Raw genomic sequence first — 57671 nt, forward strand, 5'->3', positions numbered from 1 at the left:
GTTTTATCACCTGGACTCAGGAGACAATGGAGTATGAGCTAAATACGCTATTGGAAGGTTATGGGGCTCAATTTGCAATTAATTTTTCTTAATCACTTATTAGGTAAACTTTATTTAATTTTAATTCATTTAATTTGGATAACTATCCAGAATTACAGAAATTTTTTCACTTCTGCATAGTAGTGAAAAAGTTATTTCTTCATAGCTACGCAACCGTACAACAGAGCTAATTACATTAATTGAGGAAAATGACTTGAAAATAAAGAAGTAATGATGGTATGGAAGCTGTACTAACTTGTGTGGAGTCTCTCAAGACACACATGTTCGTCTTCTACTATATAAATATTAGTTCATTCATAAATTAAAAGAGACTTTTTTGAGTTGATACGCAAGTCTGATCATTACAATCGTTGACGTGAAAAATAAGTCATGTGAAAACATGGCTCTCAACATATGATAGAACTTAACTATTCTCTTCATATGAGAATTAACCTTAGCACAGAAAGAAAACCACTAATAATTAAAAAATAAAATTAAATCAAATAGTTGAATGCAAAAATAACAAATAAATTTAGGAGCATAAAAAAAGGCACAACATCAATTAACAAAAATAAATTCAATTTATTCAACTAATTAACTTAATTTACTAGTACTGGCCTGAAATTAAAACTGACTGGTAAAATAGCGAGTTAGGGAATAAAAAATCCACCTTCGGGTGACTTTTTTCTTTGATATAAATCACATTCTAATATCCATTCCTAATATAATGGCGACAGTATTTTTCTCCCCTCTCTTGTTGAACGACAAAAAACTGCAAAAATCATGTTATTGGCTAAGTAGTAAAACTCAGAAACTAATATCTATTATGCTGATGCTTTAGTTACTTATTGCTATAGACTACGATAAGTTATAGAAAGTGATGCAAATTTCATCAACGATAGAGGTATAGATTTTATTAATGTCTCACCAGCCATTCTGTGTCATCCTTAAACTCGCAAACATACAAGCGACCAAATCTATAAAACAATCAATTGAACTCACTCTCCAGTTTTGATGAACCAATTTTATCGATGTTCACCGGCGGATAAGTTGCCCGCCTTCATGTCGCCAAGATATTTCAATTAATTTACCTGGCTGAATTAGCAATACATGTTGTTGATTAAATGAGGGAACTTAATATGAGCATACAAAATAATAAACCAGATACACCAATCTCAGAATCAGAAGATAGTGATTTTGTCATCGTGCCAACTCGGAAATATGTGAAGGAATCTATCGAGGAACACGCTCAAAGCCGTAACCACCCTGATGCAACATTGGAAGATAAAGGATTTGTAATCTTGAGTAATGATGTTGATAGTGATAGCCAATTACGTGCAGCAACATCAAGAGCAGTGAAAAAAGCATATGATTTAGCAAATACTGCCAATCAGAATGCAATTAACGCGAATAATAATAACTCCAATACATATCTGGAAAAAAAACAAAACGGTGCCGATATTCCCAATAAAACTGAATTTGTGAACAATCTTGGATTAACCGAAACAGTGATTTTGGCACGAAATGCAGTTTCCTCTAATGGTGGAAGTTATCAGGGATATTTTAAATTTGCTCAGGTGGGAACTTCGTCTAAGGAAAATAACTCAGTTACATTAATATCTACTGATGGAGCCTCTAACACACCAGTATCATTTACCAATTACGAATGGTATAAAAATAATGTCCAAACTGGGATTATTCGTGGTAATGACACGAATATGTTGGGGTATGCTATTAATATTAACAATACACGCGTAATGACCCTATCGGAAGGAGGCGATCTCACAATAAGAGGAAGTGCCACAATAAAAGGAAATTTCAAAATAGGAGGAAATCTTATAATAGGAGGAAATGTCACAGTAGGTGGTTTTAAAATAACTAATGATATTGATAGTGGAATCAGCGCTACCCACTCAAATGATACTTTAGGGGAAATAGAAGATACTATCGGTAATTCTGACTTTCTTATAAATTTCATAGATAAAAAACCAGATGGATCAATTAGAAGTGTCCAGTCTCTTCTGAAAGGAGACGGAGTAGTAATGTCAACTTCTCATTACCAACTTGATCCTAATGGTTTTGTGAAAAAAACATCTCCGATCATCAACATCTGGAATGACGGTAAATTTGAAACAAATAAAGAATCTCACGGAGCAGTCGTCGAGCACATTTCTGAAGGGATTTACCATATCAAAGGTATTCCAGGTATTAATATCGATATGGAATATGGTGGAATAGAAATCCCGTTATGTAAAAACAAGCTACCGTTAATTTGGGTCGATCACGAAACCCTACCCGATGGTTCTATCAAATTAATGATTTATCACCGAGAACATTCAGACGTCCCCACTTTCGCCAGAAATACACAGGAAGGATATGCTGATGGTGATTTGATTGATATTCCCAATGGCAGGTTCATTTCTGTTCGAGTACAAATGCCTTCTGCTAAGGACTAGATTTAGAAGCTAATTTGGCAGAATGGAAGGCGTTTTACAACTATCACAGACCACACGGTGGCTTGAAAGGTAAAACGCCTTATAAAACTCTTGTTGAGAAAATGAAAGCTTAAAAATGATCTGCCAGTCGAAGTCAGAGATCTCACATAGCATAAGAACCCAGACAAAAATCCCATTTTAGCTTCGAACCTAACGCGAGAAAATCAACTTAATTTCTTATATCTTGAACCCTCATTAACCGACGGATCAGCGGCGTTGCAATGAACGTACTCAAAATAGCCATGATAACTAGCATGGTAAAGATATTAGGCGGCAAAATCCCCAAATCATAACCAATGTTGAGAACAATAAGTTCCATTAACGCTCTTGTGTTCATTGAAATGCCAATAGTTGCAGCAATACGGCGATTTTCACCTAATAATCGACTGGCAATGTAGGTTCCGCCAAACTTTGTAACAAACGCCAACAAGCATACCAGTAAACACATCATCCATTCATCGGGTCCACTAAGGCTACCAATATCTGTACGAAGCCCCGTATACGTAAAAAATATCGGGAGAAAAAATACATGCACCAAACTACCAATACTTTCTTTCCAGCGTATGACAAACTCTCTATTTTCATGCAACACTACCCCAATAGCAAAGCTACCGATTAGAGCAAAAATCCCCAGATAACTCGTTACAGAGGCAGACAAAAATAGAACAATGATAATGCAGGCCATAACAGTATGGCTAAGTCGCTTTTCTTTTCTTAATCTCGAAGAAAGCCAACGACGCAGAAGTGGTCTGACAATCAAAAATATCAGTATGATATAAATAACTATACCAAATATGTTAAACATAAATTGATCAAACTGATAATTGGAAACAAAGAGTGTCAATATCGCACCTAATAGTATCCAACCAACTATATCATCAATTGCGGCTGCCCCGATTATTAAAGCCGCTGTTCGCGTGTGAGCCAGCCCCAACTCCATAAAAATCCTTCCCAGAATTGGAATAGCAGTAATCGATAGCGCTAAAGCAAAAAATAATTGGAAAGCATTCTTATCAGGACGTGGGACTGTCATAGAGTTCCATATCCATTCAGCAGAAAAGAAACCTACCGTGAAGGGCAGAAAAACACCCGCAATACTTATCACAGCGACCGCAAATCGACTTTTTCTTAATTTCTCTCCGAATTCAAATTCAAGCCCTATTTCAAACATTAATAAAATGAGCCCAATCTGAGAAATTCCTATGAAAATCGTTGAGCTCTCTTTTGGAAAAATACTTTCCATTAGTTCTGGAAATAACGCTCCTGCTATACTTGGCCCTAAAACCAAGCCTGCCAATATTTCTCCTGCAACGGCCGTTTGCCCTAAAAAAGAGCGGCTAATCCAAACAAAGAGTCGTGTAACAATAAGAATAATAATTAACTGATATAGCAATCTCAATAAAATCTCCTCAGCCGAGGAACCAACAGCCGATGCACCTTCATTTACCAATGAGGCAATTAGCGTATTATTTTTTTCAGTCATATCAATAAATTCCATTTAATGTTAAATGGAATGAAAGATCCAAGACCATTCATTCACAAATAAACCATTATTGAAGATATATAAAATACATATAAATAACTTCCACTAAAGATAGTGGTAATAAGTTTCATATAAAAAAGCACTGTCAGGTTTTGTAACTGTAATGATTCACCTCTCATTTTTTAAATAAAAAGAATCAGAGGCATATATCAACACCAAATAATAAAATTTATTTGGCATGAAAAGATACACCGCATTTAATTACATGATTATACCCGTCGTCTTTCAAGTTATATCTTGAAATCCATAGGGTATAAATCACTTTAACATTATCAATTTCTATCTATATAATGACCTCTAATTCTTATTTATAAAAATAAATCCCTTCTTTCATGATAAACTTGGCTTAGCCATGAAAAAAGCATGTTGGGGGAGTGCTTTTACAATAATTAAATGTTTTGTAGCAATGCCAATTTAAACTACAGAATCAATATATTTTAACCATGATGACCAAAATAAATAATAATTGACCATTAACTTTTAATTTAGTTATTTCAGGCAACTTTATAATAGTTGCCTGTGTACATCCTAATAATAGCGATTATCCCTGTAACATACAGAAGATATTCAATTTATTACCGTCAAGATCTCTGAAGTAAGCAGCATAAAAGCCATGCTCGCCACGAGGGCCAGGTTTTCCTTCATCCATTGCTCCAAGAGCAATAGCTTTGTTATACACTTGATCGACCTTTTCTTGACTATCAACATTGAGCGCAATCATTCCCCCATTACTCACGGTTGCCGGATTACCATCAAACGGCTTAATAATGCACAGATTTGTCACATTAAAATCCGGCCCCCAGGCGATAAAAGTCGGTGTTTCCATGACACGCTGGGCGCCTAACTCAGCAAGCAGCTCATCGTAGAATTTAGCTGCACGGGAAAAATCATTCGTACCCAATGTTATATAACCAATCATTGCCACTCCCCTATGTTCTATTTTTACAAATATCAAAAATGAGTTTATTGGAGATAAACAAAAACCGCAATTTATTGCTTAAATTTGATAGATCGCTTAACAAAATAGAACAAGGATAAATTTAATATAATACCAAATTAATATAATCACTATTAGTTCATATTACATTTTCGTCATTTATGCCCTTTTTATCCCATCCAATCTGGCTTAGGTCTAACTTGCCATTTTTATTTATTGGAAATTCCACTACCCTTGCCGTAAAATCCGGCAGCATATAATCAGGAAGATATTCTTTTAATAACTGTCTGATTTCTTTATGCTTAATCTCATCAACTGTATTAGATTGATATACCACAACAATTTTCAAATCGTTTTGTTCTTGTCTATATCGTTCTTGTCTATATATAGTGGCAATAGCATCTTTTACAAAACTTAATTTCCGCATTGCATTTTCAATCTCACCCAGTTCAACCCGAAATCCTCTAATTTGAATCTGATTATCGATACGTCCCAGATAACACAACTCACCATTTTCCATATACTGAGCAAGGTCACCAGTACGGTACAAATTTGCAGATAATTTTTCAAAGGGGTTAGTAATGAACTTCTCACGGCTTAACTCCGGGCGATTTAAATAACCATTGGCAACGCCTAAACCTGCAATATACATCTCTCCAGCCTGATTTTCTTTTACTGGCTGACCTGCCTCATTTAATAAGTGAATTATCAAGCCTGGTAAAGGTAATCCAATCGGGCTTACATTACTGATTAAATCATCGGGGCTAATCTTATGAAAAGTAACATGTACTGTTGTTTCTGTAATACCATACATATTGATTAATTCAGGTCGTTGATAGCCATACTTGTCTGTCCATTGACGAAGGCTTGATATATTCAACATTTCTCCACCAAAGATAACGTATCGCAGGCTAAGAGGTTCTGTTTTGTTTGACATATAGTCATCTGTCTGGAGCAGTAATCTAAATGCCGTTGGAGTTTGATTTAATACCGTTACTTTTTCACGTACTAATAACTCATAAAACTTGGGAGGATTGCGACTGATATTATAAGGAACCACCACCAGTATTCCTCCTTTTAAAAGCGCTCCCCAAATTTCCCAAACGGAGAAATCAAATGCTATTGAGTGAAAACAAGTCCAAACATCTTTATCGGAAAAATCAAATAGTCTTTCTGTCGCACGGAAAAGATGAATCACATTGTAATGTGCGATTGGTACACCTTTTGGTATCCCTGTTGAACCAGAGGTATAGATAACATAAGCCCATTGCGTACCCTTAATATCTTTCTTGGGGTTTAATGCCAATGAATGTAAAAGTGCCGGATAGTTACTATCAAAACAGAAAGTCTCACCCGAAAAACCAGATAGCCCACTCAAATATAAATTCTTTGTGATGATAATGTCCGGTTTTGCATCATTAAGAATCGATTTTATTCTTTCAGCAGCATTATTAATATCTATTGGCAAATAGGCATAACCTGCTTTCAATATCCCAATAATACTGATAACCATTTCAAAGGACGGTTCCAGAAAGATACCTATACATTTGCTTCCTGGTACTTTTGCCAGTAAATAATGTGCGACCTGATTTGCTCTCTTATTCAGCTCACCATAACTCATTCTCTCTTTATTTAATATCAGCGCTGTTTTTTCACAATAACGTTCAACTATTGATTCAAACCATGAAATCAGTGAGATATTATCCAAATCATGCTTAGTTAATCGTTCATCAAGATCTCCTGAATAATCTTGAGCAGAAATTAAACCAAGTAATTCTGATAATACTTTCTGTTGATGCCTTTCAGACATATTCAGAAAATTTTCTTTATCCATTTTTAACCCTTTAATGAGTTTTAGATACCGAAGAAATAGATAAACTTTATTCCAACATAACTTTCATTACGGAAGCTGTATAACAGATCTTCGGAATTTAAATTTTCAAAAATAGCACCGTTTAGTGATAATTTAAATTTGTCGCCTAATCGTCGGCTGCCATTAAATGTCCATGCCCTGGAACCGTTATGAATATCCTGAGTCACGCCTAAAAACAAAACCAAATCTTGTTCATCATTGGCAGAAAATTGAACGCCTGCAAAAACATCATTTTCAAAGGGGGTATCTGAAAATTTATTACGAGTGTCTTTCATATATTCCAGAAAAAAAGTCAAATTAGCACTGCTTCCCCAAACGCCATAACGGGTATATTCCAAACCGCCTGAATAAACCAAAAATGATGTTTTAGGACTTGTCGAAAAATGCCGGTCTTTTTGCCTGTAAGCGCCTTCCCATTTAATGATCCAATTATTAATGTTCCATTGATATTCCAATCCAATCTGCTGAATCTGTCCATAATAGGGAACCAGTTGATTGTTACTGTTTAAAACAAGCTCCGGTGTACGTTCAGTGCCATTAAAATAGGATAATCCTAAATCGACGTTACCTAATGTATGATGGCTGCGCACGGCAAAATCCAGCTTTGATTTTTTATCAGCATGCTGATAAACGGCATTGCGAGTGTCAACATCCAATTCGGCACGTAATCTCGCTTTGTGGTCAGGAAAAGTTCTCTCTCTGAATCCGGTAAGAAAAAACAGATCAAAAACGCCCCAGTCATTCACTTTGGTTATATTAATCATTGGCTGACCAAGTTTTTCGTTGCCAAAAGGGTCATCGACCAAATCTGACTGATTAATAATATCTACAGGGTGACTAAACTCCGTAGTTCCCCAAAAGACTTTCCTGAAACCAGCATAAAGTTCCCACGAATTATAGATATATCCCCAATATAAATCTCGTGGCTCAAAAGGCTCCCTGTTATTGCTGCTGGAGTCTTTCCGATACAGCACATCCATAACCAAGTGTTGGCTGCCGTTATCCCACCCTGTAAAGTACTTTCCTCCTGCCTGCAACGAATGGCTTTCAGTTTCCTGCTCACCAGACACGCCATTTTCAAAGAAAACCCGCTGTTCCCATCCTACAGATAGATCGAATTTTCCTGCTGATACATTCCAACAAACGAACATTGCCAACACACTGACCAGTTGTGAAATAAAGCTCCTCTTAATATTGACTATTGACCACATCGTCTGTACCTCCAGGCGCTATCTCGTTCTTTTCAAGGCAGCAATGTCAAAATCCCGATCCGTTAAACCAGCCTGAAATTGAATATTTCTCACCAGCAATTTCGTTGTTTTGTTCGATTGATGGTTCTGCATCGTAATTTCTAAAGAACGCCAATACTTATCCATATAAAGTTGATAGTCGTCGAATGTTCTTGTTTTCAACAGCGCATTACGACGATCGTAGTAATCAATTCTGATAAATCGGTAGAAGTCTTTGTCTATCCACACAATCTGCCGGGCATATCCTGATTCTTTATCAACAGGTTTTCTCTCAACAATAAAGCAGCTTTGTTGTCCACAAGGCTTTTCTCCCAAGTAGTTGTACATTTTGTATTTCTCAATCTCTTCGGAAGCCAAGTCTTCATAGGCAAATTCACTTCCCATAAAAGATCCCGATTTATTGCTGGAAGAAATACGCTTTACACGCCGTGATGCAGGTAAATATATCCATTGCTCATCATCCCGGTCTAAATGTGTAAAGGCCAACAAGGCTGTGCCTTTTATATCTCTGGGTTGCTCAAAAAAAGTCAATAATTTATCGCCATCCCCGGCGACTTCCAGCGTACTAATCTTTAAATAACGATGACTTTCCTGACCTTCCGCATTTAATAGTGTCATCTTGAGATCAGTAACCGTATCACCAAAACCATTATCTCTGGCGATAGCCTCTTGTATTATTTCTCTCCCCTGCTCCTCTGAAGCAAATGTGGGGAAACTCAGTAACCCAAAAATAAATAGATATGCCAATGAGAATCCTTTTATTCTTAAAATCTGAACAAAGAATTTTTTCATTATGTTTTCTCCTAAATACATCCTAATTATTCGTTCAATGCACCACAGCAAGCTATCAGGTCATCGTCACATTTTTATCATCAGTGGTTCATCAGGAACGGTGGGTTTCTTTTTCTTAGTCTTACTGTCTATTGCTATCAACAACGTCGGCAACAACAAGAAATCAAGCAAGAGTGCAAAAGTCACCGTCATGACGGTAAAAATCCCCATTTGCGCATTCATTAAGAAATCTGAATGCACCATAGAGCCGAAGCCACAGATAAAAATGATGCTGGTCGATAGCAGAGCGATACCAACCGTTGAGAAGGAATAACGCACGGCATCCTCTGGTTCCATTTTGTGTTCACGGCGTGCACGGAGATATTTGTACACAAAATAGACTGTGTCATCGACAACAATACCTAATGTCATGGTCGCGATTGTTGCGGCCGCTATTCCCACAACGCCGTCAATGATGCTCCATAAACCGAAGGCCATAAAGATGGGCAATATATTAGGTAGCATGCTAATCAATGCATATTTCACACTACGGAAAACGATCCCTAGACAGAGAGTGATAATTAGAAACGAGATAGCCGTACCGACTAATAACCCTTTGATATTGGTGTTCATTAGATAGGTGTACATTAACGATGCACTGGCGGCATGGGCGTGCATTGATGGAGGCGCATTATTAATAAGCCACTTCTCATGTGCCTCTTTTGCCTTTTGCATTTCAAAGGTACTTAAATCAGAAAAAGTGACGGTCATTTTGGTTGCTGAACGACTGACATCAATCTGATCGTTAAGATCTAACCCCAAAGGCAGAGACATTTCATAAAGCAAAAGGTATTGAGCAATCGTTTCTCTGTCTGTCGGTAACTGGTAGTAAGCTACATGATCCCCATTCATACTCCGGTTGATGCGTTTCACTGTGTCAGTGATGACATTGACATTCATCACTCCCGGCTGAGCGCGTGACCAATTGGCAAACTCATCCACTTTTGCCATATATTCAGGTTCATTTATTCCTCCTTCTTTCCCTGCACCTAACGAAAACTCCATATTGAAAAGCCCGGTTAAATGATCTTGGGTAAAGTCAGAGTCATCCCTGATTTCAAGACCTTTGGCAAAGTTTTTGACAAAATTTTCATCAACCGTCAGCCTGGGTATAAAGGCAAGCATGATGAGTCCAAATGTCACTGTACCAAACTGTAGTTTTCTCCTGTTATCGATAATCCAATTCGCCAGAAATTCAATGGAAAGCTGCTTTTTCTGTACACCGGGTTTCACTCTGACAGGTAAAACAGCCAGCAACGCAGGCAGTAAGAATAAGGCATAAAACAGTGCTGCCCCCATTCCTATTGCCGTCATATTGCCCAAATCGTGAAAAGGGGGTGCATCACTCAGATTTAGTCCCAGAAATCCCACAGCAGTGGTCACACTGGTAATAATTACCGGAGTGAGATTGACCCGCAAACTCTCCATTATTGCGTCATGCTTACTGTCCCCCAGTTTCATACGATTAATGACAGTCACCAAAATATGAATACTGTCAACAACCGCCAGCGTCATGACGATGATGGGGACATTGGCGGAAACCTGAGTCAGTTTTATTCCCATGTATCCGGCTGCCCCCAATGCTGCAATGATGGAAAAAATAATCACCAGACAGACGACAAAGGTTGCGCTAAACGATCTCAGCACCATAAAAGTCAGAATAAGTACAATCAGAAATACAACAGGTATTGTTGTTGACATCTCCTTGATGCTGATTTCGGGAAAGGCATTTGACATCATTGCCACACCCGTTAGATGGATATCAATATCCGGGTACATTTGTGTGTACTGGCTTTTCAGTTGACGCACATACCCTGCGACTTCAGCAACAATTTTGTCGTCTCCGTCTGGCAAGCGCACAGACACATTGACTGCGGTCACATCACCATTTTTAGAAATGATGCGTTTGACTAACAAAGGTTCATCCAGCGCTGTTTTCTTGATCTCCACCAAGTCATGTTTTGTTAACTTTGCCGCATCAGGAACCAGTTTCCTGATTTCCAGATTGTCATCATCTGCTTTAGTGACCTGAAAATTAGTTATAGAATCAACACGATACGCATTTGGAACTTGCCAGGCATCTTCTGTTAACTTTTCAACTATAGAAAGAAACTGTTTGCTGAAAACATTGCCATCCTTCGGTGCCAGTACAATCAAAGCGCTATCACCATTACTATAAGTTTTCTGCATTGATTCATACGCATTCAAAAATGGGTTTTCCCGGCTGAAAAAGACTTTATAACTACTGGTAAATGCCAGGTTCTCCATTCCCTTGAAGGTAAAAAACAATACAATGCAGACCAAAATAAGATTGAGATAACGCCCTTTCACAACCCAACGCGCATAACCCGATGCCGCGTTATCTACCCAGTTAGAAGGTTTCATGCCCTGTCCTTATATAAAAACAGCCTAAAGTGTAATTTCGTATTTTTCTTGAGAGGCCGAAGTCGAAATTGCCTGCTTTCGTTTTTTCGATTCAGGGAGTTGCCCTTTTTCTGGTGGTCGTGAGTTATGGATCCAAACCTCTGCCAAAATGAGATGGATGGTGAATCCAATCCACAAAGACAGTGCCAGGGCTTCACCAATGTCTTTTCCTCCGATCTGGATAAAAAGCGGAATAAAAGCATGCATTGTGGCGGGACCCAGTGAAATCATATAACTGCGGATCATCCACTGGCGATGAAGCTCAACCTTCCTCTTTAAAATCATTGCAATAGATCTCAAAACGCAAAACATCATGATGAGAGAAAACAAAATTGATGAAACCGTTTCTGATGTACCGCCAACTGGAAACAGAATTCCCATTAAAATCCCGGTCACACCCACCACCATAACGGTGATAAAGAAACAATATCCTGACCACTTATGCACTTTTGGCCATTTTCGCCTGACACGATCAACGAACTGAATAGGCCCTAAGACATAGAGCACAATGCCAGTAATCAAATGTATATAGGACATATAGTGATGTTTAATATATTCCATATCATTAGCCTGATTAGGATTTAACAGGTTGGGTTGTATATTGCCGCTTGCCCCTTCTGCCACCCACCAAGTCCGATAGATGCCGTGAATTATCGTGCCCAAGCACACTATCGCGATCCATGACCAACAAAATCGAACCAGTATCTTGTTGTGTAATTTCATATCTATTCCCTCTTAACGTTTTGCCAATCACCAGTGGCTACAGGATGTTGGGATCAGCGAAAGTAGATTGACTGAGTGTGAACTGCTCAATAACATCAGCTACCCGTTCCGGATACGTTGTAATGAAATAGTGATGACCCTCTTCTAACGTGATCAAACTGACTTCATGAGCACACTGTTTCCATTTCAGATACTGAGACGCATACTTTTTGGTTAGAGGATCTTGCTTACTCACTAAACTCACCAACGGGGTTTTTATCCGCCAATCGCCCCGTTTTTTCTCGTATTGATATGCCAGCCTTGCATCTTTCCTGAAACGGGATACTAAAAAGCGGGCAACAGAATCCTCCAGCCCCTCATTAGTGGGAATTCCCCACTTTTTGAGTAACCGTAATAAGGCGCCATCGCTTTTATGTTTCCATCGATCATTGAACGGCAGATAGCGAATAATTCGTGGTAATGGGAAAGCCGCCGCAGTCACTAAAAACTCGGCGGGCTTTCCTTTTAATTCAAGTCGCCGGGCAATCTCCAGTGCCAAATAACTTCCAACACAATGACCATAAATGACCACTTTTCCTGAAATTTGCTCTACTATCTCTCTGGCACACAGTTCGGCAATCATGTCATAGTCCATGTCTGCTTCTTCGTGCCTGCTGCCAAATGCATTACCGGGGACTGTGACACCATAGACTGAATAGCCGGCGTTCTTTTTCGCTAACGCGTGAGCCAATGGCTGATAGACCGTTGCCGCCGCCCCCGCATAAGGTACACAGACCAGCGTTATCTGAGTCTTTTCCTGACCTCTGTGCAGTAATGACAAAAGCCCCTTTGCTACGTTTTCAACTTCTGCGCTTCCAACGCCGGATATATAGGGAATTATTCCTGCGATCGTGGGTGCCTGATAAAACGGGATTAAAGACAGCTTATTTTCAGGAAATACATCCTGAATGCGGGACAAGAGTGTGATTGCGGTTAACGAGTGACCCCCTATTTCAAAGAAATTATCGTTAATACCAATTTGTTTCAGATTGAGAACATCTTTCCAGATATCCGCCAGTTGTTGTTCAATAGCAGAGGATGGCGCAACAAACGCTTTATCGGATATTGGTGTCGCCTCTAATGCAGCCAGTGCCTTTCTGTCGAGCTTCCCGTTACTTGTGACTGGCAACTCATCCAAGATAATTAGCTGCGCAGGAATCATAAAATCCGGTAAATGTTGTTTCAGAAAAGCATTCAGTTGTTTGATAGAGACAGCCACATTCGGGTGTAACACCACATAGGCGGTAATAAAATTACCAGCATATTCATCTTCCTTTAAAAGAACGGCTCCAGCTTTAACGTCCTTACAACTCTTCAGACATTCTTCAATCTCACCTAATTCAATGCGGAATCCCCTGACTTTGACCTGGGTGTCAATCCTGCCCAAAAATTCAATGTTGCCATCTGCTGACCACCTTGCAAGGTCGCCTGTGCGGTAGACTTTTTCTGCCGGATCGTATGAAAACGGATTAGAAACGAAACACTTCGCAGTCAGCTCCGGTAAATTTAAATACCCTTTTGCCAGACCAGCACCGCCAATTAATAACTCCCCCGGCGCCCCAATCGGCAAAAGGTTCATGTGGTCATCTACGATATACAGTTGAGTATTGGCAATAGGTTTCCCTATAAACGTTTTTTTATCTTGCCGCTTTTCCGCTTCCCAATAACTGACATCAATGGCGGCTTCGGTTGGGCCATAGAGATTATGGAGTTTGACCTGCAATTTTTGGTTTACGCGCTCCAGTACGCTATACGGCAATGCCTCTCCGCTGGTAAAAATACGCGTTAATGAAACACATTTATCGCTGCCACGCGTATTGATGAACACATTCAGCATAGAAGGAACAAAATGGCAGGTGGTGATTTTCTGTTCGCAAATCAGCCGGATAAGATAATCAGGATCTTTATGTCCTTCAGGAATAGCAAAGACCAGTTTCGCTCCTGATATCAATGGCCAGAAAAATTCCCATACGGAAACATCAAAACTATATGGCGTCTTTTGCAGGACGTTATCTGTTGCATTCAACCGATATTTATCCTGCATCCAGCGAAGCCGATTGACGATAGCGGAATGCGATAACATGCATCCTTTGGGAGTACCTGTCGAACCTGATGTATACAATACATAGCACAGGTTATCCGGCGTGCTCCCCACAGGATTCGGCAAAACGTTGTGAGAATGCAATTCGGTACGCTGAGCATTTAAAAACACCAGCTTCCCATTAAAGTGAGTAAAAATTGACTGATGATGCTTCTGCGTTAATACAACGGAAACACCCGAATCTTTCAAGATATAAGCAAGGCGCTGAGCAGGATAACCAGGTTCAAGAGGAACATAAGCCCCGCCTGCTTTTAAAATACCTAATAAACCCACAATCATTTCCACAGAACGCTGCATACAGATAGCGACCCGTGTTCCCACCTGAACGCCAAGCTCCTGCAAACAGTACGCCAGTTGGTTTGCTTTCACATTGAGTTCTTGGTACGTCAGGGTGACATCTCCAAATACCACCGCCACTGCTTCCGGCGTTTTTGCTACCTGTTGTTCAAACAGTTCATGGACGCAGCACGCATCTCCCAGATTGACTGAGGTACGGTTCCATTCCTCAAGGATTTGCACAGACTCTTTCTGATCCATCAGAGGAAAATCAATCAGCTTCCGCTCAGGTTGTTCAACAACTTCCTGTAATAACCTCTCTAAGTGTTCAATGACTCTCAACGCAGTTGATTGGCGATATAAAGAAGGGTTGTATTTGATGTTTAATGTGAATGTTTCCGCTGCCTCAACGACTTCTAACATGAACTCATATTCTCCGGTCTGAGAATATTGCGTTAAATGTTCTGCCGATGTGAGTTTGCCTAAGGCCGGAGATTCGCTTTGCGGCATAGCTTGTTGATAGACGAAAGCCATCTGAAACAGCGGTGCATCATCTATGCTCTGAGACAGATTTAATGTTCTTACCACGACAGGAAAGGGTAAGGCATGAGCTAATCCATCCAGTACCTTCTGTTGTAACGTTCTCAGATACTCTGGATAGTATGTATCCTGTGATAGCTGGCTGCGAATAGGGATAGGATAAACATAATAGCCAATCTCTTCTCGCTGATATTCTTCTGTTCTGGCATCCGTCGGCATACCAATGACAATATCGTCCTGCCTGGTAAAACGGTGAATAACTAACTGGAATAGACTTAAAAAAACGGATGACAAGTAAACAGAATGCGTGCTGGCGAAGACTTTTAATTTCGCTGAAAAATGTGCGGATAACATCCGTGTCAATGTTTCTCCTTGATATTTTTCAACGTTCAGATATGAGCTGTCCGCCAGCAATTTTGTTGAAACAGGTGCTCCCGCCAGTGTATGAACCCAATAATCTAACCGACGTTTTCCTTCGTCACTTTGTAAAAGTACTTGTTCGTACATAACAAAGTCATACCAGCTGCCCTTGCCTGTCTCAACAACAGGCTTCTGATTCAGCGACAATTGGTGATAAAAGTTGAATAACGCAGAGACCATTGGATTAACAGAAACGGCATCCACAATAATATGATGTGCACACAATAAAATGAGGGTCTCTGTTTCAGACAGATACAACAAATTGACCCGTAACAATGCATCGCTATTGAAATCAAAAGGTTGATTTATCTTCTCCGACAGATAGGTTTCAAGTTCCCGCTCAGTCAATGACATCTCTGTTTCAACATTCACCCTTAACGCACTTTGGGGGTTATTGAATAAATAAGGACTCCCTTCCTCTTCGAAAACCGTTGTTGACAGTATGGGATAGCGCCTGACCAGTAAATCCAACGCTTGTTGAAATAACTGTAGATCTATCAGGCCATTCACCCGGAAACACACCGGACAGTTGTAAGCGCTATTTTGGGGCGCGTGTTTATGGAGAACCCATAACCCTTTTTGGCCTTCAGATAGCGGATAGGTTTCAGGTCTTCTCGCCTGTTTGACAGAACCATTTGTATTTACAGCCTGAGCTTGTACAGTCTGAATCTGCTCCTGATGTCCAGATGTCGCGCTGGCATTCACTTTTATTTCGCCATACTGTTCCATCAGATAATCCGACAGCTCAGCCACTGAGTTTTTCTCCAGCAAAATCGCGATCGGAAGACTCATCCCCGTATATTGTTCCACCATCCGTACCAATTTTACTGCCTGAGATGATGACATCCCCAAAGCAAACAGGCTCATACTGCTATCAATTTGCGCTAAAGGTTGTTGCAATATGCGGGCAATCAGGGAAAGCAGGAGCTCTTTTATACTGAGCGATTTTTCTCCTGCTGTTTGTAATGGTGAAATACCGCCCGCCTCCGCCATTGTGTTATGAGTTTCATAAAGCGGATAAATCGGCAGTGGCATTTTGGGAAGCGGCTCGTTCCTGTAAAAATGCCGCCAGTTCTGCCATTGACCATTGACCCAGGCTTCTGCAATCTCATGATTCTGCTCCACACTGAATACCAAGCGATCTCGCCCGTCTGCTCCAATGCAAGAAACATTACTTTGATAAATACCGATTCCAGAACCTTCTGCAATCCATTGTTTCAGCTTTGTCAGAAGCTCGGATAATGAGCTGGCGGGAATGGCTAAGCGCTGATTAAAATGTTCCCGTCCTGACTGGGTTACTGCAAATATCTGTTGCAGCATTATTTTCCTGTTATTTTCTTCCCCGTTATTTTTCAATTCCGATTCAAGAAAATGCGCCCAACGTTCTGCATAACGTCGCAGACAGTCCGATGATTTCGCTGACAAAACAAACAATTCCGGCAGGCTAATATTCGCTCGCTCCTGCAAACATTGCGCTGACGGATGATAGCTTTGCAGCAACAGATTGGCATATGAGCCAGTGCTGCCAAAGCTATTCACCATAGCCAGTTTAGGATGTTGCCGGGTTCCCTGCCATTGACGCTGTTCAGCCACAATATTTATCGGACTGCCATCCAGTTTTATCAACGGATTAATGGTGTTATATGGCATGACGGGTAATAAACACCCGTGCTTCATTTGCAACAGAACTTTCGTTAACTGTGATATACCTGAGGCGGACTCAAGATGCCCAATATTTGGTTTCAGTGTGCCGACAAACAGAGGAGAATGACGTTCAGCAAAGGCAGTCTGTATTGCGAGAATTTCTGACGCATCACCGAATACAGCACCTGCGGCAGCGGCTTCGATATAATCTACAGCGTCTACATCATAGCCTGTTTTCTGTAGTGTGCTTTTGAGTAGTTCACTCTGCTGTTTCATTGAAGGGACACCATAGCCCGATGCTTTACCGCTATGGGCAATACTGCCTCCTTTTATCACTCCCCAAATATGATCGTTGTCTGCTTCTGCCTGAGAAAGCGGCTTTAACAGCACAACGCCAACTCCCTCTCCCGGAATAATTCCAGCCGCTTCTTCTCCAAACGCCTGTGCATCTGTACGTTCAGAAATCATGTTAAATCGTTTGAGGTTAGTAAAGTGGGAGGCGTGCGCAAAAAGATTTATTCCACCTGCAACAGCCACATCGCAGTCACCCTGCGCAATCGCCTGACATGCAAGATAGATCGACGTTAATGAAGATGAACAACTTGTATCTACGGCAATACTTGGCCCCGTCCAGTTGAAAAACCAGGATACCCTGTTCGCGATTGATGAGAAGGTAGAACGGCTGGCTGACTTCGCAGATGTCTCAATTCCTTCTGCTGAGCAAGCAGGATCATTCCACATTACACCGGTGAAGACGCCAACACGCTGCCCCAGACTCTGCAAATTTTCGCCGTTGTATCCTGCACAGTCTAATAGCTCGTAAACACCGGTTAAAAAGCAGGCTTCCTGAGCAGACACTCGTTCCAGTTCGGTTGCTGAAATGGCAAAAAAATCAGAATTAAAATCCGTAATCGAATTAACAAATCCCCCCCAATGTTCAAAAAGTTCCTTTCTTCCCCAACGGCTATCAGGGACTTGGGAGAAACAACATTTCTGCTCTTTGAGGTTATTCCAGAATGTTTCAACGTCTGGTGCACCAGGGTATTTCCCCTGTACGCCAATAATTGCAATATTCTGCCCCTGCGTCTCAATGCTGCTGTTCTCATGCTCCCAGAGCTGTGCTTTCTCCACCAGCCCAAAAGCCATACCTAAAAGTGTTCGCTGGCTCTCCTTGAGCTTCAGTACGTCAGCTAAAGAGGGTTCATCAACGCCAGATAACGGGCAGGAGCCAATAGGGTAGTACGCTTGTTGTTGTGAAAGCAGTTGGACTATCGCACCGATTTCAATTGCAGCAAAAAAATCACTTTTCTCTTTATACAGAGGGCTAATACCATCGTATTCAACCACAAAATATAAGCAGCAGTGCGCATTGTCATAATAGGTGCGGTTATAGTAAAAATGACTATTGTGCGGCAACTCATCCGATGAAATTTTATCCAGCTTGTGTTCAACCGGATTATAGTAATAAAACCCGGTTGAAAATCCCCCGACTCTGCCAGGTTTTATCTCGACATAAATCTGGACACTGTAGGTTCCGCCAGCCGATGGATAGAGATATCGATGACTGCCATCAATAAGCATAGCGTTGAGTGCACTCAGCCACCCCAGTACACTCTCTTTTTGCATTGGTGCATCATCAAATGACCTGAAAGTGCGGCGAACGTTATATTGATGCTGAAATTGCTCTGGCGAGAGAGTCTTAGCCCGAACAGTGTCATAATTGCTGTTCAAATGGCGGATATTGAGCTGTTTTTCTTTAAATGCCTGTTTTTCTGATAATGATGACAATACAGACAGTTCATTACCCACCGTAAGAACGGGGTTTTTCCCAAACTGTTGTAAGGTCTCTGAATGTTGACTGCCTGCTATGACAGGCTCTCCAGCATCCTGCTTATTGTTCTCAATCTGCCTGGTAATCAAATAACTCAGGCGCGCCATTGTGGGAATATGCAAAAACTCATCAAGGTCAATATCAACGTCAAAACGTTCCCGAATACGGATCAGCAACAGCATGATTGATTTCGATGTCATTCCCTGATCAAACAGATCATTACTGAAATCAACTGAGTGCTCAATCATTAATATATTAATTAATTCATTGATATGGCTAATATTACATTTTCCGCCCATAGATGTTCCCCTGTTTCTCCTCATCATGATGGCATTCCGTCCACTGTTGCAGAGTCCCGCACATAATAGTCAGCAATACCTTTCTCTTGATGCCCAAAATTGAGCATTTCATCTGTAAAAAGCCATTTTTTGAGACAGGAACAATATTGTTGGAATACGGTCGAAAATTCGTTCCGGCCGGACTCCAGCATGTCCCACTGGAGCCGAAGATAGGATGAATTGAGTACAGTAGAAATATTATCCAAGACAACACCCGGTGTTTGAGAGACGCTATATATTGGTTCAGGAAAATTCGTGCCGTAAGCTAACAAGCAGGTGTAAACAATGGGGAAATGTAAATTGGGATAATGCGCTGCCACTTCCAGTTCATCAACGGAGCTATAGTGTCGATCTTTATCAAGCTGCTCCTGAACCCGGAGAATGAGCCGTTCTGATGTTTGGTCTGTATCAACATCAGAAAAACTTACCCAACTGAGACGAGTAAATACGCCTGTAGTGGTTTCGAGCAGTTCAGCATATCTGTCCCAGGAAACGACGGCGATGGTAATAGGTTCATGTTCATGTCCCCCCGTTTTTAACCTATGCCAATTTAAAACTGTTAAACCGAAAGCTGTCAGCAGGATACTATCAACAGAAACACCAAGCTTTTCAGCCAGCGCCTGTATCTGTCGGTAGTAAGGCAATACCTGGGTAAGTTGTGCGGGAAGTGACGCTTGTTGCTGTGCTACTGGCGTTAATCCATTAAGCCCCTGCCTCATCCGGGAGAATTTATCATGCCAATAATCCCTCGCCGTTGAACAGGCTAAAGCACTTTGCTGATGCTTATAATGAAGGACAACATCCTGAAATGTGATGTTCTGTACCGGTAATCTATATACCTCTGATTTATATTTGTTAAACAATTGGTTAAGGATCAGAAAAATACTTTTTCCATCAATCAAAACAAAATCAAAATTGACAAACAGGCGATTTTTCTGCCCTCCAAGCGTACATACCCGAATGCGATACCCTGGGTATTCACCCGCTGAATAATGCGTCAACAACATTTCATTGCGTATTTCATTACATCGCTGATGAAATGTATCCTCTGTCCCGATCACACTTTCGGTCAGAATAGTATAATCAGGCACCTTATCTAACACGCCCTGATGCAACGAAGTCAGATAACGTGTTCTAAGCACCGGGTGATAAGCAACAACGTCATTCCAGGCTCTGGCTAACCGAGGTATATCGAGCACATCAATATCAAACTCAAGATGGCAGCAACAAACTTTGCCCCCCCGTTTCACGGGCATCATTTGCCCCGCATATAAGGCTTTTTGAATGCCAAGCATAGGAAAAGAGTTGTTATGTGCTTTCTCTGAAACAGATCGTGCCCGGGCAATCAGTTTTTGACGATAAGCGTCAAACAAGGTAATGACAGAACCTTGTTCCAGTAACGCATGCGCGACATACCAACGGTAGACCAACCGTCCGTTAACCTCAAAGACATGATGATCCAGCGCGACCTGAGGCGTCGTATTCATCATATGTTGAATAGACCAACCACCCGCAGGATCAGGTTGTTGAAATGCAGAAGAGATTAAATTAGTGAAAACCACCGGCAAGCGTATGTCTGCACGTTTAGCCGGATTCTGGCGTAATTTCCTGAGTACATTGACCGCGCCAACAAAGCTATGATTAGCATCTCTGTCTAGCTGTTGCTGGCAAGCCATGACCCGCGACTGAAAAGTGTGTTCAGGCTGCCATTCCGAGACAAAAATATTGCTATTGGCCAGCAATCCAACCAATCCGTTTATCTGCTGATTGATGGCCAACCGATTGAAGTTAGTCAGATTGAGGCTAAAACGCGGTTGTTCGGTAAACTGATGAAGCACTTCACAAAATACACTCAGCAATACAGCTCCTGTTGAACAGGACCACATATCGGCCTGTGTCTTTATTGCCGACCATAATTCGTGATCCAGTTCGGCACTTAAACAATGAACGGTTTGCTGCACAGGATATTGAGCAAGATGATATTTCAGCTCAGGCCCCGGCGATATATCATCCAATTTATCAATCCAATACTGCATGCTGTGCTGAAAGTGCTCGCCTGTGCGAATCTGTTCAACTAAGGTGAGGTATTTCCTCAAAGAATAGGTTGCTGGCAATTCATATTCAGGATCTTCTGACAGATGATGCCACTGTTCTATCAGCAAAAAGACACTGGCCGCGTCAGTGATCACCTCATCCAGTGCAATCTGCACAACGGTATGTTCAGTATCCACTATAAATGCCCTGATTTCGAAGTAGGGCCAACGAGCTAAGTCAAATACTTTACAATTCAGTGCCGCCCGGCTGTTTGTCAGATAATCGGCTTTTTCTGAATCTGAATATTCCGTTAAGTCAATGACAGGCAAAGAATGATAGGCATAATCTTCCAGTACCTGTTGTTGAAAATCGTGGTTAACAACCGTATGCAGGGATTCATGATGATCAACTAAATGGTTCCAGGCCGATTCGATTTGTTTAAGTGATATTGATCGGGCGATATGAAGTTCAAAATAAAGTGTGCTACCAACACGTTGACCATAGGTGGATAGTGCCCGTCCAATCACAAATGACTCTTGCAGTTCAGAAAGCGGGAAGGCTTGCGCGGAGTTTTCTTCTGCTGAAGGGAGCAAAAACGCTGCCGCTGCTGCAATTTGTTCTTCTGTAAGCCGCTTACCGGTAAGCAAATCATCGACCAGCGCTCTCACATTTCGTTGTTCATAAAAAATCGTAAATTGGAGGGATACACCGAAAACAACCTGCCAAAAATCCAGAAAACGGACGATATGCAGCGATGTCAGATGCAATGTTGAAAAGGGTGTGTTCACCGACGGGATTTCATGACCGATAATATTTTCCAGTGTCCTGACGACGAATCGTTCGGCCTTTTCCCGCAACGCCATCGTCCGATCGGAAAGAAAAGCGAATCCGTTATCAGCGGATAAATGGACGTCATGCGTGCTGGTTGGCAATGATAATGCTGTTTCAACTGCCTTTAATTCGATTTTACAACGCTCAAATGAGTAAACTGGCAGGCTGATACGTCCGGGTAGTCTATTCCGATATAGCCGGCGCCATTCAATATTTGCTCCTTTAATCCAAGCACTAAGTAACTCACGCTGGTTATTTTCCGCTAGCCAACCATTAATTTTCTCTTGCCACACACCTTTTTCAAACTGATCGGCATTACCGGGGGCAATGATGTTTTCACTGCTGCACTCACACCGTTTAAGCTGCTGGCATAAATCATCCAGACTTTGAACAAGAAAACCTGTACGAACCGGCATACTTTCCCTGCCGACCTGTAAGGTAAACGCCAAACACGCCAGCACAAGCTCAGTTCCATTACCGCTGCTCTCAGATTGATACAACGATAAAAATGCATATAGCTGTTTCACGCGTTCTTGCAATGCGTTAACGGTTTTTGCCGAAAGAAGAATGACACAGGGGAGGTTTATCTCGGTTTCCGGCTGTTCGGGCCGTTCGTTCTCTTGCAGAATAAGATGTGCATTTGTTCCACCAGCACCAAAACAAGAGATGCCAGCGATTCTTGGCATGTTCATACCTTCCCCGTTGTCTTGTCTCCATTCCATTAAAGCTGAATTAATTGAGAAAGGTGTCTGCTCAAAAATGATGTCGGGATTGAGCCGTTCACCATAAAGTGTTGGTGCAATCGCTTTATGTTGCATCTGGAGCAAGACTTTAATGACACTACCCACACCTGACGCCGCTTCACAATGACCGAAATTCGGCTTTCCCGAACCAATCAAGCACGCAAAGTGACGGTTACCTGAGCGTTTCTGAAAGGCTTTTGTTAATGCGCCGACTTCAATCAAATCGCCATACCGAGTCCCTGTACTGTGTGCTTCGACATAACTGATTTCATCCGCGTTGACCCCTGCTTCTGTCATGGCCTGTTCAATCACCACCTGCTGTGCTTTCGGCTCCGGAGCACCAAATCCGTTCGATCTTCCATTTTGATTAACCGCACAGCCTTGGATCACACCATAAATATGCGCACCTTCATTTAATGCATCCTCTAACCGTTTTAATACCAAGACACCAATCCCTTCTCCCGGTATATAACCATTGCCACCTTCACCAAAACTGTTAAGTTCAGGCGCTGAAGACAGCATTTTCCGGCGGCTAAGGGTTAAATATTTATTGGGATGAAGAGTCAGATTCACACCGCCGACGACAGCAGCGTTGATGCGTCCTTGTTTCAGATCCTGACATGCGAGTTGAATCGCGACCATGGAAGACGTACACATGGCATCCAGGGTAATGCTTGGCCCGTGGAAATCCATAAAATAAGAAAACCGGTTAGCGATACTGGCCTGACTACCAACTAATCCAACCGGTTGCTCCAGTTCATCAGATGTCACGTCATGCAGTTGATACTCACTGTACATGGAACCCACATAAACGCCGACCGCTTTTATTCCATCCTTTTCTCTCTTCCCGTCAGCAGCAAGCGTCTCAGGTGTATAACCTGCATCTTCAATCGCTTTCCACGCTTCCTGCAAGAATAATCGCTCCTGAGGATCCATTGCGGCGGCTTCGTTTTCAGAAATGTCGAAAAACGCAAAATCAAATTCATCAACACTGTCCAGAAAGCCGCCCCATTTGCTAAAGTGACTACCAGTATGCGTATTTTGCTTGTTTTCGTGATAATAATGCCGCCAATCCCAGCGATCCTGGGGGATCTCGCTAATACAGCGCTTACCTTGTTTAAGGTTGTCCCAAATCTGGGCGATGTTCTCTGACTGCGGATATTTTGCACTTATCCCGATAATGGCAATGTTCAACCGATTATCAGCGGTATTCTGTCGCTGGTTGACAGAGGGTTTGCAACATTCAGGCTCCTTCTCCACGGGAAGAAGGGAGTTATCTGCATGATGAGTCACAGTTTGTGCCAGATAGTGAGCAATATCGGCAATACACTTATATTCATAAAATAACGTTTTAGGCAGCGAACCAAATGTTTTTTCCAATACCGCAACCAGTTGTACTGCGATCGCCGAATCAATACCGTATTTGTCCAAAGGTTCAGAAGTACGCAACTGTGTTGATGCTATGCCTAACTCCTTACCTATAATCGCTTTTAGTTGTCCGATTATGGTCTCTGGTACAGGCTGATTTTGCACGGGTGGCTGATGATCTTCTGTCTGCAACACAACATGAGATCCTACAGATACCCGTTGTTCCCGTACCCGTTCTCGCGTTGAAAATCCCTTTATCGCAACACAGACGGCACCATTGTTGTCACAGATGACGATATCCATCTTCCTGATAGGTGATTGTGATACAGACGATGCGGAACCTGTCACCCACGCCCATGCTTCATCTTTAACCGGCCGAATAACGCTGATTTCATCAATGGCAAAAGGGATCGGTGTGACTGCCCCCTGTTTGAGATCTTCTGTTGTCAGTAATCCCAGACAGGCAGCCTGTAGCGCACCATCCATCATGGCAGGACAGAGCGTGAACGGTATTGATTTAAACGGCATTGATTGATGGGCAAACTCATAGACAGGAGCGTTATCAGCTATAAATGTCAGCTTCGCGAGCACAGCGGTGTCCCCGTTAGGGATTTTCCCTATTGTGACTTCCTGAATAGCTTGATGCTGCGCGCCAATCTGAATACCAAGCAGTGAAAGTACGCCGTAACATTGTGCGGTGGTTAATCGACGTTCCTGGCAGTATTGTTGATACTGCTCAATGTCCAGAGAAGGCCTGTGTTGTAATGGTGAAAAAACAATACTCCCGACAGTAAAAGGATCAGAATACCAGCCATCGGCTTCTTCATGCTTTGCGGTTCCTAAAGCAACACCAAAACTAAAAACGCTTTCTTCTTCAAATGAAGTCTCTGGTTTAATATTCACCGTCAGAGCCAATGTTTGTTCGGTTTCTGCCATGATGACTGGCTTCGCCCAACCCACGTTGCGTAAACTTAACTGATTTGTTGCCGATAGATTTGTGACCGATGGAATACCCGCATTTTCTGCACTGTCTGACCGCAATAACATTGCTGTATGCCGTACAAACTCAAGATGGACCACACCCGGAAGAACCATTTGCCCATTAACCACATGTTCACGCAAGTAAGGCTCGGTTGCGTTGACACGGAACAGGCAGGTTTTCTGTTCATCATTCAATGGCGTATTCAATGGTGTAGTCGATCCACCAGTGGAAAATGGCGGGTAATGGATGTCACCTAAAAATGCCCGGACGGGCAAACCTGACAGGCGGCACGGAAATGTATTTCCCCATAAATGTGACCAGTCTGGTTTCTCACCTCGTAACCAACGCAACAGCAATTCAGGGATCATCTCATCTGCCAGAGAGGAAGAGAGTGATTGTTGCGTCTGTAAAACCGATCTTAACGCCTCTTCCTGCCGAGGTTCGCCGACATTTTGAATAAAAATATCGCCATTCAGTACGCTATCTAGCTGTGATATCAGTTCAGATAAATGGGATGCGCCCAATATTACCCGATATTGACGCGCTTCACGGGACTGCAAGGTGAATGCCAAACGCGCTAAATCAACATGTTGTTTCTGTAAATCTTGTTCCTGTAAATATCGTTTTATCTGAACGATATGATCACGTAACGATGCTTCCGAATGTGATGATAGCGGTATGAATACCAGCGTTGCTTGCTTAGCGTGGGTATGTTTTTGTCCGATAAACTCTTTAACAACGACATGGGTGTTATACCCACCTCCGGCAAATGAATTAATGCCGGCAATTCTGGGTAACGTGTCCCCTTCCCGCGTAGTAGATCCCCATTTTTTATTTTGATGATTCAGATAGAGTCCGGATCTCTCTATCGCCAAACTGTCATCGATCTCACTGAGTCCCTGAATCCCGATAATGGTCTGATGACGCAATTGCAGTAAAACCTTCACCAGTGCCACCAGCCCGGAAACAGCCTCAGTGTGCCCAATGGCACCTTTTACGGTAGATAAATCGATGTGATGATCGGGTAGGAAAACTTTCTTTAAGGCGGTAATTTCGGTGAAATCTCCTGCTCTGACGCCGGATGCATTACACTCAATAACGGAGAAATCATCTGCCGATACCCCCGCATTCTGCCAGGCTTTCCTGATGGTTTTAGCCTGCTGTTCAACATTGGCAGAAATAAGGGAGAATGTCCTTCCGCTATTATTTGCCGCGCCTCCGGCAATAATGGCATAGATATCATCACCATCTTGTTGCGCTTTTGGCAACGACTTAAGTACCACAGAGACAACCGCCTCTCCCCTGAGTTGCCCTTTGCTTCGCTTACTAAATAGCTCAGGCGCTGCCGCCGGCGACAAAATCCCATCTTCACGCGCAATAAAACCATAAGGATGCAGGAAAAGACTGGTTGCACTAACAATGGCTTGATCTGCCTGCCCTGAACGAATCAAATCACACGCCCCAAGCAATGCAGTGATGCCCCCGGTACATTCGGTATTAATAAATTGGGTGGAGCCTTGAATATCAAGAAATCGGGCGATCCGGCCCGATGACATGGCCGGTTCATTACCGGCCCAATAATAGAAATTTTCCTCTACATCTTTGTCTCTCAACAATTTTTCATAGTCATTAGACAGCGCTGAAACAAAAAGCGCTGTACGATCACCGCTCACATCCTGGTTTGCATGACCGCTGTCTTCAATGCTTTGAATAATGGTCTCAAGCAGCAAACGATGCTGAGGATCCATGTACTGCGCGACTGTGGGTGGGATCTGGAAGTACTGTTCATCAAACCGGAAAATATCATTCATGAAACCAGCAAAACGAATGATCGTTCCGGCAGATAACCAGGGGCGATCCTCAGGAAATGCAGAGAAGCCCGACTTCCCTTCAAGCAGGTTGTTCCAGAACTGAGCTACAGAATCCGCCTGCGGAAAACGCCCTGCTATGCCAACAACTGCCACTTGCTCATTCTGAACAGATTTGGGTGACGACGGGATCTTTACCTCTGCGTCATTTTTCAGCCGGGATTTTGTCTCTAATGGCAGTCTTTGCCCCCGAAAAAGTTGCTTGAGACGTGTTTCATGCTGAGGAAAATCAAGCCCCAGGAAAAACAGATAGTTCTCAGGATAAGTTTGGATTTTCGTAATATATCGATCGTCCATCTCAAGCTTCAACACACAAAACATGCCATTCAGGCTGGACAAAACAAAGGGAGACGCTTGTATTAACTCCATTCGGACAAATAAAGTTAAAGCGTTTCTGTCGCGAATAAATAACTCATCAAATAGCGTTACTCCCTCCTTCCCTATCGCCGTCCGCAATGCGTAAATAAAACTTTTCCATTCAGCAATTCCATGACCTGTGATATCGCCGTTATGAAATGTCAGCGCCGGGTGTAGCAGGCTGTCAATTTGACGTAACGCACCATGACCAAAGACAACATCAACAAGCTGTTTAGCCCGTTCATTCATTCGTATGGACTGTTCATCACAGGCTGTATGCAAAAACCCATTTTCTTTAACCAGCAAACGGTGTTGCCAGGCCGGGTAAGAGAGACGTTCTTCAGAAAGCGGGGGGCCTAGCAGAAAAAGAAAGTTCTGAGCTTGTTGCCATAACTCAACGATCTTGCCGTCACTAATACGCATTGCGATCTGACAAAAGTTAGAGTATTCACCACCAGCAATAACATCATCATGCCAGCGATCCGCTTTCCAACGATGAAATAGATGTAGAGTATGATTCTGGACAATAATGCTTTCAGGGATCAGTTTTAAATTGGCAATGTTCAGCCTGACAGACTGAATAAATTCCTGAAACGCCTGAGCGCTATTCAACTCATTACCCTGCATATGGCAAACACAGGTTTGAGCAAAAAGATGATTAAAAGCGTCAGAAGATAATTCCCCTTCCCATGCCGCTTTTAACCCCAGAACAAACTCCGTGTACGGATGTTGCAGTAGCCAAGTCGTTTTATCGGTCATAGAAATGCCATCCATTACATAATCATATGAATAATTGAGGTTTTTCCTGTCTTACTTTGCTGTCTTTTAAGTAAGGCAGTCGTACCTGCTGTTCTATTAACTTCAACTGCATGAGTTTCTGAAAGATTAAATTGGTCTGCTGTTGGCGCTCTTCGGGACGGGCATGGGTTGCTATTTGTCTAAGAAAATCGAGATACTCCTTGTCAACGGTGATATTCTCCTGCCACAGCTCACGTGCCACTTTTCCGCTGGTTTTTCCATCTATCTCATCAAGCAAAAAGAAAGAAGTGATACGATTTCTTGCCTGTTCAACAACACCACTTAAAAATTTAAGCGCGTCCACGGCGCCAATATTTGATTCCATGAAGGTGTCATAAATCGTCTGAGTTTTCGCAAAACCACTTACGTGGGTAGAGTAATATTCACCATAGATTTCCGGTGATTGAATGATTTTTGATGCGATAGAGGACATAAAGGTCGCGATACTTAAATTTGAGCCAGAGGTGAACCATGTACTGGTTCCACTTCCTCCAACCAACGCCCAGTTCTTGCCGGTAAATCGTTCATACATGAAGTGTTGTGTCGGGAGACTGACGACTTCCCGGCGGCATGTGAAATGTGTTGAGTAGTCTAATCCCCGTCTCTGGTAGGCTTTTGTCAGTAAGGCAATAATTTCTTCCGCCGTGCGATCTCTAATATCTTCAGGCAACATACTAATACCAACGGAGACATAACTGCCCATCGGTATCAGCCAGGAAACCCCTTTTAGCTGATCAAATTCTTCATCTGCACTCAGCAAGGATGTCGCGTGGATCCAGGGAAGTTCATTTGAGTCACAAAGCTTGCTGCCCGCTCTTTGATAATAATGGGTAAAAATTACTTCACGACGACTATCGAGCTCGGTATAAGGCAGCCCGATTTTGCGTCCTAATAAACGGATGTGGTTGGTACAATCCCACACATAAAAAGGTTGGATAATCTGTCCGTTTGACAGTTGAAGTAATGAAACCCTGTCACTGTCCTCAGCATATTCAACATGTTCGACTAACGCTTCAATCCAGATACACTCAGGAGCCGCAATAACTTTATCGTAAAGTGCTTTATCAAATCCAAGCCTGTCGATATGAATAAAATGCTTAGGAATATCTTCTTCCATGAAAAGCGAAGCCAGCGATTCGAAAAAGTGAAACCGCAGCCCGGCAACTAATTCTCCCATAAAAAATGGTGTGAACTCTTTGGGGTAGAAATGACGGGACATATTTTTAAAACGCCGGGCAAATTCAATACTCACCACTTCAGTCATCGATTCACCCAGTTTTGGCATATCACCGATTTCTGGCTTACCGATGATGATATGAGGGATCTTATCCTGAATAAGCTGATGGCTGATGAGCATACCGGCAATGCCACCACCGATAATCACCGGAAGATGTTGTTTGATATCTTGGCTCATTCCCGCCGTATAAGCGTTTTCGGTGAATGTGAGTGGGGACGAGACAGTCAGTATTCGCTTGACTGCTGATGTCTGGTAGGTCATCAGGTAATCAGCAAATTTATCCAGCGTTGTGAATTCAAACAACACACCGGGATGTATCTCTTCATCCAGAATACCGGAAATCTCATCCGTAAAGATGACCAGCGATTTAGAATCAAATCCCAGATCCTGAATATGTACCTCAGTGCTAATATCACCGCTCTGTTGCAATACTGCTTTTGCTATTGTTTTCAGCGACTGCAATAACATATTTTTTTCATTCATTTCACTCATCTCTGTACTCCCTTTTTCAATACCGTATTTTGTGACGTTATCCTGAATAACGGACTTAATTCGCGTGTGGTGACCAAACCATTGGCAGTGATGACTCATGGCTGTCACTCCTGTGACTTATTCAAAACTGGCTCATCAAAAAACCAATATCTCTGCTCATCAAACGGGTAGCCGGGAATATCAACGTATACCCCCTGACCATGAGCAAAAGCCCGCCAGTCTATGCAAGCGCCCGCAAGCCAATCGCCCGCCAACTGTTTCAACGCAGGTAATGCAGTGGAAAATTCAACCTGTTTTTTGGAGGAGCGACTTTTTGAAGAAACCACTCCCATCGCAACCACCCCCTCTGTAGGTGCCCCGTTTTGCTCCGTGATAATCCACTCCAGCGTTGTGATGAGTTTTTCTAAATCATTAACGATGATCGCCGCGCGGAATGGCAGATCCGAGCGGCCAGTCTGAACACTGTAAGCCAGATTTCTTAACGTAAACGCGTTATCATTGCTGGCTGATTTTTCCTGATGTATATAGTCCAGCCACTGACTCAGATAAGCTTTTAAGGTTTTCTCGGATTTCGCAGAGATGGGGATTAAAAAGTGCTCTTCCCTTTGGGAGAATACCGATGCCGATGCCGCTGACGGATAAGGTGCTTCCAAAATGACATGCGCATTTACCCCCGTGATCCCAATCGAGTTCAACCCGACTCGCCTTGGCTGTGTTTTGTCTGAGTTGGTTTGTTGCCACAAGATCGGCTCACACGGAAAGAACAAGGGCGTATTTTCAATAAAAATCGAGGGGTGTAATTTAGAGAAAGAAGCAATAGGCGGGATTACTCCATGCTTCATGGCCAATATCACTTTAATCAGTGATGCCATACCAGAAGCGGCTTCCAGATGACCAATGTTGCCTTTCACTGCACTGACGACACAACGATGTGAAACAACCTGATTTGCTGAGAAAACCTTTTTAAAAGCCGCAACTTCGCTGACATCATTAAATTGAGTCGCAGAGCCATGAGCCTCAATATAATCAACCGAACAAGGATCGATTCCCGCTGATTGATAGGTATTTCTGATATTTTCTTCTTGTTTCTCAACACTCGGTGCCATTGACGAGAAGGCACTGCGGCCATTGTGAGAAATTCCTACACCCCTGATGATTGCCCGGACAGGATCATGCTCAAGGCGCGCCTGTTCCAAAGACTTAATCATGACGGCGCCTACGCCTTCGCCCCGGATATAACCATCTGCCGTGTAGTCAAAAGGGGCCATTTTGCCGGACTGGCTGAGAATTCCGCCCTGATCCCGAATATAAAACTCCATAAAATCAAGGATAACTTTAACTCCCGCGACAATGGCGACGTCACAATCCCCCTGTAAAATAGCCTGCCGGGCTTTTTGCAGAGCGACAAACACACTGGCACAGGCGTTATCGACCACTTCACTCGGCCCGGTAAAATTGAAGAAATAGGAGATCTGATTAACCATCATGCCCAGACTGAGGCCAGACTGTAATCTGCCACATTCTCCAATGTTGTTGATCAGAGAATTGCTCTTAATCAGGGATTTGTAATCGGTGGAATCAACGGCAACAAATAATCCGACTTTACGCTGTGTGAGGTATTCCAGCTCATAACCAGCATGTTCAACACATCGCCAGATACACTGCATGAGCAGGCGTTGCTGTGGGTCCATCTGTTTTGCCGTTTCGGCATCAATGCCCCAGAATTCAGCATCAAACTGATCGATATCCTGTAAAAAACCGGAAGACTGCATACGTTTTATCGCATCTTCCTTGTCGGAAGGTGTGATAATGTGACGTCGTTGCCACTCTTCCTGCGTGATCCCTTGAATAGAAATGGTTTTTTGCACAATGTTCTGCCAGTACGCTTCCGCATTTTTAGCCCCCGGAAACGCACAGTCATATCCCACAATGGCAAAAGATGGCATCGTGGCAGGGACAGGTATCGCCGGTGATGGTTTGTCAGGAAATGATGTGTCAGGAGATTGAGTGCCAGAAGTGGCTAAATGGATCTGCTCTGGCAAAAGCTGTATCAGATGTTCTGCCACACGGTTCAGTGTGTTGAATTCTAGCAAGCTCGCCTGTGACAATGTTACCCCAAAGCGGGAATTAATATACTCGGCCAGCTCAATTAGCCCGACAGAATCCATGCCATAGTCGCCAAACTGCCGGTGGATATCTATTGCATCACTACGCATACCCAATAGTTCAGATAATTTTCCGGCAACAATATCAGCAACCTCTTTAGCTGATGAAGCCGTTAAAACCCCATTGGCTGTCTCTGAGGAACCGGGTGCATCCACACACTGTTTGATTTGATCAATGACTTTGTTAGCAGTATCTAACGCTAAAAACGTTGCGCCGGTATAGTTCAAGTCAAAATGCTGATTAAGATAATTACCTAACTCACTCAGGCTCACAGAATCCATCCCATAATCACCAAACTGGCGATCCCTATCGATATCTGTACCTTTTATCGACAACAGTGCAGATAACCCCTCCAGCACCGTTTTATCAATATTTTGCTCGTGCGATAGATCTTCATTATTTAATTCTGGCAGCGGTTTGACAGGAGAAGGATCGTCAGAAAATCTCAGGTAATTCCCAATCTTTTGACCATCGCCCTTCATCACACCAAACTGTGAGAAAGGTGAACGAAGCGCCATTTCCAGTGTTTCCAGCGCGGTTTTTGTATCCAAGGGCACAATACCAAAGGTATCAAACATGTATTTTTCCACCCTCGGCGTTACGTTCATGCCGCCTTCCTGCCAAAGAGGCCAGTTAATTGACAGACTTTTTCCGTTCCTTTTTTTCTGCCGAACTAAATCCTCACGATACTCAGCAAAATTATCCAGAAAGGCGTTTGCCGCCGCGTAGTCTATCTGGCCGATATTCCCCAGAGAGGCAAGTGAAGAGAACATGATAAAAAATGCCAGAGGCTCGTGTTGGGTAACTTCATCCATCAGACAGGCCGCCAAAGCCTTCGTGGCGATCACACGGTCAATCTCCTCCTCGGTTTTATTGATAATCAGAGCATCATGGATGACACCGGCACAATGGATAACACCGTGCAGAGAGCCAAAGCGCTGCCGAATAAGCGTGATGGTTTTTTCCAGCGTTTCGCGGTCATTGACATCGCACGGCACATATTCGGCTTTTATTCCGCGTCTTCTTAGTGCATTCAGTTGAGCTTCTTTATCGGCATCAATGGCAGAACGCCCCGACAGCACAAGATGTGCCCCCGTTTTTGTTCCGATATATTGCGCAATCTGGTATCCCAATCCTCCCAGACCACCGGTAATCCAAACCACCCGGCATTCATGATTAAGCCATTCATGATTAAACAAAGAAGGAATATTCGTTAAAGCAGTCGGTTCTACCGCTTTTTGACGCCATACAAAGCGATGCCCCTCTTTCTGGTAGAGCACAGCGATATCTTGATTTGAAGAAAGGAGTTCTTTTTCAGCATGTCGGCAGAAAGTTTCACCGTCTGCATTGTCCAGTGCGGCATCCAGAATAAGTTTTGTCTGTACCGCAGGAAACTCCATGCTGATGGTTCTGAGTGCGCCCAACAAAGCGCGATAAGGCAATCCGCTCTCTTTCCACGGCGCAAAAACCGCGATTAAGGCGGGCAATGCCTGACCAGAACGAATTCGCTGCTGACAATAATCAACTAATCGCAGAACGAGACCGGACAACGAGGCAGGACATGGATTCTCTGTATGAAGATCATTCTCGGTATAGAGGTAATGTATGTGCGCCGCACCAGATATCGAAGCCAATTCAGTCAGTGAAGTTTCATCCACATCCCCGATAACAAATAAGTCAGTGCTCTCAGGTTTGATTGCGCACGCCATTCTCTGACGGATATCACATCGTTCCCAACCCGATGTATAGAACAGCGTCGAAGTAGTATCTTCCGTTGACTCAGGAAAAATTGATTCAGCAAAAGTCTCTGCCTGAACTTCCGACTCAAGTATCCAGTATTTTTCCCGGGCAAAAGGATAAGTCGGTAAACTTAAGCGGCTTGGCCGTATAGGAAAGGATTGGTAATACGCTGACCAATCAATGTTATGCCCCTGAGTCCAAGCGCTGGCTATCTGTGCTAGCTGCTCATACTCCTCTTCATGCCTGTCTTTCCCGGCATAAACAGGAATAATTAACTGTTTTATGTAGTTAGATTTTTCTACTCGTCCCATCCAGCAATGCGTTGATGGTAAACAAGAGAGGGAAAATGTCTTTAAGCTATCAATCAGAGCGGAAAGAGAATCCACAACAAAGGTGATCCTCTCCTCCATCTCTTCCCGTCCTGTCTGCAAGGTATAAGCAATACGATGCAGGTACTCCGCTTTGGACGTCTCTGAGCACCATTTTGCCTGCTCTCTGAGATACTGTGATAGAGTTTGCGCCAATTCACGATGCTGTTCATGCGTTTTTGCAGATAGCGGTATAACAACCCATTTTGGCCAATAGGTCTTATTGACGGGATTTAAACCGTTGTTCTGAATGTATTCTTGTACAACCAAGTGAGCATTTGTTCCTCCGGCACCGAATGATGAAATACCTGCCGTTCTGGGATGCTCCGCTTGATTAACTTGCTGTCCCCGTTTGCTGTGAGCTATCTCACCCAACAGCGGCCTTTTCCAGTCTGCAAGTTCACGCTGTACATAAAACGGTAAGACGTCAAAATCGATATTGGGGTTTAATGTACTACTGTGCAAAGAAGGCACTAACTGTCGGTGCTTAATTTGCATGAGTACTTTGGCAACCCCCGCAATACCCGCCGCACTTTCGCAATGACCAATATTGGATTTTACCGATCCTATTGCGCAGAATGCGTTCTCTTGTGTGTCGTTCTCTTGTATATCGTTCTCTTGCAAAAATTGCTGGAATGCCCGGTTGAGACCTGCTATTTCAATAGGATCACCAAGCGAAGTTCCTGTTCCATGCGCTTCAATATAGCTAATGACACGCGGATGAACCCCGGAAGACTGGATTGCCTGAGAAATAACTTCAGCTTGCGCGATAGGATTAGGTACGGTGTAGCCGTTGGTTTTGCCTCCGTGATTGACAGCGATCCCCTTGATAACGCCATAAATATAGTCACCATTCTCAATCGCTTTCGCCAAAGGTTTCAGTAAAACGGCACCGACCCCTTCTGCCGGAACATACCCGGTTCCTCCCTCGCCAAAGCTCTGGCATCGCCCCTCATCAGACAAAAACTTAGACTGCCCCAGGATTAAATATTTATTAGGATGAATAGAAACATTGACTCCACCCGCCAGAGCCATCTCAATATCACCCTGTCTGAGTGCCTGGCAGGCAAGGTAAATTGAAGTTAGTGAAGAAGAACACATGGTATCAACCGCAAGGCTGGGGCCATTTATATTAAAAAAATGCGATACCCGGTTTGCTATTGAGCCAAAACTTCCGGTCACGATGGACTGCTCAAGCACATTCCCTTTTGTCAATTCCTCTATGCTATAAAACTCATATTCTCCATACATGACACCAACATATACGCCCATCTTTTTCGGTAGCCGTGTCCAGTCACGGGAGCCTAATGTTCTGTGGCTATATCCCGCATCCTCAACTGTTTCGTAGGCGCATTGTAAAAATAACCGCTCCTGCGGACTCATCACGCGCGCATCGCGCGGTGACAGGTTAAAAAACAGCGGATCAAATTCATCAACACCATCAATAAAACCGCCCCATTTGCCATAGGTTTTGCCTCGTTTGGTTTTATCCATGTCGAAATGGCGTGAATGATCCCAACGCTCAAAAGGGATCTCAGTAATGCAATCCTGACCTTCTTTCAGGAGCTGCCAAAACTCATGCATATTTCTTGCCTTGGGGAAACGTCCGGCTAAACCAACAATAGCGATGTCACCTGACTCTGTTGTGCTATTGGCTACTTTGTTTGCCTGAGAGACAGCGTTTGTTTGAGAAACAGAAAGCGGTTCTGTTCTGCCGGCAACCTGTTGCATCGGCAGGCGAGAGTCAGATGTTATTGATTTCGGTTGGATGTTTTGTTGGTTATTTTGAATCCGCGCCAGCAAAACAGGGTGATGATGTTTAACAAAATAAACCGCCAGTTCCCGAATGGTGAGATATTCAAAAAACAGGGTTTTAGGGAGTACACCGAAGTCCTGTTCCAGTGCCTCTGTCATCTTGATGGACAAAATGGAATCTATTCCATACTTCTCCATGCTGGCTTCTTCATCAATTTCTGCCAAGGGGAGACTTACTGCCTTGCACACAACCCGCTTGATCAAATCCACCGCTGTAGATTCGAGATCGGATGATGCTTGTATGTCCCCTTGCGTTGACTGACCAGACTGGGCGACGAGTAAATTAACGTTATTTTCTGCATTTGATGGGAATATGGCTTCATAATAAGGGCGAATCCCCAACATTCCTGCTCTGAAACGTTCTATCGCCCCCCCTTCCATCAACATCAATTCACCACTGAACTTCTCATGCAGTGCCTGATACAAAGCCTGAAGCGCCATGCGACGGATAAATTCATCCTCACTCACACCGTTATATTGGGGCAGGATCAATGAAAGTGTTTGCCTTTGAGTCTGTGCTGATTCAGGACACTGTTGGCTGTGACGTGCAAAGTTGTTCACAGCGGCACAATAGGCAGAGAACATTGGATGTTCAGAACAGCCTAATACACCATCCCTGCAAGTCAGTATCGTAAAGAAATCAAACAATAAGCCATGAGTAGCCTTTTCCAGCAGCGACAGTCCCTGATAACGTTCAAGTACTGAGATTATGGTTGCTTTCTCTGCGTACTGCGAAGCCGTAGCGAAGCGTTTACCTACACAGAAAAATACGCCGCGCAGTACACCAAAATTTTGCTCAATTCTGCCAATAAGTGCCGCTAATGTAGCGGCATCAAGACAGATCACCCCGTCATCAATTACTGTCGTCTTTGACGTTATCGTAATTTGGTATTGATTTTCTTCAGATTCTCTAGAAACTATTTCACTCAAAGCAATAGCGATGGCTGAATCGGTATGTTCTGTAATGTCCTTGGCAATAAAGCGCCCTATACTGCCGTCTTCATCAACAATCAGATAAACGGCCTTTTCTTTCCAGGGAGGTGTTAACGCATTGACATTCCTTTCAGAAGAACAGTTTTCAGGAGACCAGACAGACCAATGAGGGACCCAACGCTCCCCGGATTGCCACAGTACTGCATCATATTTTATCTGTGAGGTTTCCCCTGACAGTTTCTCAGCCAGTCCCTCTGTCTCATCACAATAAATCGTCTGACTAAGCAGATTCGCATTATCCTGATAGGCTGTTTTTAATAGCGCTATCACCATGGCATATTCAGGCAGTACTTCTGCTTCTGGCAATACAAGCTGAATAAGAACAGGTTCTGTGGGAGGAGAGCTAATAAGCCCATTAATTTTTTGGCAAAGCGTTATGACATTATGTTGCCTCTTTGACAAATCTTCATCATTACGAAGCTTTGGCAAGACAATATACTCACATGCGTCAGTATCAGACGTGAACCGTTCAGATTGAAGATTATCCAGTTCACATAAGAATACGATACGTTTTGCGAAAGTTCGTAACGCAGCATCAGAAGACAACGCCTGGTTTTTCCACAGAGGTTGTAATAAACAAGGTTCAACCTCTGCGGGTAGTGCAGATTGCGCACCGAACCCCCGACAACTGAAACCTTTAAACCGGATGCACACCTTTCCGTTAATATCACAACAATCTACATCAACTTTTGGGAAAGGATCTGAGGCACTGCTGTCAGCACTATAACTAATCCAGGCCCAGTGTAATTGGGATTTTTCGTCATGAAACTCAATTTCATCAAGCGCAAAAGGGATTAAACATTTAGGTGGAATAGGTCTATTGAGATCACCAAAACGCATTAATAGCCCGACGGATGAAAGAAGAGCGCCATCCATTAAGCAAGGATGCAAAACAAACTGTTCTCTGGTCGGCTCCAGAGATTCAGGCAATGACAGTTTTGCCAATACATGATCCATCCCCACATATAACTCTTCAATGCCCTGATAGTCTGGTGCCATATATAAGCCCAGGGCATAGTACATTTCATAGTATTGCTTAGGAGAGTATGCGTTTTGCAGATATCTAGATTTCAGATTGTCAATATCATAAACCGGTGGCGGTGTGAGTACTCTTCGTACAGCAACGCCGGAGTTATGAATAGTCTCCTCTTCTACGCGGCTGTACAGTTGGTATTCTGCTTCATCATTTCCATGATTGATAAAACGAATATGTACCCGCTGAGGCTTATCAATAACGCCGATAATCTGGGCCCAGACGACATTTTTCAGTGTCAGCCCTGTTTTTTCGCTCTCTTCTAACAGGGAATTCGGTTTTGAGCCGAATGAGTGATGTGCAGCAACACGGGCCAGTTCTAAATGTCCGACCCCCGGCAACACGCGAATCCCATGGATCACATGCCCTTTCAGGCAGAATTCCTCACCAGAAAATGTGGTGCTAAAACGTTGTTCCGCAAAATCAGAGGTATTTTGATGGACAAACGGATGGATAAATTGACTGGAATCTTCCTGAGACGGTATTTCCTTAGACAATAACTTGCTGGCTTCACCTTTAGGGAGCCAATAACGCTCCTTAGCAAACGGATAGGTAGGTAAAGGAATACATCGATATTCAGCACTGCCCCAATATTGCATCCAGTCAATATCAACTCCTGCAACCCAACATTTTGCGACGGTTTCTAATGAAGCTATCGGAAAACCATTGTTCGCCACCGCTTCAAGTTCAATGTGTTGAGCCGTTAAAGCCTCTCCGCGTGCGTTTTGCGCTTGTGTTCCCAGATATTGTGTTCCCAGATATATTGCTGCGTGTTGTTTTTCCGGGTATTCAACAAACGCTTCTAATACACGCCGTAGTTGTTCAATTGATGAAACTATCGTTGCCCAACGATGCGTAAATGCTTCTCTCCCGGTACTGAGCGTCCAGGCCAGTTCGTATAGATTGAAATTCTTTGTAAAATCCAGTTCATTGATCGTTTTACGCAGGTTTACTGCCTGTTGGTAAAGCTGTTCATTGCTTTTTGCAGACAAACAAACCAATACAGGCGTTTCTGTTGCTGTTTCCGCAAAAGGGCTTATTCTGGCGGCAGATTTGTTATCAGGTTCACGCAAAACTATGGCCGCGTTCACATTACTGAACCCATAACTGCTGAAAAATATATGTCGGCGTGTACCCTCCTGAGATGGTGGCCAGTCTACCGTCTCTGTCAGGAACTGAATTCCCTTGCTATCTGATGGAATGTCGGCATTCAATTCTGCTTTATCCAGTCCGCGAATCAGGGGGATCTGGTTATATTTGAATGCCAAAAGCCCCTTGAGGATGGCGTAAAACCCTGAGCTGGCGTGGTTATGACCAATATTGGGTTTGACCGTACTCACATAACAGGGTGAAGCATCCTGTGAGCGGGCAAAAACATCCACCAAAGCATTAGCCTCAATCGCATCTCCCATTTGAGAAGCAACACCGTGTGCTTCCACATATTGAATTTGCTCAGATAAAAGGTTTGCCCGTTTTAATACGGTCTGAAACAGACTGATTTGTTGCTCTTTATTGGGTTGAGCAAATGAATTGGTTTTACCGCCCGAATTATGACCGGTAGCCTGTACCACACCATAAACATGGTGGCACTGGTTTAAGATGTCGCTGTTTCTTTGCAAAAGTAAAGCAGCACACCCTTCTGACGTTCTGTACCCTGAAGCCTTTTCAGAAAAACTGTGGATATTCTCTCCGCCCGTTTCAAATGGCGTCGCAGTGGTTTCTCCCGCTTTCCAGGGATTCAAAAACAGCGAAACACCTCCCACAATAGCGTAGTCACAATCACCCGCTTCAAGTGCCTGACATGCCATATCCAAAGCAACAAAAGCACTTGAACATGTTGTATCAACAACGATGGAGGGCCCATTGAAGTTGAAAAAGAAAGAAATACGATTTGCCAGAAAACAAGGATCGTTCCCCGGAACAATAAACTCCTGGCTTCCCTTATGTTCATCAGGGATCCTGTCTACATAAGAGTTTAAATACCAGCCATCCTGGGCAACAAATACGCCCACCTTCTTGCCAGATAGCGTTGATGCCGCTAACCCTGCATCTTCAAGGAGCTGCCAGCTAGTTTGTAGAAACAATCTCTGCCTTGGGTCGGCAAACATAATTGCAGAGCCCGAGAGAGGAAAGATATGTCTATCGAAGTTATCAATATCCTCAAGAAACATACCGCGTATCTTTTCCCTAAGCCCCCATTTAACCGGTGTTTGGCGGTTATTAAGTTGATAGCGCTCTTCTCCTATCACACCAATCAGAGATCCGCCGTCAACTAATGTCTGCCAATAATGAGATAATGACAAACCTCCACCGAAATGTGCAGCTACGCCGATGATAGAATATTCCATCAATAGCTCTCCTCTTTTTATTTTGGCAAACAATAAACAATCATTTATTTTAAATGAGTGAAACCAACCCTTCACATAGAGTAAATAGTTCCCCTATGTAAACAGGTTATTTTAAAATAACGATCACAGTGATAATTTATTAATTCGTTATCATGAATAGAATTAATTTTTGTTTATTTTAAAAAATAAAATCATTATTCCATCAGCGTAATACGCTCACCTAATATTTTTTTAGCTAATGGGCCTACCACCGGCTTTGGCCCATATTCAAAACCAATAATATGTTTATCTGCATGTAATTTCTCTATACATTGTTGCCAACGGACAGGGTACGATAATTGTTTAACTAATAAATCTATTAATTGCTCCCGATTATTTAATGGATAAAAGTCAGCAGTCACATTAGATAATACAGAGGCTTTCAGTGGAAAAATATCAATACGCTCAAGAAAGCCTTTAAATTCTTCTGCAATATTCGCCATTCTTTTTGAGTGGAATGCGCCATTAACCTGCAAAGGGTGATAAATACCTTTCGCATTTAACACCTTTTCTTTAAATTGAGACAATTCAGATTTATCACCTGAAATAATAAATTGTGTGGGTGAATTAAAATTGGCTATCGTTAAATCACGCAATTTAGAATCCGCCAATAAAGATTCTACCTGTTCCAATTTAAGACCAATGACAGCAGCCATAGCACCCTCAGAGCAAAGCGCCATACATCGGCCTCGTTCCTGAACAATAGCTAAAGCAGTCTCGAAACTGAAAGCACCTGCTGCAAACAAAGCACAATATTCACCTAAACTATGGCCCACAAAGATTTCAATGTTTGTACCGTGTTTTTCTAAGCTTTCTAAATAATAAAGAATGTTAATGACAAACAGAGCGGGCTGCGTGAATTCAGTTCTGTTAAGAACGCGGGTTTCACCTTCACACACCTGAACAAGTGAATACCCCAATACCTGTTGTGTGAGCCTCATATGATATTCATATTTATCAAACAGGTTGCGTCCCATACCTTGAAACTGGGCCCCCTGTCCAGGAAACATTGCGACAGTACATGTTTTCATTGTTCACATCCATCCTGTTTTCTAAATGAAGTGTTTATTTTTTTTCCTCAACTTATAAGTGAGTGACATTTCAATACATATACTCAACTCATTTGTTGGTAAATCGTCTTCTGGATCTAAGACTATTGCCCGATTTTTTGAATAAATCAGTTCGGGAAAAAGTGTTCTGAACGTATCGACCAAGGTGGTTTGGCAGTGAAAAAAGATAGCCACATGCGAATGACCGAAACGATCTAACCGGATTGTGGTTCCCGATCCCGTTTCAAGAGTAAGGTAGCTGGGTTGCCCCCATTTCAAAGTCTCAGTAATTAAACCAACTCCTGCCGTTTTTGATGCGACGTCAAATATTAATTCTCTTATCGTCAATAATATTTTTTGATATCGTTCAGGATAATTATTAAATACCGAGTAAACTTCGTTATTTTGAAATTCTTTCATAAGATTGCTACCTTATCGTTAATTTGTGCGTTGTGGCTATCTCACACAACACGGTCTTTGGATTTAAAAACAAACCTTATAATATTACGGTTTCTGGATTTTATCCAAAAGACATGCCACTTTTAGCAATCAATTCCCCACCCATCCCATCTCTTTATAAGAGACATATTTCTTACGTAATTCACTGTCAGGTACAACAACATCGTTTTCAGACATTTTCTTCCCTTCCAGAGTAAGTCTTTCTACTCTTTGGGATTGAACAAATTCATAGAGCGGATTCTGATGCTGATAAGGCATTTCAATCTTCCAACGGGAAGCAATAGCAATGGATACTGGCGGTTGATTATTAATTGCATGCCACCACCAGGGAGGATTAATTAACATATCGCCCGGCTCCAAAGTAATTCGCAGTTTAGGGATACGGTTATAAAGTGGCTGATGTTCTTCTAAATATCTTACCGGCGCATTGTGTTTAACAAATGAACCAACAAAAATCCCTTTATTAAACATGGAGCTATACATAGCTGCGGAATATTTAGGATGAACAAATATCCACTCTTTACGGCCATAAATATTCAAGAAACAGTTAAGTTCATTAGCACAATGATAAACCGCACCTGTGCCAGGGCCACCGATGAAAAGTTGGGCAATCTTATGATATGAGGCAAAATCACCTAAAAAATTATCAATGCGGTCAATACCAATTTGTTGATGCAAAATAGGATATTCATTAAAAATATCACTTAAGTTCTCAAGATATGCCCGGCTGACATCACCATTTAATACTGCATTGATATAATTACGTAGTGATGTTCCATCTTCTTCAAACAGTTTTTCTGTTGTCGAATACCACAGTTGAAAATCGCCAAAGTTATCCCTGAAATACTCTGGCGTCCATAGCTTCCCACAGGGGAAAGATGAAGCAAATCCTTTAATGACAATAGGACGAATATCTTCAGCATAGATCTGAGCCAATTTCTGCCAGGTAAGTTCCCCAACCTCATAAGTTTCTATTTCTGAATACCCGAATTCTAAAGCCGGTAATGCAAACGCCATACTTTGTTCAGCTTGTTTTAACTCGTTCTGAAACAGATCCGGTTTTGAAAAAAAGTTCCTTAGAAAAAAGATACGCTCATATTCCAAACGTTCTTTTTCAGGTAGATCCACGTAATCATAATTTGAATATGATGTTGTCATGATATTTTCCCCTCAAGTATGGAGTGAATAAAATTAGCCGCCTTATTAACGCTCTGATACGGTAAGATATCCTGTACAGAGAGATTAATAAGAAATCGTTTATTTATGTTCACCACTATTTTTGTCAAAGTGACAGATTCCAAACCATAACTTGAAAATAAAGTATCTTGATCTAATTCATCCGGGGTCATATACATAGCAATCATAATTTCCCGGCTAAGAAAATCTTTAATTTCTTCGAGCTTCTCCATATCAAAGTCTCCCTTCCGGAAGTTGAGATATGATCTCTTTATACAGCGGGAGTATTTCATCGGCTGCTTTTTCTATTCCCGCGACTGTCAGAAAGTGATTTGTTGATTCATATAGCGACATTAATTTTGACACTATATCGACATTCTGCTCATCCAAGATGCTACCCTGCATTTTATTTTCAGAACACGACAAGCCTAGCATCACAGCTCTTGCCATCATCTCTTTTAGTGCATTGATTACTGAATCTTCAACCTTACCTTCCATAACTTATGTTCTCCATAGTTATTCTCGCATCGTTATTTCTCACTATTAATATGCAATTCTGAAGTCTTTTATTTCTCATTTAGCCCCACATTTTTTCTCTTTGGTACAATATCAATATAAAGCCGTGACGAGCGATCAAATGGGTATTTCGGCCAAAAACTCCGTTTATTCGCGGTAAGTTTCACCCTTTCATTATCTCCTTTTTTCTCTAACCACATACGCAATGCCTCTGGCAATGCTGCCAGCATTACATCATTATCCTGACAGTTCACAGATGTATGTAATCCATCTACGATGTGTCCTGCCAAAAATGCCGCCAATTTATCAAGCAGTTCCTCATAACTGCCGACTTTTACCACTAATCGAACATCTAAATGTTTACGATAAAACCGTAATGTCGATATTAATCGGGATAACGGTGTGATATGGCGATACTGGTGGATTTGTTCTATCACTGAAATTACATACCGTTTTAATGACTCAATATTATTTGCGGACAAGCAGAACCAATGTTCTTTATCTTCAATAAATAGATTTTCAGATTGATCAATAAAAGGTTCTAAAAGTACAAATGCAGAAACCCCACCTAATCCATATGAGAGTAAACCAACTAATCCTCTGGATTCATTAAATGGCTGGCTGGTATTTTTGATATGTAACCACTTGCTATCAATATTTTCATTAAGCGCATGTAATTCAGAAATTCCCGGTATCTGTTGATGTTTAATCGCCAGTATTGTTCGCACAAATCCTGCAATACCGGAACATACCTCAAAATGACCTACATTCGATTTCATTGAACTGACCACACAGGATGCGTGCTCTGACTGTGATAAAAACGCTGCAATGGCATCTGCTTCACTGAGATCCCCAACATTAGATGCAATACCATGAGCTTCAACATATTGTAGTTTTTCAACATCCGCCTGTGCTTTTCGAAACGCTCTTTCCATAACGTTTACATGAGTAGAAGCATTTGGTGCAGTAAAGGAATCCCCCTGCCCTCCGTGCCAAGTTGCCGCACTTTTTACTTTGACTAATACCTCATCGCCATCTGCAACCGCTAATTTCAGATCCTTTAACAGAATACAACCAACACCTTCGCTGCGAACAAATCCGTGTGCATCTTTATCAAAGGGTTTCACCATACCATCCGTACTCAGCAGGTTTCTTTTTTGCAATGCGTTAAAACGAGAAGGCAATAAATTGATTTGTGCAGCGGCAATAACAGCTTGTTCCACAACACCTGAGTTGATTAATGCTTCAGCTTTTTCAACCGCGGAATAAACACTCGCGCAAGCAACATTAATCGTTTCGCTTGGCCCCTTAAAATCAAACAAATGGGATAGCCGATTGGCGGATAAATAAGGTGTTGATGAACCAATTGAGAACTCATCTATTGATGAATCAAATTCAGCAATTAATGCGTAATCATTAGCATCAATACAAACAAAAACCGCAGTACTTCGTTGATTAAATTGCTCAGGTGAATAGCCCGCATCAGTTATTGCAGACCAGACACTTTCTATCAGTGTTCTATGCTGTGGATCCATCAGCATGGCTTCCCGGCGAGACAGACCAAAAAACTTATGGTCGAAAGCCAGACAGTCCTTTATGAAATATCCCTGTATTTTTTCTCTTTCGATGTCTTTAGTTAATTCATCCGGCAATATCTGCCAGCGAGACTCTGGGTAAATTTCAGGAGCCAGTACTTTCTTGCTAAACAATGGCCAGGCATCGCGCCAGTGTTCAGAACCACACATACGTAAATCAATTCCAATAACACCAACATCCTCTTCATTAATGTCGATTTGTGGAGATGTATGAAGTTCAGGCTTACTCTGTAGATGAAGGTCTTCATTACATGGTTTGTCAGAATATTGACTCAGGTACTCTACCAAAGCATGTATGCTAGGTTTTTTTGCCAAAACCACACTGTTTATCATTAATCCCATTACCTGACTGAGCTCCCGCGAGATCCCCTGCATCGCGATAGAATCTATTCCCATATCAGAGAAACGCGTTTTTAAACCAATATTCTCTGGCTGTAATCCCGTCATATCCGTAATAACCGACAAAATGGTGGAAATCAGCCCCTGCCTGTCTTTCAATATCGATTGACGTGCAAGCCGGTGATTAAGCGCCTCATTGATTTTCTCACCCACACCAGCCACAACACAGAGTTCTGCCGGTTGATGAATAAGTGCATGATTAAAAATCCTGATGCCATCATCGGTTAACAGAGGGTCAGTACCCGTTGTTTCCTGTAACATGGATACCGCTGATTTATTAATTCTCATGCCGCCATCCAACCAGTAAGGCCAGTAGATCACCGTTGATCGTCCGGCTCGCAACCCTTCTGATTGTTTCTTATTACGATTATGAGCAAACTCGACGAGGTAATGATTAGCTGCTGCATAATCCGTTTGCCCGGGGTTTCCGAACAGAGCAGTTATTGAGGAGAACACAATAAATTGTTTAACAGGAAGCGAACTGGTGAGTTCATCTAACAATTCACATCCAATAATCTTACTTTCAACAATGTTTCTGACATGCTGTTCCGTCTTTAAAAACATACTTCGATCATCAATACTTCCTGCACTGTGTATGATGAGATCAATGTTTTTATATTGAGTGACAATATGTTCAACGACAGCGGTGAGTGCCTGACGATCGCAACAATCTGCCTGAATATATTCAATAGTTCCTTTTTCTGATGCTCTATAATTCACGGGCAATTCATCACACTTTCGACGACCAGTAATCACAACATTTGCATCAAACGTATTTGCTAAATATTTGGCAAATATTTGCCCAAGACCGCCAGCTCCTCCACTGATTAATACTGTCGGTTTAAAGCCCAATAGAGATTTAAAACCAAACAGCGCTTCACGTTGTTGTGCTGATTCAGCTGGAAATACACTGACGTGATAGTGTAAGGCTTCTAACAGGAGAGCATTTGATCCTTTTCCATCATTCAAACGCCGACAGAAAGAGCCAGATACCGGTATTTGAAATAGCTTAAGACATTGCTCTATATGTTGTGAAACAGTGACATTATGGAATTGATACCAACCACAAGGGAGACCGAATTCTTTTTCAAGCGATAGTGCATGTGCATAGAGTGTATTTGCCCAGATGTTTTTTCGGTCAGACAATAATATCCACGAACCGGGCCTTGTTAATTCGATGGCTCTGATGAGTTGCCCCAGAAAATGTAAATACCAGCTAATCCAGTCGCTACCTGAGGCATCATTTGGCAAGCAGGGAAGTTCAAAATATCGCTCAGATGAAACATGCTTTCTCAATGCTGAAGATTGATCTTCATCCAACATAGAAAAAATAATTGGCGGCCTGTTTTTCTCATGACTTAGCTCATCATAAAATGATGTAATTGAAGAAAATAGCGGTTCAACTTGGTATAAAGTAGTGTCATTATTCTGCTTTTCATTTTCGATTATTTCCTTTTTTTTCGTTTCAAGCTCATCAGGAAAATAAGTATTATGCTGAAAAGGATAAGGCGGAACATAAGTAATACGGTCATTAGCTGCTGAAAATAAATCTTTTAAGCTATCCCGTTCTCCATTCAACCAGGCAGCCACTTTTTCATATTCTGGATATCCGCTGGCAGGGAATGTTTCAGCAGCTAATCCATTGGCAAAAGAGATAATTTTTCCCAATAGCTCTTGCCGAGTGTGATATATAAAAGCGACACGGTATGGAAGGTTTGTTCTTTTGGCCAAGGTGTAGGCACAATCACTCACTGAGGCTGTAGGCGTGTTCTGAAGAAACGTCGAAATCAACAGGGCATATGCTCTTAATGCCTTATCTGAGAATGCTGAAAATGCAAACAAATGGTGGGTAGATTCTGGCCTAAAGATCTTCTTATCTTGATACTCAGAAATAATCGCATGAGCATTGACACCACCAAACCCAAAACTACTAACACCGAAGCGTCGTATTCCTCCGTTTGATGGCTGCCAGTCACACTCTTTAGTGAGGATACGGAAAGGACTTTCCTCCAAAGCTATTTTGGGGTTTAATTCATTAAAATGAAGCATAGGTAACAGGCGTTTCTTTTGAATAGAAAGTAGCCCTTTAATCAAACCAACCATACCCGAAGCTGATTCAAGGTGTCCAACATTCGCCTTGGAGCCTGATAACACACAATAAGCCGTTCCTAATGTTTCTCCACATTCTTTGGCATGGGCACGGAATGCACGTTTCAATCCATTAACCTCAATCGGATCCCCTTTTGGCGTTCCCGTACCATGAGATTCAATATAGGAAATTGAATTTGCTGAAATATTGGCTTTCTGAAGCGCTTTTCTTATTACATTCGCCTGAGCATAAGCACTGGGGGAAGTGATCGTGGCAACACTACCACCATGATTTACGGCCACAGCATCAATGATGCCATAGATCCGATCATTATCTGCTAACGCCTTTTCAAGCGGTTTTATCAGGAGCATTCCTGCCCCTTCTCCGCGAACATAACCATCCGCTTGTTTATCAAACGTTTTACAACTCCCGGTTCGAGACAACATCCCGGCTTGGGAAAAAGCAACAAAATACGTGTGACTGAACAGGTAACTCACTCCTCCTACAAAAGCAGCTTCACAATCACCAGACTGAATAGATTGCACTGCGTAAGAAAGTGCTACCAAAGAGCTCGAACATGCGGTATCAACAGGGACACTGGGGCCTTTTAGATCCAAATAGAAGGAAATTCTATTGGGAATTAGCGTAGTATAAGTTCCGGTTGAAAGATGCCCTTGAATATTAGTTACTGATTTTTCCAAACGTTCCTTATAATCAAAATTACATACACCAAGAAAAACACCAATATCAGCAGATTTCACATCAGAAACGCCATATCCCGCGTCCTCTAAACATTCAACCGCTAATTCCAAAGAGATGCGCTGCTGCGGATCCATCAATTCGGCTTCACGAGGCGTGATATTAAAATAAGGGGCGTCAAAACGGTCAAAATTTTCTACTAAACCAGCCCAACGACTTAAAGATTTATTTTTTTCAAAATGTGGCGAATAATATTCACTAACCGGCCATCTGGATTCAGGAATTTCAACAACAGCAGATTTTTTTTCTTGATATAATTTCCAAAATGACTCTTGGTTGTAACATCCAGGTAAACGGCAAGATATCCCCACAATCGCAATTTTTTTTCTGTCATGCATGCACGTATCCCTCTTCTGTTCCTTCTCTTTAACCATATGAAAACCCCAGTTACCTATAGAAAACTATAAGCTCTATTTCAAAGAAAAAAGCTCAAAAGTGAGCATATTAAGAAATTATTTATTCATTTCTAAAATGGACTATGAAAATGATTATTTTTGACTTGTGAATTAATAAAATAATATTCTTTCAGTTTTTAAAGATACTTTAAGCAGATCTATTTTAGTCATAAACACCTTTTGGAGATTTTTGGTTGCCTAAACATTTCTAAAATTCAGTGCTGAGATAAATTACCAATTCCTATCTTTTTGATGCTTTTGTCAAAACTCTGGCACAACACAGTCATTTAACTAATAATGTATTCTTAGAAATTGGTATTTTTTCCCGCCATTATTGCCTGTCCTTCTCTTCTTATTGATAGAATAAGTTCAATAACACATTATATTAATAAACTTTTTTACATTAAGTTTCACTTTTAACCTGTTTAATGGTAAATACAACCTATTTATCAATAAATGTCCAATCTTTTATCTATTTGAATGTGGAAGATATCGGCATAAATGTTACTTTACGTTGATACGAATTGAAGGATAAAGTCAAATAAACAGTCGATATAATATTTTTTATATTGGGTTAAGTATAATTATTTCGGCGATTTTTTAGCATTATGACTAATACAGTATCTATCGATATTCTATTTTTATAAATACTTCAATAAAAAATATAATAAAGCATCATTTAAGGTGAGAGCATGAATGTTAAAATGAATTATATTCAAACCAAATTGATATAAAAGTTAATAGTTTGCTTTTAATGCAATCAATATAAGGATGGTTTTCATCCTCAATATGTTTGAAAATAAATGCGCTGGAAAAACGCCCACGCTCTCACCCCGGATATAATTTAGCCAAATCAGATATTTTTATCCAAAGATGAATACATTTAAAAAAATCTTTGATAATAACAATTTTGTATGTTGACTTTCTGGGCTACGTTTTAGCACTGAACAATTTTTCAAACTCTATCAATAGAATTATTCTATTGTTTCCCAAGATGAATATAAGAAATAAGTCACCAAATTATTTATTACTCTACTAAATATTCTTCAATTCTTTTCTTATCAACAATCAGAAAACAATCTTTAGACTCCTTAATGATCCCTTGCCTAAGAAAAAAATTCATAAAATATCCGACACGGGATCGGGTTGTACCTACCATATAAGATAGATCCTGATAAGAAATTTTGTTCTTAATAGAAGATACATTATCATTTTTAATTTCTGAGGCCATCCTCATCAAAGAATAGGCTAATCTCTTCTCACTATTAAAGATGACAAAGCTAGAAATTGTCTTCTGGTGTTCTATGATTTTATTTGCCATATAAATTACAAAATGATAAAGGATGACTTTACCTTTTATTTCTTCTAAAAATGAAGAAAAATTTATCTTTTTTATTGCGCAATCAATTAAAGCTGTCGCCGTTTCAGGTATAATATCCCCAGATAAACCACTTTCACCAAAAAAATCTCCTTCTTTATAAAAACCAATGTTACATGTTCTGCCATCTTCGGTTTGGGTAGAGACTTTAACATGCCCTTTTTCTATAAAATAGAAATTTCCTCTCCCTCCTCCAACATATATATATTCATCTTTGTAAAATCTTATATTCTTAACAGAAGCACTATCGCCACGGATAAAGTCAACAATACTACCATTGAAATTTCCAGCACTATTGCTCATTAGCATTACCCCATTGTTTTAATTAAATAGATAACCCTGGAAAAATCATTATAATTTTAAAAAGCCATACAAAACCTTTAACTTTCCTTTAACTTTCCGTAAACGTAACTCATATTTTTGGGACAGGATGCTCAATATTGAGCATTCCAGCCTTAATAAGCTGACAATCTGCTATTTTTTCCAGAAAAATCTTATTCGCCAAACGAAGCTTGGAGCCATATTAAGAAGGTTATTTCCACAAAATTTCCATTATAAATTCTCTCGCTTGGCGACTTAGTACCTAAAAATCATTTGAGGTATAAAGTAGATGGTCTATTACAGGAACGGTAGCCGTTTTTGTTCAAAGAAGACGGGCGGGTTCCCCCTTAAAACTGGGTTGCCGGGGGAGCCAGTGCTGGTAACGATCACTTCCAAACAGCGATTACGATCTGTCCGAACACACTGCTTTCATTCCTTCATATATACGCCCTTGATTTATGGAATCGAGAAAGGCTTTAACATTATCAAATGTTATCATTCGGCTTGCCTGAGTTCAGGCAGACTCTCCTTTTGCGCATTGGTGAGCGAGGTTTTCTTTTATGCTATTTTACTTATCCTATAAAATTTAGTCGTTTATTAACTTCACCTGAAATTGAATTAAAACTAGTCAATTTATGTGAACATAAAAAGGTCTATATTCAATGGATTTCAAGTTGTGTCGTGGCGGCAAAGGAACGACAAATTCGTCGGGAACGAATTCGCCCAGCCAAAGGCTGGCCTCCGGTGAGAGGCAGGAGCCTCTCATTAATTCCCGGTAGCATAGATAACCGGATGTTTATAAAAACGGTGACCGGAGTGAGTGAGCGCAGCCAACAAAGAGGCGACTTGAAAGACGAAGAGTATATTCATATGAATAAATTGGTCTCTACTAAATGCGGTGACAAAATGAAAAAGGCCACGCCGGAACGCAGCCTTTGATTATTTAAAAATGGTTCTATTCAATAAACCCTAAGTCATCGCGCCTATGTCGTTTCTGTTCCTGATAAAAATTTTCATGTGGACCAAAGTTCAATAGGTATAACTCTAATTTTCCTTCAATCCAGTGATAACCGATCAATGTTAATTGCTTATTCAAGCGAAATTTATGAACACGTAGAAAACTCAAATCTCCTTTCTTCTGTTCACCAATTTCAGGATTATCAATGATCATGTCTATTTCATCTTCTACTACGCTAAGAAGATTTTCAGGTAACTTTGATAATGCTTTAGAAAAACGCCTTGTTTGGTAAATCTCAATTTTGGCGTTTTTTGGTCTTTCTGACATAGGGAGTTACCTTTTGGTTGCCCACTTCGCTCTTTGCCAGTAAAGATTCAAGAATAAAAGCATATGGCAAATCAGGGTTTTCCTCAGCTATCTTGCCGATTTTAGCCCAATATTCTATTTGCTTAGGTACGCTTCTACTTGCAACTTCTGCATGAATCTTCACTTCATTAACGAAGTCATCATCAAGTCGAACACTAGTTGCCATTAGAAAACCTCGCTTTCTACGCATAAACATACTGATTATTGCATTCTTTTGTCTCTTTTTGCATCTATTTATTGCAATAAAGAGTACAAAATGATCTAATCTCCTTCACGGCTGCTGGACTGGATAATATGCACCATAAGGTCAGCTGGCTTTTCACAGGGCTGTTTGCCCGAATAATTTTGAACAGGTGAAAAATACCAGACATCGGGATAAGGCACCTCTGCCGTTACCGAGAACGAACGGCGCAATAAACCGTATTCCTGCCGCAACTCTTCATACTGACGTGACAAGGTAAGGTGAGATTCTACCAATTCATGGTATAGTTTGTTCAACTCCACGTTGGCCTTTTCTTTAATTAATCATGTGATTTTTCATCCAAACGCCTATCAATGATACGGTTCACAATCTCACGCAATTTTTCTACACCAATAAAGCCCACAGCACCACCAAGTGCGGGTGACATACTGCTGGGAATACCAACCAGTTCCAGCGCACTTGAGAATCCCCATGACAACGCCCCGCATAAAAAAGGTTCAGCCCAACGGTTTTTTCGTTCTACACCGTCATAAATCAGACGTCCATAACAGATCATAATAGCCAGCAAGGAGCCGGATATCTGTGGCCAGGCATCTCTCAGGCTATCCATAAGTTCAATCCATAAATCAGGATGTTCTTTCATCATTAGTCCCATAATTGAATAATTGACGTCACAGATATAAAGTTATTTCTGGCGGTTCAATCACGGTTCCGATGATATTGCCCAAATCAGAATCGGTCAGACAGGGATTGATCCAATACTGAGTGACGTTTGTATATATCCATATTAGCCTCAGCATAAAGCAATCACACTGTCATATACTTGTGTCTTGCTCAGTACTAAATCACACAGTCAAATGTTCCTCAACGTGTGCCACAGGTCATTAATTAGTTTCATCGCATTCATTTTTTCGTTGGTTACCACAATGCCAATATCACGGCAGCGTTCTTCGGAACATTTTACTAGTACCTTGTCCCAACAGTACGCCTAAAATAGTAAGAGTACCTCCAATAAACTGAATTAAGTTGAACCTGTTTTCTACAATTATCTGTATTATTAATGCAAAGACAGGTACAAAATTAAAAAATATCGCTGTTTTACCTGCCCCACGAATAGTAATACCTATATTCCAAAATAAATAAGCAAGAAAAGAACCAGCAATACCCATATAAATACTCGCCAAATGGCTCTCAAGTGGAGCTGATAATAATGCAGGAACAGGAGATTCAACAACAATTGTAACTATTACCAATATAATCATGCCAAAAAACATTGTCCAACTTGTGGTTTCAAGTGGAGTTGCTTCTGTAACAAATACACGAATTCCAACGGTGTAAATTGCCCAACTGAGACTCCCTGCAAAAATAATCAATACCCCTTTTTCTATATGAACCGTGCTACCAAAGATCAACTGACCATTGGTAATTACCAATGCCACACCAAGTAAACTAATAATCATTCCAATCGTTCGTATTATTTCAGGAAAACGACGATTAATAATAGCTTCTAAAATATTGGCAGAAACTGGAGTCGTTGCCATTATTAATGCAGCAGTCACAGGATGTCCATGTTGGAGACCAACAAACAATGCTCCATTAAATCCCGCAATACCAATTCCTCCAAGGCAAATAAAAGCCAACCAATTTTTCTTAAGCACCCTGCCATTAATTTTTCTTCTGAACATCATAAAAATGAAAATACATAAGACAGCAAAAACAAAACGTTCACCAGAAGCTGTCCACGGAGGGAGAGCTACAAGAGCTATTTTAGTTACCTGAAAGTTTGAACCCCATAAAAATGTCGCAATTAACGTCAGAACAACCGCTATCTGTGGTGTTATTCGTATGTTCATGATTTAACTCTCTTAATTTTTAAAAAGATAACTGGGTTGTTTTTCCTGGAATTATTGTGGCATAGTTCAAAAATGAAATATTTAGACATAAACAGAAAATAATTTTCCAAAAATGGAAATCATAATATGCAATCACTTATTTGGGATGATATTCGAGTATTCCTGGCAGTCGCACAAACTGGAACTATCAGTAATGCATCAACGCTTCTTAATATTGGTATCGCAACGGTATCGCGAAAAATTGAACGGCTTGAAACAATTTTCGGAATGCCTTTATTCCTCCGTCATCAGACAGGTTATCAGTTAACGGAAGATGGAAGAGAACTACTGGAAAAAGCCAAGGCAATGGAAATAGCTGCAAATTCATTTCTGGCTGAGGCTGATATACGTACAAAAATCGCTGGTAAAGTCCGCCTCGCAACAACCGAACTTCTTGCCAGTAATTTAATTATTCCTAATCTATCAACCTTACAAAAAAACTACCCAGATCTGACGCTGGAAATCATTACTGATGTACATACTGTAAATCTTCATCGCCGTGATGCTGATTTAGCCCTTCGCCTTGTCAGACCTGAACAAGGTCATGTTACAGTGCGTCAATTAGGTATATTGGGTTTTGGGTTATATGCCAGTGAAAAATATTTTATAAATCATCCGGCTAAGATACCTGAAGGCGCATATGACAACATCCACTTTATCAGTTGGACTGATAAATACCTGCAACTCCCATCATCCAAATGGATAGAGAAAATCCTGAAAGGCCGCCCACTCTCTATAGCTACAACTTCACTTTCAGCCCAAATTGCAGCAGTAAAAGCAGGTTTAGGATTAGCAATACTGCCCCACTTTATTGCCAACACTACAGATTTTATTTGTGTTTCACAGCAACCGGAGTTAGAACAACCTCTTTGGCTTGTTATTCAGGCAGATTTGGCACACTCTCCCAGGATAAGGAAAATCGCGGATTTTCTAACAGATGTTGTTTCTCAAAATCGAAAGCAACTCTCCGGGTAAATTAAAATTACGAAAAAAGATAAAGAAATCAAATTATCTTTAACAATACATACATTACATAAACATACCCCTCTTTCTTGTCCGCGAGCCCCCTTTTACTATTTGTCTATAATATTTACTACAAAGTGATTGTAGTAAATATTATATAGTTAATTAACTCTACCGTTATAGTAAAATTTACAATAATCACTATATAAAAATAATTTCATGCCAATTTATGGACAATATTCTTATTGCAAAAGAAAAATATTTAACATAGATTACTCCGAAAGTGACATTGATGTCTTTTTCAATGGCAATAAAATGAAAGCACAGAAAAAGCATCAATATATTTTAGAACAAGCATACAAAGTCTTTATCGAGTTGCCAGATATGAATTTATGGTCCAGGAATCACAGACAAACAATAGTAATATTGCATGTGAAACATATGGATTCAATGTAAAAATCATTCTTAAATTAACTGATTTTGACCAAAAACAGGCAGAAAAAACTTTCCTCATATTAGATCAAGCCCATACGACTTTGGATACATCGATACACAAAGTAATGTTATTACTGAATAATCCAATAGTATTTAAGCAAAAAATTCTCTTTTTAGGGGATGATGATTTAACATCTTTAGCTTTAATGATGGCATTTAAAAAACCAGGCCATTATTGCAAAAATAATATTTATGTCAAAGATATAGATAAAGAACTATTGGAGTTCATTAGAGAGGTATCAAAAGAAAATAATTTTATTATTAATACAGAATTCGTAGATCTGAAGCACTCTAATAAATATGCTAAATCCTTTGATGTTATCTTGACAGATCCACCATATACTTTCGATGGATTAAAATTATTTTTGTCATAGAGATGAAAAATTGCGAAACAGATAAATTAAAGTCTGTGTCAGCGATCGAAACCATGATGATTGATATTGCTCATAAAGGTGAATTCAACATTATCAACTGCCATTTTTATCAATCCAAACTCAGGGGAGTTAGTGGCGCTGTGATATTAGCAGAGTCACATTTTACTATACATACCTGGCCTGAATATAACTATGCAGCCCTTGATTTATTAATATGTAGTGATTTTGAGCATCATGAAACTCTTATGAAACAGCTACAAAGCCAATTAAATTCATAAGAATATGAGTGGAAAATATTACAACGAGGTTTTTAATTATCGGATAAATTTAACAATCCACTAATACCCTCCCTGGTATTAGTAAATTATTTCAATGATGAGGAAAATACATGGTTATATCCAGTTTATTTTCCTAATATTTTTATAATTCATGTCTGGCAGATAGGTCCATCTGACCAAACATGACTAAAATTTGATTTATTATCGAAATAAAAATCTGGTTATGACATAAATGAAAGAATAAAAAGCAGTTTTATTTAGTATTTTAAGATTTAATAAAATATTATAATATCCGATTATTTATTAGGGACATTGCCATAACATCACAATATTGACCATTTTTAAAGGCAGCTTTACGTTGAATGCCTTCCATTTCAAAACCAAATTTAGTGTACAGCTCTATCACTTTCTCATTATCAGTGAATACTTCCAATTCAATCCTAGTACAAGCAAGCCAATTGAAAGCATAGTCAATGGCAAATTTCATCATCTTTGAGCGAATACCTCTACCTGAATAGCCAGCATCAATACCGATACCAATGCCTACAACATGTCTGCGTCTTGGATTAACGTAAGTAAATAATCCTATTGTACCTACTACCTTGCCATCTATTATTTAAATATAGTTATTTTTACTGAATCCATTACTTTTTGAGGTGGCCTATGAAGCAAGAAAACTCAACTATTTTTTCATTGATAAAAAATCTTGAAATGAGCCTGCATAGAGAAAAAAGAAATGATAATAACTGGGTAAATACCATCTTACATGATGATTTTTTGGAAATAGGAAAGTCAGGTTATGTTTATACTAAAAAAATTGTTGAGGATGCATTAAAAGAAGAAAGAAATACTATTTCACAGATTTTTTCAAAAAACTTTAATATGCAGAATTTGGATAAAAATATTGTACTTCTTACTTATCAATCTTATGAAATGGATAAGTCAGGACATCCACATAACAAAGTCCTGCGTTCATCCATTTGGCAGTTATCGGCATCTGGTACATGGCAACTAAGATTCCACCAAGGGACAAAAATGGCAGACTGACCATACAAGCTATCTGTCACAAAGCTGTAGTAAAAAGCAGGTTGTTTAGGAATGATAAAAAATGGCCCTACATCGGGGCCATTTTTTATACAGAGTGATTATTCAACAATTAAATACGGACTCTGCGCCTTTTCACAACCTGAAACCCAATCATTAAAATAATAAACCAGGCTGGTGTAACAATCAGTGCCTGCCCGGTATCAGGCTGCAAAGACAGCAATACCAAAACAGAAGCAAAGAAGGCTAAGCACACCCATGACATAACAATACCGAATGGCATTTTATAAATAGATGCTTTATGCAACTCAGGGCGGCGTTTCCGATAAGCCAGATAGGAACACAAAATCATGCTCCAGATGAACATAAACAGAATGGCAGATACTGTCGTTACCAATGTAAAGACACGCATTACATCGGGGATAAAATAGATCAAAATGACGCCAC

The 57671-nt window shown here is 41.2% G+C and carries 31 protein-coding genes and 1 pseudogene (1 of these 32 running past the window's edge); 7 read left to right on the forward strand and 25 right to left on the reverse strand.

Going from position 1 to position 57671, the window contains the following annotated elements; genetic code table 11:
• Positions 1 to 1178: 1178 nt before the first annotated feature.
• A complete protein-coding gene (locus Xbud_RS08450) occupies positions 1179 to 2495 on the forward strand; it encodes a phage tail fiber protein (protein WP_099135656.1) in 1317 nt (438 codons plus the stop codon).
• An 11-nt stretch (positions 2496 to 2506) separates the two neighbouring features.
• Positions 2507 to 2608 (forward strand): annotated as a pseudogene (locus Xbud_RS08455) (integrase core domain-containing protein); the annotation flags it as partial.
• A gap of 95 nt (positions 2609 to 2703) precedes the next feature.
• On the opposite strand, the gene Xbud_RS08460 reads toward Xbud_RS08455, so the two are convergent.
• The 18 genes from Xbud_RS08460 to Xbud_RS08540 all read right to left on the reverse strand — a co-directional run bounded on the left by Xbud_RS08460 (position 2704) and on the right by Xbud_RS08540 (position 50634).
• Positions 2704 to 4017, reverse strand: coding sequence for a cation:proton antiporter (locus Xbud_RS08460; RefSeq protein WP_169923038.1), 1314 nt, complete (start codon positions 4015 to 4017; stop codon positions 2704 to 2706).
• Positions 4018 to 4618: 601 nt separating this feature from the next.
• Positions 4619 to 4996: a VOC family protein gene (locus tag Xbud_RS08465; RefSeq protein WP_099135658.1), complete on the reverse strand. Its 378-nt coding sequence runs from the start codon at positions 4994 to 4996 to the stop codon at positions 4619 to 4621.
• Between the two features lie 157 nt (positions 4997 to 5153).
• Entirely contained in the window at positions 5154 to 6848 is a 1695-nt protein-coding gene (locus Xbud_RS08470; protein WP_099135659.1) for an amino acid adenylation domain-containing protein, read from the reverse strand.
• A gap of 20 nt (positions 6849 to 6868) precedes the next feature.
• Positions 6869 to 8098 (reverse strand): hypothetical protein, encoded by a 1230-nt coding sequence (locus tag Xbud_RS08475; protein ID WP_099135660.1) that lies wholly within the window; start codon positions 8096 to 8098, stop codon positions 6869 to 6871.
• Positions 8099 to 8116: 18 nt separating this feature from the next.
• Positions 8117 to 8929 (reverse strand): outer membrane lipoprotein-sorting protein, encoded by an 813-nt coding sequence (locus Xbud_RS08480; protein WP_099135661.1) that lies wholly within the window; start codon positions 8927 to 8929, stop codon positions 8117 to 8119.
• Between the two features lie 66 nt (positions 8930 to 8995).
• Positions 8996 to 11353, reverse strand: coding sequence for an efflux RND transporter permease subunit (locus tag Xbud_RS08485; protein WP_099135662.1), 2358 nt, complete (start codon positions 11351 to 11353; stop codon positions 8996 to 8998).
• Between the two features lie 24 nt (positions 11354 to 11377).
• Positions 11378 to 12016 (reverse strand): DUF2306 domain-containing protein, encoded by a 639-nt coding sequence (locus Xbud_RS08490; protein WP_169923039.1) that lies wholly within the window; start codon positions 12014 to 12016, stop codon positions 11378 to 11380.
• A 136-nt stretch (positions 12017 to 12152) separates the two neighbouring features.
• On the reverse strand, positions 12153 to 19265 hold the full coding sequence (locus Xbud_RS08495; protein WP_169923040.1) for a non-ribosomal peptide synthetase: 7113 nt from the start codon (positions 19263 to 19265) through the stop codon (positions 12153 to 12155).
• Between the two features lie 23 nt (positions 19266 to 19288).
• Positions 19289 to 28246: a beta-ketoacyl synthase N-terminal-like domain-containing protein gene (locus tag Xbud_RS08500; protein ID WP_169923041.1), complete on the reverse strand. Its 8958-nt coding sequence runs from the start codon at positions 28244 to 28246 to the stop codon at positions 19289 to 19291.
• Positions 28247 to 28268: 22 nt separating this feature from the next.
• The gene (locus tag Xbud_RS08505; protein ID WP_099135666.1) at positions 28269 to 30113 is read right to left on the reverse strand and encodes a phosphopantetheine-binding protein; all 1845 of its coding nucleotides are present in this window, start codon (positions 30111 to 30113) and stop codon (positions 28269 to 28271) included.
• Between the two features lie 5 nt (positions 30114 to 30118).
• Complete coding sequence (locus Xbud_RS08510) at positions 30119 to 40477, reverse strand: SDR family NAD(P)-dependent oxidoreductase (protein ID WP_099135667.1); 10359 nt, start codon at positions 40475 to 40477, stop codon at positions 30119 to 30121.
• A 194-nt stretch (positions 40478 to 40671) separates the two neighbouring features.
• Entirely contained in the window at positions 40672 to 41547 is an 876-nt protein-coding gene (locus Xbud_RS08515) for an ACP S-malonyltransferase (protein ID WP_099135668.1), read from the reverse strand.
• Positions 41548 to 41568: 21 nt separating this feature from the next.
• Positions 41569 to 41985, reverse strand: a complete 417-nt coding sequence (locus Xbud_RS08520) for a DUF1801 domain-containing protein (protein WP_099135669.1) — start codon at positions 41983 to 41985, stop codon at positions 41569 to 41571.
• A gap of 129 nt (positions 41986 to 42114) precedes the next feature.
• Positions 42115 to 43182: a cupin-like domain-containing protein gene (locus Xbud_RS08525; RefSeq protein ID WP_099135670.1), complete on the reverse strand. Its 1068-nt coding sequence runs from the start codon at positions 43180 to 43182 to the stop codon at positions 42115 to 42117.
• Positions 43179 to 43433: an acyl carrier protein gene (locus Xbud_RS08530; RefSeq protein WP_169923042.1), complete on the reverse strand. Its 255-nt coding sequence runs from the start codon at positions 43431 to 43433 to the stop codon at positions 43179 to 43181. The genes Xbud_RS08525 and Xbud_RS08530 overlap by 4 nt, the downstream gene beginning before the upstream one ends.
• A gap of 1 nt (position 43434) precedes the next feature.
• Complete coding sequence (locus tag Xbud_RS19785) at positions 43435 to 43698, reverse strand: hypothetical protein (protein ID WP_169923043.1); 264 nt, start codon at positions 43696 to 43698, stop codon at positions 43435 to 43437.
• Positions 43699 to 43766: 68 nt separating this feature from the next.
• On the reverse strand, positions 43767 to 48896 hold the full coding sequence (locus tag Xbud_RS08535) for a type I polyketide synthase (RefSeq protein ID WP_169923044.1): 5130 nt from the start codon (positions 48894 to 48896) through the stop codon (positions 43767 to 43769).
• 1084 nt (positions 48897 to 49980) lie between these two features.
• Entirely contained in the window at positions 49981 to 50634 is a 654-nt protein-coding gene (locus Xbud_RS08540) for a Crp/Fnr family transcriptional regulator (protein ID WP_169923045.1), read from the reverse strand.
• A gap of 507 nt (positions 50635 to 51141) precedes the next feature.
• Here Xbud_RS08540 and Xbud_RS19790 point away from each other — a divergent pair.
• A complete protein-coding gene (locus Xbud_RS19790) occupies positions 51142 to 51591 on the forward strand; it encodes a hypothetical protein (RefSeq protein ID WP_169923046.1) in 450 nt (149 codons plus the stop codon).
• A 16-nt stretch (positions 51592 to 51607) separates the two neighbouring features.
• Here Xbud_RS19790 and Xbud_RS08545 read toward each other — a convergent pair whose 3' ends face one another.
• The 5 genes from Xbud_RS08545 to Xbud_RS08565 all read right to left on the reverse strand — a co-directional run bounded on the left by Xbud_RS08545 (position 51608) and on the right by Xbud_RS08565 (position 54031).
• Positions 51608 to 51937: a type II toxin-antitoxin system RelE/ParE family toxin gene (locus Xbud_RS08545; RefSeq protein WP_099135674.1), complete on the reverse strand. Its 330-nt coding sequence runs from the start codon at positions 51935 to 51937 to the stop codon at positions 51608 to 51610.
• A complete protein-coding gene (locus tag Xbud_RS08550; RefSeq protein WP_099135675.1) occupies positions 51906 to 52142 on the reverse strand; it encodes a TA system antitoxin ParD family protein in 237 nt (78 codons plus the stop codon). The genes Xbud_RS08545 and Xbud_RS08550 overlap by 32 nt, the downstream gene beginning before the upstream one ends.
• Before the next feature lie 95 nt (positions 52143 to 52237).
• On the reverse strand, positions 52238 to 52480 hold the full coding sequence (locus Xbud_RS08555; protein WP_244589888.1) for a site-specific DNA-methyltransferase: 243 nt from the start codon (positions 52478 to 52480) through the stop codon (positions 52238 to 52240).
• A 17-nt stretch (positions 52481 to 52497) separates the two neighbouring features.
• Positions 52498 to 52821: a phage holin, lambda family gene (locus Xbud_RS08560; RefSeq protein WP_099135676.1), complete on the reverse strand. Its 324-nt coding sequence runs from the start codon at positions 52819 to 52821 to the stop codon at positions 52498 to 52500.
• Positions 52822 to 53113: 292 nt separating this feature from the next.
• A complete protein-coding gene (locus Xbud_RS08565; protein WP_244589889.1) occupies positions 53114 to 54031 on the reverse strand; it encodes a DMT family transporter in 918 nt (305 codons plus the stop codon).
• Between the two features lie 126 nt (positions 54032 to 54157).
• On the opposite strand from Xbud_RS08565, the gene Xbud_RS08570 reads away from it, so the two are divergent.
• From Xbud_RS08570 to speD, 3 genes are all read left to right on the forward strand, one after another.
• On the forward strand, positions 54158 to 55045 hold the full coding sequence (locus Xbud_RS08570; RefSeq protein ID WP_099135677.1) for a LysR family transcriptional regulator: 888 nt from the start codon (positions 54158 to 54160) through the stop codon (positions 55043 to 55045).
• A 380-nt stretch (positions 55046 to 55425) separates the two neighbouring features.
• Positions 55426 to 55902: a bis-aminopropyl spermidine synthase family protein gene (locus Xbud_RS20445; RefSeq protein WP_099135678.1), complete on the forward strand. Its 477-nt coding sequence runs from the start codon at positions 55426 to 55428 to the stop codon at positions 55900 to 55902.
• A 2-nt stretch (positions 55903 to 55904) separates the two neighbouring features.
• Complete coding sequence (gene speD, locus Xbud_RS20450; RefSeq protein ID WP_099135679.1) at positions 55905 to 56180, forward strand: adenosylmethionine decarboxylase; 276 nt, start codon at positions 55905 to 55907, stop codon at positions 56178 to 56180.
• Between the two features lie 283 nt (positions 56181 to 56463).
• On the opposite strand, the gene Xbud_RS08585 is transcribed toward speD, so the two are convergent.
• Entirely contained in the window at positions 56464 to 56796 is a 333-nt protein-coding gene (locus tag Xbud_RS08585; protein ID WP_339353682.1) for a GNAT family N-acetyltransferase, read from the reverse strand.
• A 47-nt stretch (positions 56797 to 56843) separates the two neighbouring features.
• Here Xbud_RS08585 and Xbud_RS08590 point away from each other — a divergent pair, with 47 nt between their 5' ends.
• The gene (locus tag Xbud_RS08590; protein ID WP_099135680.1) at positions 56844 to 57227 is read left to right on the forward strand and encodes a nuclear transport factor 2 family protein; all 384 of its coding nucleotides are present in this window, start codon (positions 56844 to 56846) and stop codon (positions 57225 to 57227) included.
• 109 nt (positions 57228 to 57336) lie between these two features.
• Here the strand turns inward: Xbud_RS08590 and cycA are convergent, their stop codons facing one another.
• Positions 57337 to 57671 carry the 3' end of a D-serine/D-alanine/glycine transporter gene (gene cycA, locus Xbud_RS08595; protein ID WP_099135681.1) on the reverse strand. The gene runs 1066 nt beyond the window's last position, so the window shows 335 of its 1401 coding nt (coding positions 1067–1401); its start codon lies beyond the right edge, outside the window; it ends in the stop codon at positions 57337 to 57339.

This window comes from Xenorhabdus budapestensis (assembly GCF_002632465.1).
Lineage (GTDB): Bacteria > Pseudomonadota > Gammaproteobacteria > Enterobacterales > Enterobacteriaceae > Xenorhabdus > Xenorhabdus budapestensis.

Coding starts and splice junctions, on each gene's coding strand:
- Xbud_RS08450 (WP_099135656.1), top strand. CDS start 1,179: ATGAGCATACAAAATAATAAACCAGATACACCAATCTCAGAATCAGAA.
- Xbud_RS08460 (WP_169923038.1), bottom strand. CDS start 4,017: ATGACTGAAAAAAATAATACGCTAATTGCCTCATTGGTAAATGAAGGT.
- Xbud_RS08465 (WP_099135658.1), bottom strand. CDS start 4,996: ATGATTGGTTATATAACATTGGGTACGAATGATTTTTCCCGTGCAGCT.
- Xbud_RS08470 (WP_099135659.1), bottom strand. CDS start 6,848: ATGGATAAAGAAAATTTTCTGAATATGTCTGAAAGGCATCAACAGAAA.
- Xbud_RS08475 (WP_099135660.1), bottom strand. CDS start 8,098: ATGTGGTCAATAGTCAATATTAAGAGGAGCTTTATTTCACAACTGGTC.
- Xbud_RS08480 (WP_099135661.1), bottom strand. CDS start 8,929: ATGAAAAAATTCTTTGTTCAGATTTTAAGAATAAAAGGATTCTCATTG.
- Xbud_RS08485 (WP_099135662.1), bottom strand. CDS start 11,353: ATGAAACCTTCTAACTGGGTAGATAACGCGGCATCGGGTTATGCGCGT.
- Xbud_RS08495 (WP_169923040.1), bottom strand. CDS start 19,265: ATGGGCGGAAAATGTAATATTAGCCATATCAATGAATTAATTAATATA.
- Xbud_RS08500 (WP_169923041.1), bottom strand. CDS start 28,246: ATGACCGATAAAACGACTTGGCTACTGCAACATCCGTACACGGAGTTT.
- Xbud_RS08505 (WP_099135666.1), bottom strand. CDS start 30,113: ATGAGTCATCACTGCCAATGGTTTGGTCACCACACGCGAATTAAGTCC.
- Xbud_RS08510 (WP_099135667.1), bottom strand. CDS start 40,477: ATGGAATATTCTATCATCGGCGTAGCTGCACATTTCGGTGGAGGTTTG.
- Xbud_RS08515 (WP_099135668.1), bottom strand. CDS start 41,547: ATGAAAACATGTACTGTCGCAATGTTTCCTGGACAGGGGGCCCAGTTT.
- Xbud_RS08520 (WP_099135669.1), bottom strand. CDS start 41,985: ATGAAAGAATTTCAAAATAACGAAGTTTACTCGGTATTTAATAATTAT.
- Xbud_RS08525 (WP_099135670.1), bottom strand. CDS start 43,182: ATGACAACATCATATTCAAATTATGATTACGTGGATCTACCTGAAAAA.
- Xbud_RS08530 (WP_169923042.1), bottom strand. CDS start 43,433: ATGGAGAAGCTCGAAGAAATTAAAGATTTTCTTAGCCGGGAAATTATG.
- Xbud_RS19785 (WP_169923043.1), bottom strand. CDS start 43,698: ATGGAAGGTAAGGTTGAAGATTCAGTAATCAATGCACTAAAAGAGATG.
- Xbud_RS08535 (WP_169923044.1), bottom strand. CDS start 48,896: ATGCATGACAGAAAAAAAATTGCGATTGTGGGGATATCTTGCCGTTTA.
- Xbud_RS08540 (WP_169923045.1), bottom strand. CDS start 50,634: ATGAGCAATAGTGCTGGAAATTTCAATGGTAGTATTGTTGACTTTATC.
- Xbud_RS19790 (WP_169923046.1), top strand. CDS start 51,142: ATGTTATCATTCGGCTTGCCTGAGTTCAGGCAGACTCTCCTTTTGCGC.
- Xbud_RS08545 (WP_099135674.1), bottom strand. CDS start 51,937: ATGTCAGAAAGACCAAAAAACGCCAAAATTGAGATTTACCAAACAAGG.
- Xbud_RS08550 (WP_099135675.1), bottom strand. CDS start 52,142: ATGGCAACTAGTGTTCGACTTGATGATGACTTCGTTAATGAAGTGAAG.
- Xbud_RS08560 (WP_099135676.1), bottom strand. CDS start 52,821: ATGAAAGAACATCCTGATTTATGGATTGAACTTATGGATAGCCTGAGA.
- Xbud_RS08565 (WP_244589889.1), bottom strand. CDS start 54,031: ATGAACATACGAATAACACCACAGATAGCGGTTGTTCTGACGTTAATT.
- Xbud_RS08570 (WP_099135677.1), top strand. CDS start 54,158: ATGCAATCACTTATTTGGGATGATATTCGAGTATTCCTGGCAGTCGCA.
- Xbud_RS20445 (WP_099135678.1), top strand. CDS start 55,426: ATGGTCCAGGAATCACAGACAAACAATAGTAATATTGCATGTGAAACA.
- speD (WP_099135679.1), top strand. CDS start 55,905: ATGAAAAATTGCGAAACAGATAAATTAAAGTCTGTGTCAGCGATCGAA.
- Xbud_RS08590 (WP_099135680.1), top strand. CDS start 56,844: ATGAAGCAAGAAAACTCAACTATTTTTTCATTGATAAAAAATCTTGAA.